The sequence below is a fragment of the Endoryza foliicola genome, assembly GCF_050589245.1.
Classification (GTDB): domain Bacteria; phylum Bacteroidota; class Bacteroidia; order Chitinophagales; family Chitinophagaceae; genus Endoryza; species Endoryza foliicola.
The window spans coordinates 173015-230685 of the sequence record NZ_JBOBEW010000003.1 but is presented as its reverse complement, the minus strand read 5'-3'; the positions used below and the strand labels follow the sequence as shown (position 1 = coordinate 230685).

The 57671-nt window shown below is 39.1% G+C and carries 47 protein-coding genes and 1 tRNA gene (2 of these 48 running past the window's edge); 29 read left to right on the top strand and 19 right to left on the bottom strand.

Features of this window, described 5'->3' with window-relative positions; genetic code table 11:
* The 9 genes from ACQ2HE_RS08365 to ACQ2HE_RS08325 form a co-directional block, all read left to right on the top strand.
* Positions 1-3354, top strand: the 3' portion of a protein-coding gene (locus ACQ2HE_RS08365; RefSeq protein WP_430898650.1) for a tetratricopeptide repeat protein. Its footprint begins 363 nt before the window's first position; 3354 of the gene's 3717 nt are visible here — the last part of the coding sequence; its start codon lies beyond the left edge, outside the window; its stop codon occupies positions 3352-3354.
* Between the two features lie 592 nt (positions 3355-3946).
* Positions 3947-4843, top strand: a complete 897-nt coding sequence (locus ACQ2HE_RS08360; protein WP_430898652.1) for a DUF4062 domain-containing protein — start codon at positions 3947-3949, stop codon at positions 4841-4843.
* Positions 4844-5065: 222 nt separating this feature from the next.
* Positions 5066-6163: a PIN domain-containing protein gene (locus ACQ2HE_RS08355; RefSeq protein WP_430898654.1), complete on the top strand. Its 1098-nt coding sequence runs from the start codon at positions 5066-5068 to the stop codon at positions 6161-6163.
* 257 nt (positions 6164-6420) lie between these two features.
* Positions 6421-6942: a hypothetical protein gene (locus ACQ2HE_RS08350; RefSeq protein WP_430898656.1), complete on the top strand. Its 522-nt coding sequence runs from the start codon at positions 6421-6423 to the stop codon at positions 6940-6942.
* A gap of 377 nt (positions 6943-7319) precedes the next feature.
* Positions 7320-7745: a hypothetical protein gene (locus ACQ2HE_RS08345; RefSeq protein WP_430898658.1), complete on the top strand. Its 426-nt coding sequence runs from the start codon at positions 7320-7322 to the stop codon at positions 7743-7745.
* Positions 7733-8980: a hypothetical protein gene (locus tag ACQ2HE_RS08340; protein WP_430898660.1), complete on the top strand. Its 1248-nt coding sequence runs from the start codon at positions 7733-7735 to the stop codon at positions 8978-8980. Before ACQ2HE_RS08345 ends, ACQ2HE_RS08340 begins: the two co-directional genes overlap by 13 nt.
* 1057 nt (positions 8981-10037) lie before the next feature.
* Positions 10038-11708, top strand: a complete 1671-nt coding sequence (locus ACQ2HE_RS08335) for an RNA-binding domain-containing protein (protein WP_430898662.1) — start codon at positions 10038-10040, stop codon at positions 11706-11708.
* Positions 11709-12739: 1031 nt separating this feature from the next.
* Positions 12740-12898 (top strand): hypothetical protein, encoded by a 159-nt coding sequence (locus ACQ2HE_RS08330; protein WP_430898664.1) that lies wholly within the window; start codon positions 12740-12742, stop codon positions 12896-12898.
* A gap of 771 nt (positions 12899-13669) precedes the next feature.
* Positions 13670-14137: a hypothetical protein gene (locus ACQ2HE_RS08325; protein WP_430898666.1), complete on the top strand. Its 468-nt coding sequence runs from the start codon at positions 13670-13672 to the stop codon at positions 14135-14137.
* Between the two features lie 254 nt (positions 14138-14391).
* On the opposite strand, the gene ACQ2HE_RS08320 is transcribed toward ACQ2HE_RS08325, so the two are convergent.
* On the bottom strand, positions 14392-15015 hold the full coding sequence (locus ACQ2HE_RS08320) for a hypothetical protein (RefSeq protein WP_430898668.1): 624 nt from the start codon (positions 15013-15015) through the stop codon (positions 14392-14394).
* Positions 15016-15601: 586 nt separating this feature from the next.
* Here ACQ2HE_RS08320 and ACQ2HE_RS08315 point away from each other — a divergent pair.
* The 3 genes from ACQ2HE_RS08315 to ACQ2HE_RS08305 are packed head-to-tail and all read left to right on the top strand — an operon-like array spanning position 15602 to position 18871.
* Positions 15602-15952 (top strand): hypothetical protein, encoded by a 351-nt coding sequence (locus tag ACQ2HE_RS08315; protein ID WP_430898670.1) that lies wholly within the window; start codon positions 15602-15604, stop codon positions 15950-15952.
* A 26-nt stretch (positions 15953-15978) separates the two neighbouring features.
* Positions 15979-18288 (top strand): TonB-dependent receptor, encoded by a 2310-nt coding sequence (locus tag ACQ2HE_RS08310; RefSeq protein ID WP_430898672.1) that lies wholly within the window; start codon positions 15979-15981, stop codon positions 18286-18288.
* 19 nt (positions 18289-18307) lie between these two features.
* Positions 18308-18871: a hypothetical protein gene (locus ACQ2HE_RS08305; RefSeq protein WP_430898674.1), complete on the top strand. Its 564-nt coding sequence runs from the start codon at positions 18308-18310 to the stop codon at positions 18869-18871.
* A 104-nt stretch (positions 18872-18975) separates the two neighbouring features.
* Here ACQ2HE_RS08305 and ACQ2HE_RS08300 read toward each other — a convergent pair whose 3' ends face one another.
* The 3 genes from ACQ2HE_RS08300 to ACQ2HE_RS08290 form a co-directional block, all read right to left on the bottom strand.
* Positions 18976-20925 carry a LamG domain-containing protein gene (locus ACQ2HE_RS08300; protein WP_430898676.1) on the bottom strand — a complete coding sequence of 650 codons (1950 nt, stop codon included), beginning with the start codon at positions 20923-20925 and terminating at the stop codon, positions 18976-18978.
* Between the two features lie 333 nt (positions 20926-21258).
* Positions 21259-22941 (bottom strand): alpha-L-fucosidase, encoded by a 1683-nt coding sequence (locus tag ACQ2HE_RS08295; protein ID WP_430898678.1) that lies wholly within the window; start codon positions 22939-22941, stop codon positions 21259-21261.
* A 355-nt stretch (positions 22942-23296) separates the two neighbouring features.
* On the bottom strand, positions 23297-24382 hold the full coding sequence (locus tag ACQ2HE_RS08290) for a hypothetical protein (protein ID WP_430898680.1): 1086 nt from the start codon (positions 24380-24382) through the stop codon (positions 23297-23299).
* 183 nt (positions 24383-24565) lie between these two features.
* On the opposite strand from ACQ2HE_RS08290, the gene galK reads away from it, so the two are divergent.
* Entirely contained in the window at positions 24566-25717 is a 1152-nt protein-coding gene (galK, locus tag ACQ2HE_RS08285) for a galactokinase (RefSeq protein ID WP_430898682.1), read from the top strand.
* A 38-nt stretch (positions 25718-25755) separates the two neighbouring features.
* Here galK and ACQ2HE_RS08280 read toward each other — a convergent pair whose 3' ends face one another.
* A complete protein-coding gene (locus ACQ2HE_RS08280) occupies positions 25756-28101 on the bottom strand; it encodes a beta-glucosidase (RefSeq protein ID WP_430898684.1) in 2346 nt (781 codons plus the stop codon).
* A gap of 41 nt (positions 28102-28142) precedes the next feature.
* Positions 28143-28538: a hypothetical protein gene (locus ACQ2HE_RS08275; protein WP_430898686.1), complete on the bottom strand. Its 396-nt coding sequence runs from the start codon at positions 28536-28538 to the stop codon at positions 28143-28145.
* Positions 28539-28752: 214 nt separating this feature from the next.
* Here ACQ2HE_RS08275 and ACQ2HE_RS08270 point away from each other — a divergent pair, with 214 nt between their 5' ends.
* Entirely contained in the window at positions 28753-29535 is a 783-nt protein-coding gene (locus tag ACQ2HE_RS08270) for an NUDIX hydrolase (protein ID WP_430898688.1), read from the top strand.
* 56 nt (positions 29536-29591) lie between these two features.
* On the opposite strand, the gene ACQ2HE_RS08265 is transcribed toward ACQ2HE_RS08270, so the two are convergent.
* The 6 genes from ACQ2HE_RS08265 to ACQ2HE_RS08240 all read right to left on the bottom strand — a co-directional run bounded on the left by ACQ2HE_RS08265 (position 29592) and on the right by ACQ2HE_RS08240 (position 33980).
* Complete coding sequence (locus ACQ2HE_RS08265; protein ID WP_430898690.1) at positions 29592-29849, bottom strand: hypothetical protein; 258 nt, start codon at positions 29847-29849, stop codon at positions 29592-29594.
* 641 nt (positions 29850-30490) lie between these two features.
* Positions 30491-30835 (bottom strand): hypothetical protein, encoded by a 345-nt coding sequence (locus tag ACQ2HE_RS08260; RefSeq protein ID WP_430898692.1) that lies wholly within the window; start codon positions 30833-30835, stop codon positions 30491-30493.
* A gap of 4 nt (positions 30836-30839) precedes the next feature.
* Positions 30840-31394, bottom strand: a complete 555-nt coding sequence (locus ACQ2HE_RS08255) for an RNA polymerase sigma factor (RefSeq protein WP_430898694.1) — start codon at positions 31392-31394, stop codon at positions 30840-30842.
* Positions 31395-32078: 684 nt separating this feature from the next.
* Positions 32079-32162 (bottom strand) — tRNA-Leu (locus tag ACQ2HE_RS08250).
* An 81-nt stretch (positions 32163-32243) separates the two neighbouring features.
* The gene (locus tag ACQ2HE_RS08245; protein WP_430898696.1) at positions 32244-33152 is read right to left on the bottom strand and encodes a DMT family transporter; all 909 of its coding nucleotides are present in this window, start codon (positions 33150-33152) and stop codon (positions 32244-32246) included.
* 15 nt (positions 33153-33167) lie between these two features.
* Positions 33168-33980, bottom strand: coding sequence for a 2,3,4,5-tetrahydropyridine-2,6-dicarboxylate N-succinyltransferase (locus ACQ2HE_RS08240; protein WP_430898698.1), 813 nt, complete (start codon positions 33978-33980; stop codon positions 33168-33170).
* Positions 33981-34452: 472 nt separating this feature from the next.
* On the opposite strand from ACQ2HE_RS08240, the gene ACQ2HE_RS08235 reads away from it, so the two are divergent.
* Genes ACQ2HE_RS08235 through ACQ2HE_RS08220 form a run of 4 tightly spaced genes read left to right on the top strand, consistent with a single transcriptional unit; the run spans position 34453 to position 38606 of the window.
* On the top strand, positions 34453-35574 hold the full coding sequence (locus tag ACQ2HE_RS08235; RefSeq protein ID WP_430898700.1) for a hypothetical protein: 1122 nt from the start codon (positions 34453-34455) through the stop codon (positions 35572-35574).
* Complete coding sequence (locus ACQ2HE_RS08230) at positions 35571-36140, top strand: L-threonylcarbamoyladenylate synthase (RefSeq protein WP_430898702.1); 570 nt, start codon at positions 35571-35573, stop codon at positions 36138-36140. The genes ACQ2HE_RS08235 and ACQ2HE_RS08230 overlap by 4 nt, the downstream gene beginning before the upstream one ends.
* A gap of 21 nt (positions 36141-36161) precedes the next feature.
* Complete coding sequence (locus tag ACQ2HE_RS08225; RefSeq protein WP_430898704.1) at positions 36162-37169, top strand: glycosyltransferase family 9 protein; 1008 nt, start codon at positions 36162-36164, stop codon at positions 37167-37169.
* Positions 37170-37187: 18 nt separating this feature from the next.
* Positions 37188-38606, top strand: coding sequence for a CCA tRNA nucleotidyltransferase (locus ACQ2HE_RS08220; RefSeq protein WP_430898706.1), 1419 nt, complete (start codon positions 37188-37190; stop codon positions 38604-38606).
* A 324-nt stretch (positions 38607-38930) separates the two neighbouring features.
* Here the strand turns inward: ACQ2HE_RS08220 and miaA are convergent, their stop codons facing one another.
* The 4 genes from miaA to ACQ2HE_RS08200 form a co-directional block, all read right to left on the bottom strand.
* Positions 38931-39818, bottom strand: coding sequence for a tRNA (adenosine(37)-N6)-dimethylallyltransferase MiaA (gene miaA, locus ACQ2HE_RS08215; RefSeq protein ID WP_430898708.1), 888 nt, complete (start codon positions 39816-39818; stop codon positions 38931-38933).
* A 13-nt stretch (positions 39819-39831) separates the two neighbouring features.
* Positions 39832-40395, bottom strand: coding sequence for an IS1096 element passenger TnpR family protein (locus tag ACQ2HE_RS08210; RefSeq protein ID WP_430898710.1), 564 nt, complete (start codon positions 40393-40395; stop codon positions 39832-39834).
* Between the two features lie 119 nt (positions 40396-40514).
* Entirely contained in the window at positions 40515-42068 is a 1554-nt protein-coding gene (locus ACQ2HE_RS08205; RefSeq protein ID WP_430898712.1) for an OmpP1/FadL family transporter, read from the bottom strand.
* Positions 42069-42158: 90 nt separating this feature from the next.
* A complete protein-coding gene (locus ACQ2HE_RS08200; RefSeq protein WP_430898714.1) occupies positions 42159-42962 on the bottom strand; it encodes a hypothetical protein in 804 nt (267 codons plus the stop codon).
* A gap of 165 nt (positions 42963-43127) precedes the next feature.
* Here ACQ2HE_RS08200 and proS point away from each other — a divergent pair, with 165 nt between their 5' ends.
* From proS to ACQ2HE_RS08185, 3 genes are all read left to right on the top strand, one after another.
* Positions 43128-44606, top strand: coding sequence for a proline--tRNA ligase (gene proS / locus ACQ2HE_RS08195; protein ID WP_430898716.1), 1479 nt, complete (start codon positions 43128-43130; stop codon positions 44604-44606).
* Positions 44607-44698: 92 nt separating this feature from the next.
* Positions 44699-45136: a hypothetical protein gene (locus tag ACQ2HE_RS08190; RefSeq protein WP_430898718.1), complete on the top strand. Its 438-nt coding sequence runs from the start codon at positions 44699-44701 to the stop codon at positions 45134-45136.
* Positions 45137-45201: 65 nt separating this feature from the next.
* Complete coding sequence (locus ACQ2HE_RS08185) at positions 45202-45543, top strand: hypothetical protein (protein ID WP_430898720.1); 342 nt, start codon at positions 45202-45204, stop codon at positions 45541-45543.
* 51 nt (positions 45544-45594) lie between these two features.
* Here the strand turns inward: ACQ2HE_RS08185 and ACQ2HE_RS08180 are convergent, their stop codons facing one another.
* Positions 45595-46362: an RDD family protein gene (locus ACQ2HE_RS08180; RefSeq protein WP_430898722.1), complete on the bottom strand. Its 768-nt coding sequence runs from the start codon at positions 46360-46362 to the stop codon at positions 45595-45597.
* Positions 46363-46464: 102 nt separating this feature from the next.
* Here ACQ2HE_RS08180 and ACQ2HE_RS08175 point away from each other — a divergent pair, with 102 nt between their 5' ends.
* The 6 genes from ACQ2HE_RS08175 to truB all read left to right on the top strand — a co-directional run bounded on the left by ACQ2HE_RS08175 (position 46465) and on the right by truB (position 52513).
* Positions 46465-47433: a stage II sporulation protein M gene (locus tag ACQ2HE_RS08175; protein ID WP_430898724.1), complete on the top strand. Its 969-nt coding sequence runs from the start codon at positions 46465-46467 to the stop codon at positions 47431-47433.
* Positions 47430-48239: a hypothetical protein gene (locus ACQ2HE_RS08170; protein ID WP_430898726.1), complete on the top strand. Its 810-nt coding sequence runs from the start codon at positions 47430-47432 to the stop codon at positions 48237-48239. The genes ACQ2HE_RS08175 and ACQ2HE_RS08170 overlap by 4 nt, the downstream gene beginning before the upstream one ends.
* Positions 48236-49456, top strand: coding sequence for a DUF4350 domain-containing protein (locus tag ACQ2HE_RS08165; protein ID WP_430898728.1), 1221 nt, complete (start codon positions 48236-48238; stop codon positions 49454-49456). Before ACQ2HE_RS08170 ends, ACQ2HE_RS08165 begins: the two co-directional genes overlap by 4 nt.
* A 2-nt stretch (positions 49457-49458) precedes the next feature.
* Entirely contained in the window at positions 49459-50436 is a 978-nt protein-coding gene (locus ACQ2HE_RS08160; RefSeq protein ID WP_430898730.1) for an AAA family ATPase, read from the top strand.
* Between the two features lie 68 nt (positions 50437-50504).
* Positions 50505-51788: a DUF58 domain-containing protein gene (locus ACQ2HE_RS08155; RefSeq protein WP_430898732.1), complete on the top strand. Its 1284-nt coding sequence runs from the start codon at positions 50505-50507 to the stop codon at positions 51786-51788.
* 32 nt (positions 51789-51820) lie between these two features.
* A complete protein-coding gene (gene truB / locus ACQ2HE_RS08150; protein WP_430898734.1) occupies positions 51821-52513 on the top strand; it encodes a tRNA pseudouridine(55) synthase TruB in 693 nt (230 codons plus the stop codon).
* Between the two features lie 347 nt (positions 52514-52860).
* Here the strand turns inward: truB and tamL are convergent, their stop codons facing one another.
* Positions 52861-55182 (bottom strand): translocation and assembly module lipoprotein TamL, encoded by a 2322-nt coding sequence (gene tamL / locus ACQ2HE_RS08145; RefSeq protein WP_430898736.1) that lies wholly within the window; start codon positions 55180-55182, stop codon positions 52861-52863.
* A 21-nt stretch (positions 55183-55203) separates the two neighbouring features.
* Between tamL and ACQ2HE_RS08140 the strand changes: the two genes are divergently transcribed.
* Positions 55204-55941 (top strand): TrmH family RNA methyltransferase, encoded by a 738-nt coding sequence (locus ACQ2HE_RS08140; protein WP_430898738.1) that lies wholly within the window; start codon positions 55204-55206, stop codon positions 55939-55941.
* Here the strand turns inward: ACQ2HE_RS08140 and ACQ2HE_RS08135 are convergent.
* Entirely contained in the window at positions 55934-57169 is a 1236-nt protein-coding gene (locus ACQ2HE_RS08135) for an ABC transporter permease (RefSeq protein WP_430898740.1), read from the bottom strand. The genes ACQ2HE_RS08140 and ACQ2HE_RS08135 overlap by 8 nt on opposite strands.
* Before the next feature lie 96 nt (positions 57170-57265).
* On the opposite strand from ACQ2HE_RS08135, the gene ACQ2HE_RS08130 reads away from it, so the two are divergent.
* A protein-coding gene (locus ACQ2HE_RS08130; RefSeq protein WP_430898742.1) for a type IX secretion system plug protein crosses the window boundary here: on the top strand, positions 57266-57671 show its 5' end (the start). Its footprint extends 884 nt past the window's final position; the window shows 406 of its 1290 coding nt (coding positions 1-406); its start codon is at positions 57266-57268; its stop codon lies off the right edge, out of view.

Genomic DNA, 57671 nt, shown 5'->3' with positions numbered 1-57671 from the left:
GAATTTTTAGAAATATTCAATGACAAAGTAAATGAAAGTAAACTACCAAAGGAACTCGAAACAAGTGAAAGTATAAAAGACATAAGCGACAAAGTCGATAAGTTACTATTACATAATAAAAACATACATCTTCCGGAACAACTGAAGGAAATTAGCGGACTTAGGAAAACTAACAACCATAATGCTGTAATTGATCTACTGACTAATTATAAAGAGACTAAATGGGATCAACTTACATCCGAATTAAAATATAGTGTAACTCTAAATTTTGCTTCAACTTATTTTGACCTCGGAGAAAAGAAAAAAGGGGCTAAATACTTTATAGAACTATTGGATTTTGATGTTAAAAATGAAGAAGCGTTTGGATATGCTTCATTAGGCTATGCATTGCTTGGCGAAGTAGAAAAAAGTATTGAATTCGCCCATAAAGCATTAGATAGAAACAAAGAAAATCTAAACGCTTATCTAGGTCTTTTATTTTGCAAAGAAGATACACTTGAAGTTGACGAATTAGATTCATTAATACCAAAAAACATTCAGGAGAAACCTGAAATTGCTATTAATATCGGCACATATCTCGAAAAGAGAAAACAATTTGAAAGAGCATTCGAAATTTTCGAAACCCTAAATGAGAGTCATCCAGAAATGGATTCATTTAAGTGCGACATATTGGTTCGACTTGGAACTAATAGGATGATTTCGTTAGAACATCAAGATGATTTTTTCTTTAATCAGTTAGATGAAGAATCCATTTCAAAAGTAAAGTATGCTAATGAAAAATTTGAAGAAGCTTGGTCATTTATAAAAAATACAGATCTCAGGAAGTCAAGATGGTATATGCTTACCAATAAGGGGGTAAGCTATAAAGTCTTAGGGAAAAGAGATAAAGCAGAGGAGGATTTTAGGGCATCGCTTGAACTAAATAAAAATTATTTTACATATAGACACTTGCTTCTGCTTAAAATGGATGCCAATGAAAGTGCTGGTGAAATAATTGAAGAAATAGAAAAACTTAAGCTATCAGTTGAAGAATTGCAAGAGTTAGCAATATTCAAAGCTGAGCGATTTTTTAGTGAAGGTAAAAATGAAGAGGCCTTGAATTTACTACTTCAACATTTACCAAATATAGTTTCTCCAGAACTGACAAAGCAATACTTGTTAATGATTACTGAAACTTATATTAGATTAAACAATTTTATTGACGCTGAAAAACATGCATTAACTTATGCTGAAGCTAATCCAGAGGACCCGATTAGTTTTTACAATCTCTCTAAAGTCTATTTTGGTAAAGACGAAACAGAACATGCTGTCGAGCACTTATTGAAAGCAAAAAATTTATTGAATGATGAAACGCCACGTTTTATAGCAGATTTTATCGCAGATAAGTACACAGAAATAGGCCAATATAAGTTAGCTGCAGAATGTCTTGAAATTATTGCTAATACTTCTATCCTTTCAAGAGTTACTAGAAAGCTACTAATAGCTTACTACCATAGTGGCAATCATAAAAAGGCTATTGAAATATCATTAAAACTATTAAAAAGACATTCTGAAGATCCTTTTTTGATTGACATTGCAAGCTCCATTTATGAAGCAATAGGGCAATTAGATACTGCTATTTCTACAATAGAAGGGTATTTATCAAAACACCCAGATGACAAATTAATGTTAGTAAAGATCTCCATGAACCATTGCAAAAAAGGAGATTTTGATAGTGGGACAAAAGCACTAGATAAGATAACTGACTATACAACCATCCCTTTGCAAGTACAATTTCATATTGCTCATGCCTATATTCAAAATAAAGATTTCGAGAAGGGACTTGAAATAGCCTATAAATTAAGAGCAGAAAACTATCCTGATCCCACAGTTCACACAAGATATGTTCAGTGCATTACTAGCATGGAAAATCAGGCCTCAGAAGTATATTTTCCTAATGAGGTTGCAAACAATTGTTATGTAGTTTTAAAAGATAGAAATGAAAAGAAATATGAGTTTGTAATAGTCAACAAGTCAAAATATGCTAATGAAATATCAATTGAAGAACCTATAGCACAATGTTTACTTTCAAAGCCTATTCAAGGAGAAATTGAAATGAATGGTGAAATTTTGACTATACAATCAATTTTATGGAAATATACCTATGCATTACATGACAGTATGGATCAACTTTATATTAGGTTTGGAAATACACAACCCATAAAAGTCTTTAAGCTAAAAGATGGAGAAAACCCAATAGATCAATTTCAAGACATTTTTAACAGTATAGACAAAAATCAAGAGTTTGACCAACAAATTGAACAATTGTATGTAGCAGGGAAGTCAACAATTGGTGTAAATGCCAGCCTCTCTCATATTAGCCCTTTAAAATACTGGAGTAAATTAGTGAGTTCGTGGGATATTGGAATTACTTCCATTGGAACGACATATGAATTTCAAATTGGTTTGCAGTTATTGGCATCAAATAAACCAATAGTATTTGATATTATTTCTTTATTGACTCTGCATCATATTGACGCATTTGAAGCACTTGGCAATATTGAAAATAAAAAATATGTTACGAAGTCAACAATTGATGTCATAAAAAAGGAAATAACAGATTTGGAGGAGAGTCTTGACGGTGAAACACTAATTGTTAATAAGAAAGGTGGTGAATATGTTAGACATATCATTACTTCTGACGACAAAAAAAAGCATCTTGAAAAGCTACAACGCTTCTTAAAAGAAGTAAATACCTATTGCGAATTAATAACTCCCGAATTAAGTGAAGACTATGTAGGCAAAAAAGAAAAAGATAAACTGTTCGGAATTTCATTCAACGATACAATTATAGTTTCAAAAGAAAAGGATTGTATTTTATGTTCTGATGACTTTTTCTTTAGATCGTTGTGCTTCAATGAAGATAAAATTAATGGAGCTTCGACCTTTATTTTATTGATGTATTTGGAAAAGAAAGGGATTGTTAAAGATGCAAGATTGTTGGAGTTCTTGGAGAACTTAGTAAAGCTAAATTATAGAAACATCCCTTTAAATGCGAAGCTTTTATATAAGATATTTCAAGATGGTGGTTGTCTGATAAAACAACCTTTTATTAATGCTTGTGATTTTATCAACCCCCTCTATATTTCTGACATTCAAGGAGCAAGATTGGTAACCGATTTTTTATATGAGGTTTACATTTCATCATCTATGATAGATACAAAAAGTTTTACAACACAATATATTTTTTCGAAGCTTTTTGAAGGAAGAAATGTAATTGTGGTAAAGCGATATCTGATTTCTTTGCTGGACACAAAATTTCATCTTTTGCCTACTCATAAAGATGAAATTTTACAAATTTTAAGACACTACTAATCTACCGCTTTACAATTTTAATATTTTAATAAAGGGTTATTTGAGGATTTAGTATTTCAGTAAGTATGATAACATTATTTTTCTGAAAGAAAATATCTATCAGAATTTTTCTGGTTGATTCAAATTAGGGTTTTCAATTGAGCCACTACATTAGGTGGTAGAAAGCACAGATTGCGGATTCATCTATTTCTGCGACTTAGATGCAGGGAACTTATTATTGAGAAGTGAATTTCCAAAAGCAACTGCTGGTGTTGATAACTGCGAAAGATCAGATAGGAGGTCCCTATGCAAAAAAAGCCTTCCTTGTCAATGATTTCGGTTAGGCCAACCCCGAAGGGGTTGCATATTGGTAGAAGCAGAGTGATAAGCGTGCCATACAACCCCGAAGTGGGTTGCATCTGAATGGATCAAGTTGTTATGGATGATCATTTGACATGTTTGCTTCCTTTTTAAAAAGGGCTAATTGTGCTATTAGATAATATGTTGTACATCACTAACAGTATAAATATCGTATAATTTGTTATATGTTAGATTCTGTGGAGTTTCGTATATTTATGCATATACGGCAATAAAATATAGCACCTTACAAATTATGAAGGATAAAAAGTTACAAGTTTTTGTTTCCTCTACTTTTACAGACCTAATAGAAGAGCGACAAGCTGCAGTGGAAGCAATTTTGTCTTCTGGTCATATACCAGCAGGAATGGAATTGTTTTCCGCAGGAGATGAATCACAAATGACTGTTATAGAAAGGTGGATTGATGAATCTGATGTTTATCTATTAATTCTGGGAGGTAGATATGGTAGTGTTGATAATAAGACAGGTAAAAGCTATACTCAATTAGAGTATGAATATGCTATAAAGAAGAACAAACCTATGTTTGCAGTTGTAATTTCCGATAATGCAATTAATGATAAAATAAAAGTACTTGGACGAAAAGCACTTGAAGAAGAAAATCCTAAGCTGTTAAAGGAGTTTAGATTGCAAGTTTTAAATAATCTTATAAAATTTTGGGATGACAAGAAAGATATAAAGATTGCGATACATGAAAAACTTTCTGAATTTAGTTACAGAAAAGATTTAGTTGGTTGGGTTAAGGGCGATAAGATGATAGATGTAGTTCCGTTTGCAGAAGAAATTGCACGATTAATAAAAGAAAATTCTGAGTTAAGAATAAGTTTAAACAACGCTCAAAAAGACTCTAATTCTACATACGCAAGTTTGACATACAATCAGTTAAAGAATCTTCTGGAAAGTGAAACTATTGTTATCAATGACAATGAAATTTCTTTGTTCAATTTTATGTTAGCAAATGGTAAATCTCTGGGTGAAGGACTAGACGTAGGCGATAATTCGGCGGGTCCATTTTTGATATTGGCAAGTTACAAAGTAGTTTTAAATATAGGAAAGGGCTTCTATAGATTTAGGTTCACTGACGATGGACATAATTTCTATTTAAAATCGCTGGCAAAAAGCGTTGAAAATTAACTACTGGCGTTACATTTGGTTTTGTGCATATTAGCAAGTTCAAGCAATCTTCAACTGTTTGGGAAACCAATTTGGGGATTCACAATGGCCAAACAAGCGTCAGTTTTATTTCTTGAATAAAATCTAAATTCTCAATCGAAAGCAGTTTGGGGAGGACGGAGTAATATTTCCAAACTTGGATTAAACCCTGCTCGCTGTGAATAATTTTTGTTAACTATAAAAATGAAGGTAGTATTAGATTCAAATATAGTTATCTCGGATTTTTGGATGCGATCGCCAAACTTCAAGATTCTACTTGAAAGTTCAAAAAATGGTGACATTGAGTTATATATTCCTCAAGTTGTTTTGGATGAAGTGATTAACAAGTTTAGTCAGAGAATTGAAAACTCAATTTCTGAAATCAATAATGAATTGATAAAGTTTGAAAAAGATGCGAATATAACGACAGGGTTTTCTTTATCAGACAAATTGATTGAGACAACCAAGACAAATTATACAAAAAATCTAGATAAACTCATCAAGGCTAGCCAAATTGGAATTATTGATTATCCAGAAGCAAGTCATAAGCTTTTGGCAAAAAAGGCTATGCTAAAGCTTAAACCTTTTAATTCGAATGAAAAGGGATATAGAGATTCGTTAATCTGGGAAAATGTTAAGTCTTTGGTTTCTCCGGAACATATCGAAATACCAGCGACACCTGAAGTTGTTTTTATAACAAATAATCACAAAGACTTTACTTCAGACGACAAAAGTCTTCACAAGGATTTAATAAAAGAATTGCGAGACGAAAATCTGACTGGCCATTCAGTAGTAGTATATTCTTCCCTAAATGAGTATAATGACCAAGTCTCAAAATTGTTTTTCAAGCAAGCAAAAATATTTGAAGGGAAACTCATGAATAATGAGTTTTTGAAATTTGAACTTAAATCCTTACTCGACAACTATTTGTTTAAGTATTTTGTTGGTGGTAGTTTAAGCAATTATTACTGTCTTGCACCATATGCAAACGATAATCCAACAGTAAGTAACATTAGTGAAGACTTTTCAATTGACAATACTTCTGTTAAAAAATTGAATTCAAAAGAATACATTGTTGATGTTCAGTTTAAAGTAGAATCTGAGATAGACTACTTTATCGACAAATCGGACTATTGGATTTCTGATCAGCTAGATGTCTCATTAGTAGAAGGAGATTGGAATGATCATGTTGTTTTAGTTAGCAGGCTTGTTGACATACCAATTGAAATGTCACTAATAATAAACTCTGAGTTAGTATGTACAAGTATTGAAATAAATAAAGTTGATGGTGATTATAAATAAAGCTATGCACAACACTGGTATTACCAATTGTGGGGCTTGACATTTGGGCAGACAAATGCGGTAATTCTTTAGTATTGTGGTTTGGGTCTCGACGGATCCTAGGTTGAACTAGATAGGTAAAGCGCAGTTTTAGTTCTTGTGATTTGACTTAAATATAATCCCAACAACCAAACCCAGCCAGAAAAGCAAGAATGCCTCTTTTCAACATAGTTTGTTCGATTTGGTTTTGGAGTAGAAGCATTTAATACAATGAATTTATGAACCTACGCGACCAACATAAAAGTAATAGACCTCTATATAATTCAATTTTAACCGGGTTGTTCTATTTCTTTTTCTGCTGGTCCATAGATTTTGGAGAAGCAACAGTTGACTTGTTTTATTTTTTAATGATCTTCTTGCCCGGACTTAGTTTCCCCTTGACCACTAGTTATTATAATGTTGGAAGCTTAAATAAATTGAAACTTCGAATACTGTTTCATTTAGCGCTTTCCGCTTTAATTTATTACGGAGTTGTGTTATTGTTTGCAACCGAAGGCCTTATACCATTTGGCGTCGTATTGGCGGCTTTTTCAGGTTCTTTGTTAATCCTACTGGTGACCAAGTACTTGTTGAGAAAGAACATTTCCATTCTTCAAATTATATTGACCGCCATTGCAAGCGGTCTTACCTTCTTGATTTGTGATATATTTGGCCGTTACGGTTTCTTTATTGGGGTTTCAGTTCTCTTATGGACCTTGGTAAATGGACTTTCTATGAACATTGAGTATAGACGATCCTGAAAAGGTTAAAATAGTTTTCAGTTTAAGAAAGGGAGCTTTTTTACATCGAGACTGCAGTATTTCAGCCATGGTTAGGCAGGCAAAAGAGACCACCCTTCGGCTCGTCCCCCGGGCTATTTTGTAAATGTCTCCAAAAATGAGTCCGTTTTATCCAACTCCGAAGGGGTTGCATATTGGTAGCAACAGAGGGACAAACGTGCCATACAACCCCGAAGTGGGTTGCATTTAAATGGGTAAATTTTTTGAATAGTGCGGATTGTGCAAAAAGATAATGTGTTATGTATCACACTAACAGTATTAATTATATAACAATATATTGGGAATTTCGTATATTTAGGTTGTAACCACTAATAAATACATATACAAAATTTAGAAATGTGCCATACGAAGTAGATAGGAATATTGACTTAACACCAAGGATAACATCTAGATATTATGTATCTTCTGCACATAGGAGATTGCAAGAAAACAAATCTCGTTGGACGGTAACTATTGAAGAAGAAGTTGAGTGTTTTGTAAATTCGCAAAGAAATTCTTGGATTGAAGGTGTGTTCAGTTGGGGGCTTATTCCCAGTGAAAGCAATCTTTTAATATTGGGCGAGAATTTTCAGAATGAAGAACTGAAAATTGCTAAGTTTGTTGCGAAAAACGGCGATGGAGTTTGGCACGGTTATCCCGCGGACTATTGTAGAAACATTCAAGACAGACCAGGAATTTCAATACTTAGCAAATGGAGAGCAAATGGACATATAAAAAAGCACCACATTGTTAAAATTAGACAAGGAAAGCAATGCAACCTGTAAAAATTTCAATACAAGGTGACTATATTGATTGCCAAATTTATCGGGGCAGGCTATACCTTTGGACGTTTGATGGCAAAATAAAGGTTTATAAATGGGATGAGCTTGTTTATTCATTACCAAACAGTAAAAGAGATGCTTTACCGCTAAAGTTTTGTTTTCTTGATGGCAACTATCTTTACAAATCTGACTTAGTAGAACTATTCCTTGATGAGGACTTTAAAAACATACTCATTGAAAAGTTCTCGATTTTATCCAAACAAGACTATGTAATATCTGAAAGACTAGTCGATAAGTTTTTGTATGGTGAACAAGACACTCCCAGAAACACACTTCCAACAGATACTGAAATTTATGGAAGTATGTTGTATTATATAACAGAACAAGGATTATTTTCTTCTACAGCACATAGAGATAATCGTAAATATCCAGTAAGTACTAAGTCGACTAAAATTTGGGATTGTAATTTACTAGCCATTAGAGCAAACAAGTATCCTCAGCTCGCCTTATCAGGCGGTAACGAAGGTCTATTTGAATTTGATATGTCCACTTCATTTAGAAGGAGATGGAATTTGAAAGATCCAGTTCAGATAAGTAAAAAGCATTCCTCATTTGCTAATTACACATATTGGAGTATTTATAATTCGTCGTTGACTGAAAGTTCTTATATGGCACTTTTTGAATTGAAAAAGGCAGATGATTCGGTAATAACTGATGAATTTGATTTCGGGAAATCGAAATTTCAGAGAGAATTTAAGGGTGAAATTACTGAAGAGAGAATTTTTGAAGGTATGGGGGATAGGAAAAATCTAAGTTGGGGAATTGACGATAAAATATACCGAGCAACAGATAATGGATTTGAAATAGTAAGATTCAGGAATAATCCCAATAAGGAAAAAGGAGAAGAACAGTTTACACAGCTACAAAATTTAGATCTTCAAGCTTGGAAAGGTAGAGTTATTGGTGGTGGGACTTCATACTATGGGACAATTGTTGAATGTGAAAATGCTCTTGTTGTTCTTTTAAGTAATGGGGAATCAATAACGATAGAAGGGCCAATTACTAGATGGAGAGTTTATCCACGTTCTATGAATTATCAAAATCATTTGCACGTAATCAAAGACGACAGAATTGAAGTCTATTCATTTAATCAGGATTACTTTTTAGACCAAAATGAAAAGTTAATTGGCCTAGAACACAGGACGCCAAAAATTTGGCATGGACGGGACACTAAGTAAAAATTGATTCAACTAACAGTGGTTTGGTTGAAAAGTGGGTGAAGTGGTTTATTGAACATCGACCTAGCTTCAACTTTTGTCATCATTTATAGTTTTTTCTCCGAAGTCCGGAATTGCGCGAAATACCAAAACTTTGCATGCAATTCTTTGGCACGCCTTAAAATTTATTGATTATTCTTTAATATAGTCAAGATAGGGTATTAGAACAATTTTTTGTTCTTATAAGTATTGTGTCGCCCTTCATTTTGATGTTTTCGTTTTACTGTAAACAAAGATAGATTATATCTACAAGTTATTTTGACCAAGTTGAACGGATATATGCAGGTTTTACAGAGTCAATCACTAAAATCGAAGACAAAAAGTATTGAACGCAGGAATGATTATTAATATCAGTGACACGAGTGACAAGGGCTACTTTAAAGGTGAATTTGACTTTAGGGAAACAAGAACGGACCTTAACTAACAACAGTAGAATATATTTCATAAATTTTCGAGATAAAGTTAAGTTTTTTCTGAAAAAACTTAATTTTGAAATATTTAGTAACAAAGCAAGATATCTTTTTCGTATCGAAGAAAACAGAATGTATAAATGAATACATTGTAGTATTGATTGGTTAGACTTCACTTTTTAAGATTGTAAAATTGACACTTACTTAAGGACCGAACATGATTTTCTTCATTATCGTAAAAAGAAGACTTTAAAGTTTACTCAAAGAAAGTTACATAAAGACGAAGAACCCGGTTTTCTGAGAACATTTATTTTACATGAAAATAGCAATATGATTTGATCCTTACAACAGAGTTAGAGATTTTGTTTTCAGAGGAGACATAATATCTGAGAAATCTGTATTGCTGAGGATGATTTGAAGTTTTATGCAAGTTGAGGGCAATTTTTATATATTTCAACTAATTGCTAGGCTAAACATTGATAAAGTGGGATGGAAAAAATCAATTTTAATTATTCGTTCAAGTTTGAAGATTCGGTTTTTGGCTTCGTGGAAAGAAATATAAAATATAACTATGAAGACAATATTTGGCATTAAATGAAATTACAACTATGGATGAAATTAATAGAATTCTTGAATATGTAAAAGTTAATCCGAGCGAGGCTTTGGAGTCTGATACGTTAGAGTTTAAAAACTATTCTTCAGAAAATTCGTTTTTTGGAGCGAAGGATGTTGCTGAAGAGATTTCCGCTTTGGCAAATACGAAAGGCGGATATATTATTATTGGAATTATCGATAGCTCAAATATAAGTAATAGAAGATGGGATCAACAATTAAATGGATTCTTGCAAATTGATTTAAGCACTGCTAAGGAAAGGTTACTTGGAAAGATTGAACCAAAACTGAACCTGATCTTGTTTAATCACTCTTATGATGGAAAGAATTACTTAGTGATTAAGGTTCCTAAAGTCAATTATTCTATTGTATCAACAAGTTCAGGAAAAATTTGTATCAGAGTTGGTAAATCAAGTATGCCCGCTCGACCTGAACAGATTAATGCACTCGTAAAAGGCCTACAAAACTATGATTGGAGCGATGAGGAAATTAGTGACGAGTGGAGGTCATGCCTTAGTGAGCTATCGATGAAGGAAGCAAAAAGTGATTTTATAGAAAGACGTAATATTAATGAAGGTGAAATTTCTGATGAAGCTTTCTTAGAATCTATAGGTGCTACAAAAAATGGATTGTTGAATAAAGGGGGCTTGCTCTTTTTAGGTAAGCCAGATTGTATTAGAAATTTATTAGGAGTTTATGAGTATAGATTTTCATGGAAGACAAATTCTGGTGAACTGAGAATAAATGATGTATGGAGTGATAATGTTTGGGAGACTATTAAAAGAGCAAAATCCCATTTTGTTATATGCAATTCTAGGTTGGCAATTGAGTATGAAGGTTTACAATATGAGCTTTCTACTTTGGATGAACAAGCATTTCATGAAGCATATCTTAATGCTATTGTGCATAGAGACTATAGTGAAGAAGGTATGACTTCAATTAATTTTACGGGAAAAAAGCTGATCATTACAAATCCAGGTGAGTTTTATGGTGGAGTAAACAGTTCAAATATTACTTTTCATGAACCACGCCATAGAAATAAAACACTTGCAAAAATTCTTATGAATTTTCAATTAGTTGATCGCGCGGGTATGGGAGTTTTACGCATGGGTCTGAATTCTCTAAAATACGGTCGAGAGTTTCCAAGATTTGAAGAAAAACTCAAAGCAATCGAAGTTTCGATGGAAGCAGAGTATTTTAAATCTGGTATTTTTATTCTTACGCAAAAATATTTGAAAAACTGTGGTATAACAGAGTTATATATACTAAACAGCATGTATGCTATTGGGTATGTTAATGTTGTTACTCTTGAAGCGAAGCTAGCTAGTATTCTTGAACATCCATGGGAGTCAATACAGGAGGCGATGGGAAATGAAGATTTTAGAACTTATGTTTGTTACAAGGCTAGTAATGAGGGTGTATATATTTGTCCAAGTGGTTTGGCTAATAGTTTGTTTGATGTTAGTAAGCCCTTTCAAGATTCAAAGAATAGTGAAAAGCACGTAAAGTTACTCCAGTTTTTGAAGCTTCATAGATCAGCAAATAATGAAGAGTTGATGAATTTAATGGGCTTTACTTCGTCTGCATCTACTTATCAATTTTTGAGTAAGTTGAAGTATGTAATTAATAGAGGTAGAGGTAGAAGTAGTAAGTGGTTTTTGAAATAGTATGCTGCTAATTTTGATATTTTTACAGTACAAGATATTGCAACAATTTATTCAAGTGTGTTTTCTGTTTCGTAGTTTGAAACATTATCTGTTAAAGTAATAAGAGTTCGGACGGTTTTTTGTTCAAAATTATAATTGATCGATTTTAGTTACTTTAGTTGGTAAAATATTTTTTCTTTCCAAGTTAATGTTGAAATTTGGGTCTTTTATTACTGTAACAAGATTATGAAGAGCGAAAGTTTCAATAGTAATCGAAAACACCCAGTAAAGAAAAATCCTTCAAAGAGATGCCTATAAGACTGATCTACTTCTTTGGGATTATAACAGCGGCTTACTATTACTTTTTGGAGCCACGAACAATTGGACACGATAAGAGATACCTTGTATATATTTTAATTTTACCCACTCTTATAGGCATGATCGCTTTAGGTTTGTACAGGAGAAAATTTCTAATCGATCGTTTTTTGAAAAACAGAGGGATTGGACTTTGGATATTTATGGTCTTTTTCTATTTATTACAAGGAATTATTTTCTCCTACATAAGCTTCGGACAGATAGCGAAGATTGGGTGGGACTATTGTAATTACAAAGTGATACAAAAAAACAGTGAAGAATACATTACATGCCCAATAACGAGACTATGGACGGGAAGACGGCCAAGTATTGATTTTAAATTTGCTGATAGGAGTGAGAGTTTTCGGGTGAGTTATCAGTCTATTAAACAATATGAGAATACAAGTATTGATAGTCTTAGTCTAATTATAACAGCAAGAAAAGGGCTTTGGAATTTTTATACAGTTAGTGAATGGAATATTGAAATGAAAAAATAGTTCCAATGATTGGTGTATTTAGTAAGCGAAGGTATGGACGATTACTGTGGTAACTCGAAAATAAGCAGATATCCATTCTATTTTATTAATTCAATTTCCATCGTAAACTTTTTAATGTTTGTTTGTTTTTTGGTTAAGATCTATTTGCTGAATTAATACTGGTTCTAAAATTTTATTCAGAAAAAATCATAGTTTTATAGTATGAAAGCTAAAGAAACAAAATCGAAGGAAATGGTAAAAGTACCTGAATCTGGGCTTTTGTCTTTAGTGGCATCAAAACTTAAAGGCAGAGATTTGTTTCCCAAAAAGGTGGAAGATGCAAAAAAGTATTTAAAGAAAGTAAAGTCTGCAAATTCATAGAACTTTTACCAATAAAATTCAAGGTGTCATTGTTTGACACCTTTTTTAATACGCATTTAAGATGCAATTGTAAAAGATATCATATAAAATGCGACAGTCATTTAAATACTCGAATTGGACAAAGACAAGAGGGGACTCGTATAAGAAGAACTGTGACGAAATTTTGTTCAGGATAAAATCGAAGATAGTTATTGAGGGAGACGATGTTTTTGTTGTGAATGAAATTCAAAAGAATTACTTGTTGACAATTGACAACCCAAAGACGGCATGGTTTCTAATTTGGCTTAAGCTTCGTGATGAAAAATGATCAAATTATTTGTTCGGAATAGAAGAATTTGAAGAAGCACTTCAGTGGCAAGATTAGGTGTATCTCTCATAGAGGACATCCTGTTCTTCCTAAATACACCCTTCGGCTCGTCCCGCGCTATTTTGTAAATGTCCCCAAAAAATGAGTCCGTTTTTTCCAACCCCGAAGGGGTTGCAGATTGGTAGCAACAGAGTGATAAGCGTGCCATACAACCCCGAAGTGGGTTGCATTTAAATGGATGAATTTGGAGGTGAAGATTATGTGTTAAAGGGGCTATTTTTTTGACAAATTGTGAATTTTGGTGAGAGTGGATCAGTCGCATATAGCGCTAACAGTATAGTTGTAATAAAGTTAATAATGTATCAATTCTTGGGGAGTTTCGTACATTTCAGATTAGACTTATTTTGAAATCCCGTTATAGAATGAAACTTCTTTTATTTTTCATAGGACTGCATTTAATCTCAATGAAGGTCTTTGCTCAACAGGCTGATACGAAAACTGACACTTCATTTACTTTGTCATATATTTCTATTGGACTTGGAAGCAACATGTGGACAATGCAACCTATGTTTAGAGTTCGAGGATCTCAATTTGTGTATACATTGGAAGAAGCTTGGCTGTTCAATGAATCTAAAAAAGCTAAAGTAGACACTGTCTTAATAGGGAATTTTCGAAATTCATCAATTGATTCAATCATTAACATATCGAAGGAAATTAAAGGGGACTCAGTGTACAAAATGAATACACAAGTAATGAGCGGAGGAATCATCAATCTTTACTTTTCATCCAATCGTCGTAAACTTAGTTTTGATTTGCACAATGCGAACGACAAAACAGCTCAGAAAATAGTTGACATCTTAAACGGATATATTCCAGACAGATATGAAAAGCTTTGGATTAGTGATATCATAGCAGAGATTAGTCACCGATGAGAATATTTCTTGGGGCAAACTGAAAGTATCAAGTCAAAATTGTCGCTATAATTTAGTAAATGGAATGACTCTTATTAGAATAATAAGTATAGGCAAACCAGAAATGAAAATTTGTTATCTGAAACGTACTGTATTTTTTTAGTTCCGGAGCCTAGGTGGTCTTTGGTCCCTAAGAGAGCTGTAAGCGTACCCAATCTTCAGCAGTTTCCTGCCAGCCACAGCAATAGATTGTGCCCAAGACAATCCCCCTCACCCTAATTCGGCAACACAATCTTCTGCGTCATTTTCATATCCTTCACATAATAAGCGCCTTTGCCGAAGTGCATGATGTCAATTAAACAGGGACCGGGCTTGAGGTTTTTTTGAAAGAGGAGTTGACCGGCGGAGCTGTAGATATAAATGGGACCGGCTTCTTTTAGTTCGATGTCGAGAAAGCCGTTCTCAACGGTGTCTTTTTTGATGCGTACTACGGGAACATCTTTGGTAAAAGAGATGTGTTGCACGGAAGAACGAATTTCAGTGCCGTTGGTTTGCATCTGCGTGACGCGGTAATAATTGTCGCGGGCGCTGGGGAAATCATGGATAAAACTGTAATACTGCATGCCTTGCTTGCGCATGGGAGTGGGGATCACGGCAATGGTGGTCCAGTTGGAGGCATCCATTGAGTACTCGATCTTGTATTGATCGGCGAGGGTGTCTTGGAACATGTTCCATTTCACTATTACCGAGCCTTGTTGCTTCTCTACAATACAGGGAATATCAGAATCGGGTAGGGCGCTGACCGTTGGAACTGTCTTCTTCGGTTGTGCCATACTGATGTAAAATGCCAAACTGCTTACAACTACAAATACTGTTTTTTTCAAAAGGATAGAATACATGTAACCCGGTTTTTCGTTGGACCTAGTATTGAACGTAGAAAGGGCTGTGTTACTGTTTTGGTGCAAGGGTTGGAGGGGGGTAAATTGAGAAATTAGGGGGAAACATGCAGGGGGAATTAAGAAGTAAGAATTAAGAATTGAACAGCCGGCGGTTGGGGTGTGTTCACCGCAGAGTCCGCCAAGTCCGCAAAGGAGTCGCGAAGTTTCGTTTGTTACTGTTTTTGTTCTTTCTGTCTTTTCCTTATTCCTTCTTTTTCACCGCGGCGGCGCAGCGTCCTTCGACTGAGCCTTCGGCCCGCTCAGGACAAGCTCGCAGCGGCAACGCAGCGCTGGCGGACCTTCTGTATTTCCTCCCTCATCTATCTTCCATCCTCCCTCCTGTATTCCCCCTGTTCTTCTTCCTGTTCTTTCTTCCTTCTCCTTTTTCACCGCAGCGTTGTTATTCACACTGTATTTCCTCCCTCATCTATCTTCCATCCTCCCTCTTGTACTCCCCTGTTCCTCTTCCTGTTCTTTCTCTTTCTTCCCTCATTCAAATTTTGCCACTTCCCTCCATTTGCCTATTTTTGATACGTTGTTGCAAAAAATGAAAAAAGGGTCTCCGATATACAAATTACTATCACTGTTGGTAGTGACGCTGTTTGTTTTCAGCATCACGCCCCAATGGGTTTGGCACGACCAATTTTCCCGACACATCGATTCGGTACATCAACACAAAGATTGTAGCGCCGATGATCTGGTTTCTTACAACAAGTTCTGTCATGTTCAAGATTGGGTGGTAGGAACACCGTTCCTAGAATTGGATGCAATAGAGTCCACCCCTACACAACACTTCCTTGTTCATGTTGAAAGCAATGATTCCTCCTCATTTCATCTTAGTTTTCAAGAAGTCTTCAATAGACGTGGCCCGCCTGCCCTGACTAATTCTGTTTCTTAATTAGTCATCTTTAATTGTATTTTATTATGTTCAGACTTCTAAGTCTGGTATTCTTACTTGTATCGATGTATTCGGTACAAGCTCAAAACTGTAGCTTTCGTTTGAGCGGTCATATTGAGGACAAGGATACCAAAGAAAAATTGGCAGGCGCTACTTTGTTGATCAAAGAATTGAATAAATCGGCCTTGTCGGATAATAATGGCGATTTCCTTTTCAACGGACTTTGCGCCGGTAAATACACATTGGTAATTTCCCATGCATCTTGTGATACAATTTCGGAATTGCTGGATCTGCAAAAAGACATGCATTTCGATTTCAAGCTGCTGCACGCTAGTAAAACCCTTGAAAAAGTAGTGGTATCGGCTTCTAAAGGCATTCAAAGTTCCGGATTTAAAAAAGAGCTAAGTGGCATCGCACTGCAAGAAGCAAAAACCGGTTCACTGGCTGAAGCACTTTCAAGATTAACGGGAGTGACCATGCTTCAAACCGGTAATACCATCGCTAAACCCGTTATTCATGGACTACATGGCAGCAGAATTCTCACCATCAATAATGGTGTACGCCAAGAAGGGCAGCAATGGGGCAATGAACATGCACCTGAAATTGACACGTACTTGGCAGACAAGCTACTGGTAATAAAAGGGGTAGATGAGTTGCGCTATGGAAGCGATGCTATTGGTGGTGTGGTAATTGTAGATACCAAACCGCTGAGAACTACAGTGGGAACCTCCGGAGTACTACATACCGCCTATGCTACTAATAATCAAGAATACATTGCTTCGGCTCAATTCGAACAACGTCTCAAAAAGGTAGATGCTTTTGCATACAGGCTTCAAGGCACGTTCAAGAATGGCGCAAATGTAATGACGCCCAATTATCGTCTGAACAATACCGGTATGCAAGAAATTAATTTCTCTGTAACAGCCGGATATAAGAAGAAATTGTGGAACACCGAGTTGTTTTACAGTCACTTCTTTACACAAGTGGGCATTTTTACAGGATCGCATATTGGGAACATCACCGATTTGGAAAAAGCGATCGCTTCAGACCGTCCCGATGCATCTTTTCTCAATGAACAATCGTATCAAATTAAACGACCCCGCCAACAAGTGACGCACGATTTGATAAAGTCTCAAACCTCTTACAATTTGAATGGGCATAAAATTAGCTTGTTGGTAGCGGCTCAAATCAATTCACGTCAAGAGTATGATATTGTTCGGAGCGCCTCTTCAAAACCACAGCTTGATTTAAACATCGCCACATTAACGGAGGATATTTCTTGGGAACGTCCGAGAACAGGAAGGCACCAGGGAAGCAGTGGAGTGGTAACGATGCAACAAAACAATGTGTATTCAGGCCGGTATTTTATACCCAATTATTTCGCCACAAATTATGGCGTATATGATATCGAAAAATGGTTTTTTGGAAAATGGGAACTGCAGGCCGGCGCTCGTTTCGATTTCAAGAATATTGCAACAACACGGTTGAAATTCAATGGCGATACGCTCGATAATACATTCAAGTTCACAACATTTGGCGCTTCTGTTACGGGCATTTACAACTGGACAGATCAGTGGAAATTGATCGGTAGCTTCAGTCGTGCAACCAGAGCTCCCTATGTAAACGAATTATTGTCGGATGGTATTCATCATGGAACAGCTACCTATGAAAAGGGCGATATTAAATTGGTTCCGGAGAAATCGTCCAATCTATCCATCACTGTACAGCATCACGATAGGGCTGATAAATGGCAAATGGAATTGTTGTTTTACGGAAATTACATCAACGATTTTATTTACCAGCAACCCAAACCTGATGCGCCTGTATTGACCATCGCCGGGGCTTTCCCTCTTTGGCAATACGAACAAACAGATGCTTTTTTATATGGATTAGACGGTCAAACCAATTTGAAAGTAACCAAGTCTCTTGAGTGGGATGTTAAATGGTCGATCCTGTATGCGAGAAATAGGAAAACAAACGATTGGTTGATTATGATGCCCGCAAATCGCTACAATAGCGGTCTAAAGTATACATTTAAAGATGGCTTAAAGAGAAGCAATTCCTATCTGAATTTGGAATATCAGTATGTTGACAAGCAACGAAGAGTTCCAACAGCAAACGGTTTAAAGTATGATTACAAAGCTGCGCCGGCGGCTTACCAACTGGTCAATTTATCAGTAGGAACGGATACCGAGTGGTGGGATCATAAATTCAATTTTTCAATTTCAGCTCGCAATTTGTTTAATGTTACGTATCGCGACTATTTAAATGCAATGCGGTATTTCACCGATGAAATGGGTAGGAATATCATTGTTTGCGCAAGTTTTAATCTGTAATTATCTAAAATTAAAAATCATGAAATTCAATAAAGTAAATGCATTTGTTTTAGTTCTATTATTAGGTGCAACAGTAGCTTCTTGTAAAAAAGTAGCCGTAGAAGAAAACGATGAAGAAGTTTTGACCACACTCCAACTTACGTTTACACCTGCGGCTGGAGGTAGTTCTTTAGTATATAAGTTTGATGATCCGGATGGTCCGGGTGGTAATGCTCCCACAACCGATCAAATAGTATTAGCCCCAAATACTACATACAATGTGAGCATCGCTGTGTTGAACAAAACGGCATCTCCGGTTGCAGATATTACAAGTGAGATTTTGACGGAGGCAATTGCGCATCGTTTTTATTTCATCCCCGCTTCCGGTACAAATATTTCTGTTTCCAATTTGAGTAAAGACGTAGATGGAATTTCCGTTGGACTGACCTCTACTTGGACTACAGGGGCCGCAGCCACCGGAAGTATTCAAGTGGTGTTGAGACACTACCCCGGTACTCCTCCAAATAAAGCCGAGTCGGATGATGTATCGAGTACAAAATCAGGAACCGATATTGAAGCTACATTCGCAACAAAAATTCAGTAAGAACTACTATAATAGTCAAGCCCCGCAATTGAATTGCGGGGCTTTTTAGTCGGAGTGAACAAAGTGATCCCTGAAAAACTATGTAAAAATTGACTTACTGCGTTTTAATTGATAACGATGGTGATGGTATGGCCTTTTCCGCTCACATAGTACACACCTGAAATGAAGTTGCTCATATCGAGGGTTACGTAACCGGCCTGTACTTGTTTAGACCAAAGCACTTGTCCGAAACTGTTGTACAATTGAAGATCCATCGGTTCTTCTACTTTTACTTCCATGATTTTATTATAGATCGGGTTTTTGACGATGGTGATCAGTTGTTTTGAATTGGTGAAGCGCACAACTTTTACTTCACTGTAACTGAAGTTTCCGTCTAAATCGATCTGCTTAATTCTATAGTAATTGTTGTTGCTTACGGGGTTCCGGTCTACAAAACTGTAGTTACTGGTAAACCCACTGTTGTTTTGAGCACTGATTCTTCCAATAGTATACCAATTTGTTCCATTTACACTTTGTTCAATATAGAATTCTCGTGTATTGGTTTCTGTAACGGTGCTCCATTGAAGAATAACTTCTTGTTGCTTTTTCTGCGCAGAGAAACTGAGCCATTTCAGAGGTATCAGTGAAAGTCCGCTTTTCTGAGCAGAAAAATTGGAAGTACTTCCGGTCAACGCAAAGTTAAACATTTGGCCTGCGTTCTCATTTTTTTGATCGATTAAGAAAACCAAACCCGTATTTGTACCCGATGATGCACCATTGTTAAAAGTATATTGAGCTATTAAGTTTGTTTCACTCGCCGGATTTACTTCTCGGTTCATGTTATTGGCAATTTCCGTAGCAGTTCTTACAGTATTCCAGATCCTGACTTCATCGAGGAATCCGTTGTAGAAATTGCCATTGGTTTGAATCATCCCTAGCGCAATGCGTGTTGGTGCCGAGCGAAGTGATGTTCCTCCGGTTCCGGTGGCTTCCTGGGCTCCGTTAACATAGAGTACCATGGCGCCTGTTGATTGTTTCCAAGTGGCAGCAATATGTACCCAAGAGCCTGTATTCACAGCAGAGGTAGAGGTAATGGTCACATCCGGTTGGCCAATGCCAAAAGCTGCTCGGTTACCTGTCATAGTTATACCGAAATCAGTAGTAACGCCTCCAACTTCTGCATCTACAAGGCCTGTACCGCTGTACCATTGCGATCCGGCACTTCCACCACCTGTTTGTGTTGTTTTCATCCAAAATTCAATGGTGAAATCAGAAGTAACCGATTTGGGAATAATGGCTGCATCATTTGAACCGTCAAAATTGAGAGAGTTGGCAGTAAATTGAACCGGACTTGCAGTGAATGTGGGTGAGCTAACCAAAGAGCCATCAACACCACTTGTGTTAGAGCTACTGTTGACTAGAGTAGTACCCGATCCGTCGTTGCATTTGTAATAGGCAATCAAACCGGCTGCATTTACTGCAGGTCCGCTAAACATTTTTATTTTTAATGTAGAAGGAGATTGAACGGTGCTCCAGAGGCGTACTTCGTCTATATCTCCGTTAAAATATCTTCTTGATCCAGCGTCGCTCCAATCGCCCAACAACAAGTTTCCACTGGGAGCGCCAATTCCGGTGCTGTTAATATTACCAACATCAGATCTCGTACCTACACTTACACCGTTTACATATAACTTCATGCCTTCTTTTGTTCCATCCCATACAGCCGCAATATGATACCATAAGCCGGTACTCAAATTGGATGTAGCATAATCAATATTGCTAGCATTTGAGGCGTTGTACATTAGGTAAAAGCTGAGATTGCCACCATAGATCAATAGTTCCAGTCCCGAGCTATTGGTAGACCTGCTCACAATTTCTTGTGTTCCTGCAAAGCTGTTGAATTTAACAAAGACCTCTACTGTTTTAATATTAGATGCATCGAATGCAGCATTTGAGCCTAGATTCGCATAATTACTACCGTTTAGAGTTAAACTGTAATTTTGAGCGTATGTAAAAAGACTTAACGTTAATAAGATCGGGGGTAAGGTTAGTCTTTTCAATAAGGTCGTGAACATGATGCTAAGGTTTGTACGTAATGCTTCAAATACGTACAAACCCTCCGTTTCTTATATTTTCAATTTTAATTTGATTGGAATTTTTCGAATATAGAAGGAAATGCTTAGAGCTAAATCTGGGTTTTTCTCTGTTTTAAAAGAAAGAACCTAATTAACAAAAAGCTTACGATTGGAGCGTTTGGCACTACTCAATGGTTATCAGTTGATTTTGGATTTCGTTTTTTCTTAAGAATTGTATTTTAATGTCAATAAGAGGAAAGTCTTATTGCAGCATAACTGCCGGGGCCGGAAAACCATCGTTTTTGTTACTTAGCATAGTAAGCTGCTTTCAATCTATCGTCTTGCTCGTATCTTAAACACCCCTCTATTCTGAAACACTTCATTGTCCGATTTCATATAGAGTGTGAGCTTTGTATGACTGTTGCGGTCTATTTGGGCGGTTCTATTGATATTGAAAGAACTGTGTCCCGTTTTCTGTAAGTATTCCTGTTGGGTGTTTTCTCCATCAAATTCAAGATAGGTTTCTACTATATAGGTGCCGGTAATGGCAACATCGGCTACCATGGCAATTTCGTACTGACCGGGTTTGGTGATGAAGGAATCCAAATTCAATACCAAGGTGTCTGCGCCATTTTTAAAGGTCTTAGTATCATAGCTGCCGCACACTTTCCACTCGGGGTCGTTTTGAATGGTTACACTGGGTTCAAAATTCGAAACATGATAGGCTGAAACCGATCGCCAGTTAGGGGCCAATTTGTTTTTGGTTACATTAATTCGAATGTCCGTAGTAGTGATTGTTTTGAATGCTTCGATTTTTTTGCGTCCCACCGATTCTCCTTTCGCTATTTCCACCCATTTCCCATTCACTTTTGCTTCAATGGTGTAGGCCCTGATTCTATGACCGTATTGATACTGTTCTTCCAATACGATATGATTGATGGCAGTTGGCTTTTGGAAATGTAAAATCGGGTTGATGGCAATGGGTAATTTGAGTTGTGCTACCGGCTTTTCAAAACGCTTTTGTAGCTCAGCTCCGAAAGCTCGATACAAGGATACATCATCGGGAACTATTAAACCGGTGGTGTCGGGACAAGAGTTGATCAATAAATTCCCTCCATAGCCTACAGATTTGTAGTACATATCAATCAGTTCTTCTAAAGACTTGCGTTTCTTTTCTTTTTCCTTACTCCAAAACCAATAATGATCATACAAGGGCGCATCGGCTTCTAGTGGCGCCCAAGCATCACCATCAGGAGTATCATCGTACTGCGTGGCCAATCCCAATTTCAATCTACCGGAGGGAACCGTATTCCAAACCGGGTAACTGAGCTTGCCCGATTCAGTACCCGGCCAACGCAAGCTTGCATAAGGACTTTGAAAGATCGTTGCTTTTGAAGCATACTTCTTTAATATATCGCCCACTTCTACGACACAGTTTCCATCAAACCAAACCTCAGCCATTTCGCCATAGTTTGTCAGAACTTCTGTTAATTGTTGACGAAACACTTTATTATAGGCTTCTTGTAAACTAGGATCTTTTGTTTTGCCTCCGCTTCCAATACCGGCTCCATAGGCTACGTCGCCCGGATAGATGTACACGCCCATCTTAATTCCATATTTCTTGCAAGAAGCGGCTACTTCTTTCATCAAATCGCCTTTGCCATTTTTCCAAGGAATATTGCGTACACAGTATTCGGTGGTTTTTGTAGGCCACCAACAAAATCCACCCACATGTTTCGCTACAAAAATGATTTCTTTCGCACCCCAAGATTTCGCCACTTCACACCATTGGTCGGTGTTCAGCTTTGAAGGATTCAACCGACTGATATCAAATTTTCCTGTTTCATCGTATTCGTTGCCGGTCCATGTAGCTACGCCAAAATGCACGAACATGATGCGTTCACGTTCTTGCCACTGGTATTGCACGGCACTAGGTACGGCGATGTCTGATTTTTGTGCATTTGCAAAAAGGAACTCAAACACCAACAAACAACCAAGTGCTATTTTCTTATTCATTTTAGAAAAAATTATTTCGCTAAAATAAATGAATTTCAGGGCTCAACCATTCAATGGCAGACCCAGATCTGATTTTAAATTTATTTAGAAAGTATTCTTAGAAACAGTTAAGTCTATTACAATTCTCCCCTTTCGTATTCCTAATTTTTTGGAAGCTGCCCAACCAAATGAATTGTATCGGCATCATTCATTTAAGTACTGATATAGTTTAATTGAATTTAGATTTCTCACAATGGTCATAGGTTAGGTTAGTTGGGGTACGCAGGTGGCTGCGGCCCCATTTTTTTTGGGTGCTTAAAAATTAAAAAGGGGTGCCGACCAAGGCCACCCCTAACCATAACTGATTATCCTAAACTTATTTACTCGTTACGTCTGTACGTTCATACGGCCCTTTGAACTTAGTAATGTCAATAGGGAAGTGACGAGTATTCATATTGTTGATTTGAAGAACATTCTTCAAATTGGTTGCCGAGTGTTCAAAACCGGTAGCATCACCGGTGTCATAATCATTCAAACGAAGGCCTTTCGCTTCATTCATCATAGCCATAGGATCGTCTAAATAATAGTAAATTACTGCTAAGTTGTAGTAGCTCGCATAACGAAGCTTGCGCTCCCGCTTGCTTTTTCCATTATATACTCTTTTTATTTTATTGAAGTAGTCAATAGCCGGTTGGAGCATTTCTCTGATTTCATCGGTAGGCTTATCGGCGCTCATTCTAAAGAATGCATCACTTACAATTTGGAATGCTTTTCTGTGATCATCGTATTCAGCATCTTTTCTGCTTCCTACGATCCACATGATATCGGTACTTGTAACAGTTTGATAACCGTAATCTCTTGTAAGCTGATTACTTAAATTGTTCACCGCATTTTGAACATTTCTTCTAAATAAATCTTGTGCAATAGAAATAGAATTCAATGCGAAGTATCCGTCAGCAACAGTTTTAATTGCAAACTCAGGACTTCGGTATACCATTTTATTATTTCTATTGGCGAGCATTCTTTCTTCTAAGTTCATGCCTCTATAATCTTCTAAGATTGCATTGGCTTGAAAAGTATAGATCACTTCTTGCGAATAGTAAGTGCGCGTACCTGTTATTTGGCCGTTTCTGTTTTTGATCGTCTCAATACGTTCTTTAGTAGAAACACTTTCCGGTAAAATGTCTTCGAATCTTATTTTAATTCGGATATGACCATCCCGGTCTAATTTTCTCCAACCATCAATCCAAACCGATTTTTCCGGACTGATCGTATTCAGCAATGGCTGCATCAATCGCGTTGTCTCGATTTCTACATTGAATGTTCGGTAAGTGGTATCAATTTGTATTTGGGGAAGAGCTCGGTATTGAGCTGAAATGGAGAACTTGTCTAAGTCCACATTTCTTTGGGCAGATACAGTAGCTGCCAATAACAAGCCTGATAATAGTAGACGTGTTTTCACTGGTAGGGATTTGTTTAATAACGTAGGAATTTTAGTTTAAGTATGTTAACCGCATCTTGTTGGTTATCAATGAATAAAAATAGTACGGCGAGTTTGATTATGTATAATATATTACAAGTCAATACCTTGGGGATAGTACGCTTATCAACACTCTTAGATATATTTGCATTTTATTTCTTACTTATGACCGATTCTTTTCCGCAAAGACTTAAGCCTTATCTCATAGAAAAATCCGTTCTGGTAAAATCTCCCGGCCGTATCAATCTCATCGGTGAACATACCGATTACAACGAAGGCTTTGTTCTACCGGCAGCTATTGATAAAGCAGCTTATATCGTCCTTAATAAAAGAACCGATAATCGTATAGTACTGCATTCGGCCGATTGGGAGCAACGATTTGAAATTGAACTTCAAGATCTTGCACTACAATCCCAACCTTCTTGGCCCAACTACCTTCTTGGAGTGGTTGCACAATTTCAAAAAGCAGGATTTGCGCTGTCCGGATTTGAAGCAGCTTTAAGCTCCGATGTGCCGGTAGGTGCCGGACTCAGTTCTTCCGCAGCAATAGAATGCGCCATGGCAATGGCATTGAGTACCGCTTTTGAACATCCACTTTCAAGAATCGATTTGGTGAAACTGTCTCAAAAAGCAGAACATGAATACGCCGGTGTAAAATGTGGTATCATGGATCAGTTTGCCAGTGGTTTTGGAAAGAAAGACCATGTGATCAAACTCGATTGCAAATCCCTCGAATATGAATACAAGCCTTTACAATTGAATGGCTATAAAATTGTATTGTTCGATACCAATGTGAAACATTCCCTCGCTTCATCCGAATACAATGTTCGAAGAGAACAATGTGAAACCGGCGTGGCCTGGGTGCAAGAAGTATATCCTGAAGTAAGATCATTACGAGACATTAGTTTGGATCAACTCAAACAGCTCGTATTGCCAAAAGACGCGCTCATTTATCAGCGCTGTAAATTCGTGGTGGAAGAAAATATCCGTTTATTATCCGGATGTGATGATTTGGAAACAGGTAACATTGAAGCATTTGGGAAGAAAATGTTTCGGACTCATGAGGGACTTAGTAAAGAATACGAAGTAAGTTGCCCGGAACTCGATTTTTTAGTGGAAGCCGTGAAGAATCATCCCCATGTGTTAGGCTCTAGGATGATGGGTGGCGGCTTTGGTGGTTGCACCATCAATATCATAAAAGAAGAAGGTGTTCACGAAATCGTAAACACCCTCTCCGAGTCGTATCAAAAACAGATGCAAAAAGCCTTAACCGTGCATCACGTTAGTATTGAAAATGGAACGACTCTATTAAGTTGAGGTTAACTCATTCCCCACTCAACAAATTCACCCATTAGTTAAAACCCTTTTTTCACTTTCAACTCGTCCACCACTCCCTGTGGTTTCAAAGCCGCATGCAATTTCTCTACAATCAATTCCTTTGCCAATTGGAAATTAGCACTTGACTTGATGTCCAAACTAGAGGCACCAATGCTGATGGTATATTTTCCTGCATCAGCTATCCAAGAAGAACGCTCTGTATCAAAAGAGGCGAGGTCCTCCGGTTTCAATGTAAAGGTGATGGTTTGCGAAGCACCGGGTTGCAAGAGCTTTGTTTTTGCAAAACCTTTCAATTCCGAAACCGGCTTGTCGAGTTTTGAATTCGGAGCTCCCAAATACAATTGCACCACTTCTTTGCCGGCTTTCTTTCCGGTATTGGTAATGGTAACCGTTGCTTTGATGCTACCGTCGAAATCAGGTGCACTAAGTTTAACACCGCTGTATTTGAAACTGGTGTACGATTGACCATAGCCAAATTCAAACAAGGGTTTTACATTGAAGGTGTTGAAATAACGGTATCCCATGTAAATGCCTTCAGTATAGGTTACTTCTGCCGGAACGGTTTTCATTCCCATCAAACCAACAGTAGCCTTTTCAGGAAACTCTTTTCCTGGGAAGTAAGGAGCCGTAGGTTCTTTTTTATAATTACCTGGAAAACTGGTGGCTAGTTTTCCGGAAGGGTTCACTTTGCCACTAATGATGTCGGCAATAGCATTGCCTCCTTCGTTCCCGGGTTGCCAAGCCAATAAGATAGCGTCTGCTTTTTCTTTCAATAAACTCAGATCAACCACTCCTCCTGCATTGACTACCGCAATCACTCTTTTGCCCTTAGCATGAAATGCAGCAGCAATTTTTTCAAAATTCTTTATTTCTGTTTCTGAAAGTTGATAGTCGTTCTCTACTTTTCTATCCTTTCCTTCTCCGGCATTTCTTGATAAATAAAAGATAGCGGTTTGATTGTTGGTAGCCGCCGTTGCAATTTCTTCATCACTGAGCGATAATTCTTCAGCAGGTGGGGTAGGGTTCATGAACTCCTGAACAAAAGATTTCTTCGGATGCTTTTTCAGATAGTCACTCATGTAACTGCTGTATTTCAACGCCAAAGAAGCGTCGGTAGCATACCCTGCATTCTTCAATCCTTCTGCTAAAGAAACAGCGTGTTCATAACTTACCTCACCACTTCCTGTTCCGCCTGTGATCATCTCATACCCTCTGTTTCCGAATAAGGCCACAGAACCGGTTGTTTTTGCAAAGGGCAAACTTCCCTGTGCATTTTTCAGCAATACCATTCCCTCTGCAGCGGCTTCTCTTGAAACCTGCGCAGCCTTTTTTAAATCAGGCTTATTGTTGAATGCATAGTTTTTCGCCACAGGTGTTTTCAATAACACTGTTAGAATGGCTTCCACGTTTTCATCAAGAATGGATTCAGCCAATTCTCCTTTTTTTACAGCAGCTACAATTGTTTTTACTTGCGCTTCTGTTCCGGGCATCAACAAATGGTTCCCCGCTTTCATTTGCGCAACGGGATCTTTGCCTCCAAACCAATCGGTCATCACAAATCCTTTGTAACCCCATTCGTCTTTTAATACAGTCTTCAACAGATCACTGTTTTCTGATGCAAAAGTTCCGTTGATCAAATTGTAAGAACTCATTACGGCCCAAGGCTGCGATTTTTTGATCGCAATTTCGAAAGCACGCAAGTAGATTTCACGAAGGGTGCGTTCACTTACGATGGTATTAACAGAATTACGGTTGGTTTCTTGATTATTCGCAGCAAAGTGTTTTACTGTTGCACCCACACCTTGTGATTGAATGCCCTTAATTATTGCCGCGGCTATTTCTCCCGTCACCAACGGATCTTCTGAATAATATTCGAAATTTCTACCTCCTAATGGATTGCGGTGAATATTCATGCCTGGTCCTAATATAAAATCAATGCCATAGGCCTTGATTTCTGCGCCGAATGCAGTTCCTACTTTACGCACTAAGGCGGTGTCCCAACTGGAGGCCAATAATGTTCCAATAGGAAATGCAGTAGTGAAATAGCCGTTGGCAGAATCTTTACCCGTCATAAAGCGGTGCACTCCGGAAGGTCCATCAGCCAAAGCTGCAGAGGGAATGCCCAATCGTGCAATGGGAACAGTATGTCCCGAAACGCCTTCAATTTTATCGGGCGTTTTGTCGGTTTGTCCCATATTCAAACCGGCGATGATAAAGCCTTTACCCACTACAATTTTTGCTTTTTCCTCGACGGTCATGGCTTTGATCACTTCTTTCAAAGGTGCTTTGCCAAATTGAGGTGCTTGCGCGAACATGGTTCCTGTTACCAATGCGGCAAACAGTACTAACAGAATTTTTTTCATACGTGATAAATGAATTAACGATTGCTATACCAATAGTTATTTTATTTTTTCTCTTCTTTGATGCGAATGGCTTCTACTTCAAACATGTTCATCAACATGCCGGTTAAATGATCCTCGTCTTTTTTAGTAAGAGTAATGGTTAAATCGAAGCCTTGTGCTGAGAAAGAAACGGTTACCTCATTTTCTTTCACTTCCAAATTGCTCATTTTTGAAATTTCGGTACCCGCAGAATCGGTTACTACTCCGCTTAAAGCACCATCTTTCTTGGTGAAATTGAAAACCAATTTCGCATCACCTTGTGGTGTATTCTTGATTACAACATTCCATTTACCGGCAAAGAAATCTGCAGGAGCAGGAGCGGGTGAACTTTGCGAAAAGGCATTCATTGAAAAAACACTCACCATAAGAATGGTAAGCAGGAAGGAGATTTTTTTCATACAGAAAATTTGATTCGTTATTAAATGATGGAATGACCAAGGAAGCTGCAACCCTTCATTGAGTCATTATGACACAATGATACTTATTTTTGTAGATTGCGAGTAAAAAAGTTTTGCAGGGCAGGCTTTTTTCGACATTTTTGATGAAGTGGGCGCTCAAGTTTCGGCGCAATTATCGAATAATTAATTGAATATCAACTAGATACAAAGTAGCATGGCAACCAAGGGCGGAAAGGGAAAGGGAAGGGAAAAGGAGCGAATGAAATCGTTGGTGAGATCCATCGATGTAAACATGGCAGAAGTACGTGAAAAGTACATGCCGGGGGTTTCTATTGACACGGTTATTTTTAGTTTCCACGACGATGAATTAAAAGTCCTGCTGATTAGATACGGTGATATACCTTTTTATTGTTTACCGGGAGGGTTTATTGAGAAAACAGAAGAATTAGACGATGCGGCTTTGAGAATTTTGAAAGAAAGATCGGGTATTGGTAATATTTATTTGGAGCAGTTTTATACTACGGGTGCCGTCAATCGATCTCAAGGTCACATGATGGGAGAGTGGTTCCAGGAATTAGCAAAAGATAGGGATGTAAAGAATTGGTTTGATCAGCGATTCATCTCGGTTTGTTACTACGCACTGATCGATGAAGCCAATGTTGAATTACTGAGCGAAGAGTTTGTAACAGAAATGAAATGGGTGGATGTTAAGAAACTTCCAAAGCTCTATCTCGATCACGCACTCATAGTTAAGAAAGCCATTGAGCGCTTGCAAATAGACCTCGATCAAAAACTAGTAGGCTTCAATTTATTGAATGAAACCTTTACCATGGGTGAATTGCAAAAATTGTATGAAGCCGTATACCAGAAAGCATTCGATCGCACCAATTTTCAAAGAAAAATGCTGAGCATGAACATTCTGGAACGATTGGAGAAAAAATATACAGGTAAGGCCTATAAAGCTCCTTACCTGTATCGGTTTATTTCGAAGGTCTAGCACTCTTTTTTTAGCTCCGAGTTTGTAATTCATCACAAACCACCTTCATTGGCCTATTAATTTCGTTGATTTCTCAATCGCTCGTATTCTTCTTCACTCATCGTTCTAATCGGCTCTTGAAAGCGATCTGTATTTTGATAACTTCTGGTATATACGAATACGGGTCTTCTTCGAGAAAAGCGCATTCGCGACGAACCAAAAGGGGAAACGATAAATCTGGCTAATAGTACGAGAATCAATATAGGGCCTGATAATATGAATAAGGTTGCTGCCAAAGCACCTCCTATCACTGCTCCAAAAAATCTTGAGATCATGGTAAAAAAGGTTTGTTATACTATTGAAGACGGGGGAGCCGGTTTGTTACTTTAAAAGAAATGTTAAGGTAGTATGAGCTACAACGCAGCTGCGCTGCTCTTTTTATCGCAAAGGAATTAGAAGGTTAAAAAGTTACGCAAAGTGTTGGCAAGGTTGATGTGAAACTTACCACAGATACCACTAATTAAAACAGATTTACCTTTAGATAAAGTTTTGAGTTATTGAGTTATTTGTTATTAAGTTTTTCGCAGCTTCGCTGCTTGGGATGTTCACCGCGGTGCCTGCTAAGATCGCGAAGGAGTCGCACGGTTTTCGTTGCGGAACTTTGCGTTCTTCGTTTCTTTGCGGTAAAGTAAACTGATTGAAAATTCCGATGGTTAAATATCAAATTGAGAATTCGGTTTTTTTTGATCACAGATTCGCAGATTAATCACCGATATTCATTCAACTTAACTGCGATCAGGATTTACAAGATGGATAGTCTACCTCTTCCTTCTCAATAACTCCCCTTTATTTTTCACCGCAGCGGCGCAGCGTCCGCAGCGCTGGCAGTTTCCCTGTATTTCCTCGTTCCTGTTCTCCGGCTATTTCATTATTAATTATTAATTATCCCGGCTGTTTAATTATTAATTCTTAATTATTAATTATCACCCTGTTCTTTCTCAGTTTTCTTCTCCCCGCACCATTCTCTCCATTTCCCTTTCATTTCTTCTTTGTATTTCTGTTTTTCTTCAGCGCTCATTCTGCGCCATTCCCTTCTACCGGGTCCATCACAATCTTTCCATTTGCTTCTGCCGCCGCCGCCATGGAAGCCGCCAAACAATAGTTTACTCAAGAGGAAGAGGCCGAAAGCTTCCCAATAGCTGATTTCTCTCAGTCCGAAAATGCCGGGCATTAAGTGGTTCCACAACCACATCACTACAAACACAAAGGTAAAAAATGCTGCAACAAACAAGGGGGCTAAAAAAATAAATCTTTTTTTCATATCCTTAGATATATAATTCGTGATACAATGGTTCTAATTTTTTGCGAAGAAATTTTACTGCGTATAATTTACGGCTGATGATGGTTTTTAAATTTTCACCTTCTTCATCGGCGATCGACTGCAGTGTTCTGTCTTCCATTTCATTTAGAACAAATACCTTTCGCTGCTTTTCAGGTAGCTCATTCAACGCTTTTAACAACTCTTCCCAGATCAGCTCACGGAAATATTCTTTTTCTGGATGATTGTTATTGTCCATCAAAAGCATTTCCCGGAGTTGGAGCGCTCCGTCTTCATCCTCCTGAGAAAAGTCATCAATCAAATCGGGCTTTTTCTTTCGGTAGAGGTCTGTAATTTTATTCCTACTTACCGAATACAACCAGCCACTCACGCTTTCCAATTCATCTACATTGGCCAATCTGCTGAACTGGTACCATACGTCTTGCAGAATATCCTCGGCGTCTTCCAATTTGTTCACTTTCCCACGAATAAAAGCAAAGAGCTGCTTTCCATATTTGGAAACGGCTGTACTTACCGATCTCTCTCTGCTTCGATCGCTCATGGTTGATTCCGAATGATTTAAGATGACTGAATGCGGTTCCAATTTACTACCTTTTTGGCTGCTTTAGGTAGAAGACGTGGGACGATCGGTTTTACTTTAAACAAATTCATAAAATAATCGCTTTTTCTGCAAAGTCATGATTTTTGCGTCCAAAGGCGCGATCGAGCTGGCGCCTTCAAATAAGTTCTTAGGAGATTTGTTATTGCTATGTACAATAACATGATTGGTATAACCTTCCCTGCATCCTTCCTTTTGGGGCGTTTTCAATTTTCAATCGGTCACTTATAAATCATCTTAGAATGATGATTTGTGAATTGATGAAATAGTTGCACGAGATAACGGTTATGAGTATATTGAAAACTATTTTCAATTATTGAATGGAGGGCATCTTTTATTATAGTTGACTTTATTGAACTATGCTTACTTTACTGTATACATCTTTCTACAGATCAAAAGGATCGGCTTTTGAAGTAGTTCAATAGTTAAGGCAGTCAAAACTGCTCACAGAAAAAGTAAATGCGCTGTTATGGACCGAACTATTTTGATGATTGTACAGGTTGGAAACCCTCCGCGCTTCTCCGCGTCCTCTTTCTCGCCGCGATGAACAACCCTACCAACCAAACGAACTGATCCATCAAATTCGTACAACTAAAAATGGCTCCCTTTCGGAAGCCATTTTTTAAGTGCCCAGGACTGGATTCGAACCAGCACATCCTTTCGAACGCTGCGACCTGAACACAGTGCGTCTACCAATTTCGCCACCTGGGCATTCAGGGCGGCAAATATAAAACGTTTTACCGATTTTTCAACCAACTTATTACCCAAAGCCTAACGCCTAACACCTAAAGCCTATTTCTTCCTGCCCAACATCAACACCCCCACAATCACCAACACCGTTCCCAATACCTGCATCACCGTAATCGGTTCATTTAAAATAAAATGCGCTTGCAAAATGGTGCTCACAGGACCAATACTCGATATGATCGCCACATTGTTACTCCCAATTCGCTTCATCGCCCCCGATATCATAAACGAGGGAAGCACCGTAGCCACTACCGACAATAACACCCCATAGATCCAATACCGCTCGTTCCACAGAACCGCTTGCTGACCCGGATGCGATACAAAAAAATGAAGCAGTACTCCAAAAGAGGCCGCCAACATTGCATACGCCGTAAAAGCCGTAGCCCCCACTTTTGGAATGATTTTACCACTGCCAGCTATATAGATAGCATAGGTAATGGCACAAAGAAAGATCAACACCGAACCCAATATGAAATTGGGTGTTACATCTACCACCGCTACTTCTCCCGCATAAGCCACAAACAATCCCAAATACGTAATAGCAATCGCCATTACTTGCAGGCGTTCCATCTTGTGTTTGAGAAACCAATGATTGATGAACAATACAAAAGTGGGGTAGAGGAAGAGAATCAATCGCTCCAGTCCGGCAGAAACAAACTGCAACCCCACAAAATCCAAATAGCTGCTTACATAATATCCCATGCAACCCAATCCCAACACGGCTATCCATTCTCTGCCTTTTAACTGCGGCATGCGCTCTTTTCTGTAGAGCCAAAACAACACGGCTGCATACATCGGAACTGCATAAAACATACGCAAGGCCAACAGGCTAACGGCATCCAGCTTTACATCGCCAAATGCATATTTAACCATGATGGCCTTGGTAGAGAAAAAAAGTGATCCAACAAATGCCAGTAAAAAACCGGCAAACGTAATGGTATGTTTCGTACTCAAATAATCCGCTCCTTCTTACACGCTCACATTGAAATCACGTAGAGCGTCGTTTAAGCTTGTTTTTAAATCGGTACTCGGTTTGCGTTTGCCAATGATTAGCGCACATCCAACACCGTAAGTTCCGGCAGGGAATTCTTTATTATAGGTTCCGGGAATTACCACGCTTCTTGCAGGCACGCGACCTTTCATTTCTACCGGCTCAGGTCCGCTTACATCAATAATCTTGGTCGATTGTGTTAACACTACATTCGCCCCTAAAACAGCTTCTTTCTCCACAATAACCCCTTCTACTACAATACAACGACTTCCAATAAAGCATCCGTCTTCAATAATAACAGGACTCGCTTGCAATGGTTCAAGTACTCCGCCAATTCCTACGCCACCACTTAAGTGAACTCCTTTTCCTATTTGAGCACAGCTGCCCACAGTAGCCCAAGTATCAACCATCGTGCCTTCGTCAACAAACGCACCAATGTTTACATAGCTCGGCATCAATACCACATTCTTCGCTAAATAAGCTCCATAACGCGCTACGGCATGAGGAACCGCACGAACACCCATGCTCGCATAATCCTTCTTCAATAACATTTTATCATAAAACTCAAATGGGGCCAATTCATAGGTCTTCATTTGCTGAATCCCGAAATACATCAAAATCGCTTGCTTTACCCACTCATTCACTTGCCAGCCATTTTCTGTTGGCTCAGCCGTTCTTAAACGACCCTTGTCCACTTCTTCAATTACCGCACGAACAGCATCGCTGTATTGACTATCTTTTAATAATTCCCGGTTCGACCAGGCCGCTAAAATCAGTTCTTTTAAGTCCATTTTTTTCAAAAATTTCAGCGAATTTACGCCATTCAGCCGACTTTACGATGTTTCAGAAAGCAGGCCTCGGTTGGAAGGAATTGGTTTGGTACGGGAAGAGAGTTGTAAGTTGTAAGTTTTTGAGTTTTGCGCAACTGCGCTGCTTTATACATTCACCGCAAAGATCGCGAAGACCGCAAAGAAGTCGCAAAGAATGGTCTTTTGGATTCATCCTCTTTTCCATCTTCCCGACTCTCGATCTTTTTCTTTCACCGCGGCGGTCCTTCGACTGAACCTTCGGTTCGCTCAGGAACCTCGCAGCGTGCGCAGCGGTAACGCAGCGTTTACAGGCTCTCTGTATTTCCTCCCTCCTCGTCTCCTCTCATCCTCCCTCCTGTATTCTGGCTGTTCAATTATTAATTATTACTTATTAATTATTAATTACTCCCGGCTGTTTCAATTCTTACTTCTTAATTATTAATTAACTTCCCCCATGCTCGCCATTCGCCCAATAACCCCTAAACTTCTTAAAACATACATTTACCTTCCCAATAAACTGTATGCCAACGATCCATTGTTCGTTCCACCCATTTATGCTGATGAATTCAAGTTTCACAATCCCAAACACAACGAAGCTCTTCAATACTGCATCACACAAAAATGGTTGATTTTTAAAGAGGATGTGCCGGTTGGTCGAATTATGGGAATCATCCATCCGCCATACAATAAACAACATGGACTGAAAGAAGCCCGCTTTTATCAACTTGATTGTATCAACGATCTTGAAGTGATGAAGGCACTTTTGAATGAAGTCATCACCTGGGCAAAATCACATGGCATGACTTCAATAATTGGTCCCTATGGCTTTTCTGATAAAGACCCGCAGGGATACAAAACGGCCGGATTCGAAGTGCGATCCGTATTACTCACGCCTGCAAATCCGGAATACCTGCCACAGTTTTTACTTCAATATGGTTTCCACCCTCATGTAAAAGCATTGAGTTATCACTTACCCATCCCCGAGCAATTACCAGGTATTTATAAAGCGGTTTGTGAACGCGCACAAAAGCAAGGGTATTTCAAAATTTTGAAACTTACCTCTAAAAAGCAACTCAAGCCTTTTATTATTCCGGTACTTCATTTAGTAAACAAAACCTATAGCCATTTATTCGGATTTGTGGCCATGACCGACGAAGAAATTCACAAACTGGCAAAACAATATCTGCCCATCCTTGACCCAACTTTAGTGAAAGTAGTAGTTGATCCAAAACAAGAAGTAGTCGGTTTTGTAGTATCAATGCCTGATATTTCCGAAGCACTACAAAAAGCCAAAGGCAAGCTTTTCCCCTTTGGGCTGTTCTACTTGCTTAAGGCTTTAAAAACTTCAAAAAAGCTTGTATTACTGCTAGGTGCTGTAGAACCCGGTCTCAGAGGTCGAGGCGTAACCACCCTTCTTGCTGATGCGCTGCTAACTACTGCCAAAGAAAAAGGGATGACCGAAATCGATTCTCACGTAATTTTGGATTCCAATCAGTTGATGAAAGCAGAAGTCGTCAATTTAGGTGGGTTTATCAACAAAGAATTTACCGTGTTTAAATTGGAATGGAACGCATGAGTTTGGAACAAGACATTGCAGCAGCAGTAAACACTTTGAGAGAAGGTGGGATAATTTTGTACCCCACCGATACTATTTGGGGCATTGGTTGCGACGCTACCAATGAAACAGCGGTAGCAAAAATATATGCACTTAAAAAGAGAGCAGAGTCTAAAAGCATGATCGTTTTGTTGGCAGATGAACGTTCACTCCTTCAATACATCGCGGCTCCCGATGTTCAGGTATTCGATTTTTTGGAAACTGTTTCCAAGCCTACGACCATTATTTATGACGGAGCTATTGGTTTAGCCGACAATGTGATCAATGCAGATGGGAGTATTGGGATTCGAATTTGCAAAGATGAGTTATGCAAGGCCATCATCAAGCGCCTTGGAAAACCCTTGGTGTCCACTTCTGCAAATATCTCAGGACAGGCTTCCCCGGCTTTTTATGCTGAAATTAGTGAGGATATAAAGCAGGGTGTAGATTATATCATGAACCACCGACAAAACGACACATCACCCAAACTTCCCTCTACCATCATTAAATGGGGTGATAATGGCGTTTATACAGTGATTCGTCCCTGATAATTCGTAACTTTGCGGCGCATGCAAAAGATACTTGTGATACAAACGGCTTTTATTGGCGATGTGGTTCTGGCAACCGCCGTTCTCGAAAAATTACACCTCGTTTACCCCGATGTGAAACTCGATTTCCTGGTTCGTAAAGGGAACGATGGATTGTTAAAAGGGCATCCTTTCATCAATGAACTGCTCGTTTGGGATAAAACAAAATCAAAATACCCGCATCTCTGGCAAATGCTCAAAACCATTCGCCGCAATCGTTACGATGTAGTGGTAAATATTCAACGTTTTGCTGCCACCGGGTTTCTCACCACTTTTTCAGGAGCTAAAATGACCATCGGTTTCGATAAAAACCCTTGGAGTGTTTTCTTTTCCAAAAGAATCAAACACGTGATCAGTACTCCCGATCAACCCTTGCACGAAGTAAACCGCAATCAATCACTCATCGAACCTTTAACGGGCGACTTAATCCCCGTAAAACCGCGATTGTATCCTACCGATACCGACTATGCGAAGGTTCAGTCGCTTCAATCAAACCCTTATATTGTAATTGCGCCGGCTTCAGTATGGTTTACCAAACAATACCCTGTTGCAAAATGGGTGGAATTGATTGACCAACTGCCTCGTGATTACAAAATATACATTATTGGCGCACCATCTGATAAATCACTCGCTGAAGCTATTTACAGCGGTGTTCAACAAAAAGACAAACTGCAATCGCTTTGCGGTGAATTGAGTTTGTTGCAGTCTGCAGCCTTACAAGAAAAAGCTGTAATGAATTATGTGAACGATTCAGCTCCCATGCATTTCGCTTCGGCTTTGAATGCACCGGTTACCGCTGTTTATTGTTCTACCTTACCGTCCTTTGGTTTTGGTCCCTTGAGTGACCGGTCTTATGTGGTAGAAACTAAAGAAAGTTTAGACTGTAGACCCTGCGGGCTACACGGTCAGGCTTCCTGTCCTAAACAACATTTCAATTGCGCGAACACCATTAAAGTAGCGCAATTACTGGAAACCCTTCAAGCGAGCTAGTTTTTGTAATTTAGATCCGTGAACATCGAATACTCACATAAAGAAGCCTTTGTATTTAAAAAGATCGCCGCAGCCGCTGCTGAAATTGGCGTGCCTGCTTACATCATTGGTGGATTTGTGAGAGATAAAATCTTGGGCCGACCTACCAAAGATGCCGACATTGTATGCGTAGGAGACGGCATTGCCCTAGCCCATGCCGTAGCGAAACGTTTTCAACCGGAACCAACCGTGGCTTTTTTTAAGCATTTCGGCACAGCTCAAATCAAAATCGACGATTGGGAAATTGAATTCGTAGGAGCAAGAAAAGAAAGCTACCGCCACGAATCACGCAATCCGGAAGTAGAACCCGGTACCATCGAAGACGATCAGAACCGCCGTGATTTTACCATCAATGCCATGGCCATTAGCTTGAATCAAGCCGATTATGGTACACTCATTGATCCTTTCAATGGATTGGTAGACTTAAGCAATAAACTGATTCAAACTCCTCTGGATCCACTTACTACATTTAGCGACGATCCTTTGCGCATGATGCGCGCCATTCGGTTTGCTTCTCAATTGCAATTCACCATTGCACCAGTTACGCTGCAAGCCATTCAAGACAATGCGCACCGAATTAAGATAATTACCCAAGAACGCATCACTGATGAGTTCAATAAAATATTATTAAGCAAAAAGCCATCAGTAGGCTTAGACCTGCTTTACAAAACCGGACTAATGAAATTGATCTTCCCGGCCATGGTCGATTTAGCCGGAGCTGAATACATCGATGGCCACGGTCATAAAGACAATTTCTACCATACTTTGCAAGTGGTCGATAATATTGCCCCCACCACCAATGATCTATGGTTGCGCTGGGCCGCCCTTCTTCACGACATAGGAAAGCCTGCAACCAAGCGTTTTGAAAACGGCCATGGGTGGACCTTTCACGGCCATGAAGTAGTAGGAGGAAGAATGGTTCCAAAGATCTTCACCAAATGGCGCCTTTCCTTGCATGAACCCATGCGCTTTGTGAGGAAAATGGTGGAGCTGCATTTGCGCCCAATTAGTTTGACAAAAGAAAATATCACAGATTCGGCTATACGAAGATTGCTTTTTGATGCAGGGGAAGATATTGAGAATTTGATGTTGCTTTGTGAAGCCGATATCACTTCTAAAAACAAGCAAAAGGTAAAACGCTATCTAGAAAATTTCGAGTTGGTGCGTCAACGATTGAAAGAAGTAGAGGAGAAGGATAAAATCCGTAACTGGCAACCACCCATTACAGGCGAACTCATCATGGAAGTATTTGGACTACCTCCTTCAAAACCCGTAGGCGATCTTAAAACCCGCATTCGCGAAGCCATTCTCGATGGTATCATCTCCAACGATTACGATGCTGCCTATCAATACATGTTAGAGCAGGCGGCGAGTATGGGGTTGGAGAAAAGGAATTAAGAATTAAGAAGTAAGAATTAATAATTGAACAGCCAGAATACAGGAGGGAGGATGAGAGGAGACGAGGAAGGAGGAAATACAGAGAGCTGTCGTCGCTGCGAAAACGCAGCGCACGCTGCGAGGTTCCTGAGCGGTTCCTGAGCTTGTCGAAGGGCGAACCGAAGGTTCAGTCGAAGGACCGCCGCGGTGAAAGATAAAGATCGAGAGTCGGGAAGATGGAAAAGAGGACGAATGCAAAAAGACTATTCTTTGCGACTCCTTTGCGGGCTTTGCGCTCTTTGCGGTGAATACATCAAACATCGCAGCAGCGCAAAACTAAAAAACTTATAACTCCCCACACTTCTCCAAAATCACTTCCCTCCCCCCAAACACATACCCTTCCTTCCGAAACCAAGTCATCTGCCTTTTCGCATAATGCCTCGTATTTCGTTGAATCAACTCCACCGCTCTATCCAATGAAATGCTCCCATCCAGGTAATCAAAAATTTCAGCATAACCAACCGTATTCAACGCATTCAAATGCCGATAGGGCAGAAGAGAACGCACTTCTTCAACCAATCCTTGCTCCAACATATTCAACACCCGTTGATTGATTCGTTCATACAGCAATTCCCGATCCATGTCTACACAAAACTTCACCACATCAAAATTCCGTTCAGCCTTTTGTTGTACTTGAAAACTTCGTATCGAATGACCGGTGCCTCTTTTCACTTCCAATGCCCTGAGCATCCTTTGCGGATTCTGAATCTCACCACTTGCATAGTATTCAGGATCTTCCTCTTTTAAGGTCAATTGCAGCCACTCCATTCCTTTTTCTTCATATGCTGCATTCAAATTCGAACGAATCTCAGGATCGATAGCCGGTATTTGATCAAGGCCTTCTAAAAAAGCTTTTAGATAAAGTCCGGTGCCTCCAACAACAATCAATACTTTGTCTTTTTGGAATACTTCTTCGGTTACTTGCAAAGCATAGCGTTCATAAAAGGCTGCAGTAATTTCTTCTTCAATACTGTGAGAAGCTATAAAATAGTGAGGTGCGGCAGCCAATTCTTCAGCACTGGGCCTTGCCACTCCAATAGAGAGTTCTTTATAACATTGCCTGGAATCGGCCGATAATATGTAACAATTAAAATGCCTCGCCAATTCAATCGACAAGGCAGTTTTTCCTACGGCCGTTGGGCCTGCTATTACAATACAAAGAGGCTTTTGCATAAGGCCTTCTTTCTTAAAATTCGTCTCCTGCTTCTTCCTCACCGGCAAATTCATCCGAATCTGATTCCCCTTCTTCACCCTCCTCTCCAAATCCTTCAGCGCCGGCTGATAGATCGTATTTCTCTTCCATTTCAGCAAGTTTATCACCTACCAATCCTTTGGTTCCATATTGCGAAGGCGCAATACCTTCTGAACGAACTACAGCCGGGAAATCAGTTCTACCGGAATCATCTTTTCCTACTTGAATCAATTCAACTAAGAAAGTCCAATTCTTAGCAAAATCATACACATATATAAACTTCTGGCTTGGAATCTTGATCTCTGTTCCAACAGGAGTATCCTCCATTAATAATGGTTCTACTTTGTATTGCTTATCGTATTTCGCCAAACTAATTTCTCTGCCACGCTGCCAATTGTCATTGCTTCTATAAAAAGTAGCCTGGTGTTTATTGTCGAACTCATAGGCTTTCAAAATAACAGCATGCAGTTCTGAAAACGACTGCGTATGCTTAATAGCCACGTCACGATAAATACTATCATCCTCTTCGAAATAAATGCGGAATTTTAAAACAGCCATAAAGGTTATTTATTATACTACGAAGATAGGAAATTCACCCCGAACGCCTTCACCCCCCCAAAAACAATACAGCCCCAACCGAGGTTGAGGCTGCTATCAAAGACTTTATTGATTGATTCCTAAAACTTCACACCCAAGGTCACCATCACATTACTTGCTCTGTCTCTCAAACTGGCAAAAGTATTCAATCGAGGAGGATCAACTCGATAAGGGAAATTGACATCTTTGGTTAAGCTATGTACATAAGTAAGGTCAATAAAAAATCCTTTGTTGCGATACCCTAATCCACCGCTAATGTTCATGCGATTGGCCTTGAGTTCTTTATCATCGTAAGGACTTCCAAAATACGCAAATCCTAAACGAGCCATGATCACCTTGAATTTCAACTCACCACCCACTTTCACATTCAATGCTCCTTTGTAAGCAGCTTTTACAGCGTCGTTAACTGCTTTAAAATTACCGCCTGTTGAACCAGATTCATTTCCACTAGCGGAAAATCTTGAAGAACCGTAGGTCACATACTCCACATCTGCAGTAATAAAACCCTGATGCTTTGTAACATCTTCTACCTCATTCAAAATATAGGTTCCACCCAGAATAAATCTCCAAGGGCTTGATAAGTCATATTTGGTTTGAGGATTTTCTCCATTGTACAGATCTTTTGAATTTACTGTAAATACTTTCACTGAACCGGTAGCCGTATCTATATCAGTGGTCATGCTTGCAGTGATCTTCTCATCCAAAGTATATAAAGTAGGTGTGTGAACAGCCAATCCAAATCGCAACCTTTCAATTGGTTTGAACATCATACCTAATTTTAAATTCACCCCAACACCTTTCGAAGTAAACGTTTCAGAATAAGTACTGTAAGCAAATTCATTGTTTCCTCTACCGTTGGCATCAGATTCTGTATAGGTAGCCGTTCTTTCATAATTCATAACAGGGATGCCTATTCCTAAACCTAGGTAAAACTTATCGTCCATATTGGTACCGTAGCCCAAGGCAAATTCAGTTACCCCACCTTTGGTGGTTGCCTTGTATTCTTGATTCACCGCACCGGCCATTTCCGCTCTTGAAATCACTTGCTTTTGACCCAAAACGGTCATCGTATCCACTAAATAAGTGTACAAAGCCATTTTAGTTAGCATCGAAACATTGGAACTGTTCAACGCCTGATCTATGGTTAGGTTTGAATTCGCAAATTCATTGGCCAAGGGTTCTGAAAAGGAACTATAGGTATTCAGACCTTTATAATAAGTAGTACCACCAAAATTCGCTGTTCTGTTCACGGTCAAGCTAATGGCCTTACTGGTCCACTTGCCATTCCCCGTTTTAGCACCACCAAGCGTGAATACAAAACCACTGGTCCCAAGTCCGAATGCAGAACTGCTCGATGCCGAAGCATCTGTACCTCTAAAACTTCCTTTGCTACCAAGCAAATTAATTCCGGGCGATAAAACAAATTCATTGGTTTTATACAAACCAATACCGGCCGGATTAATATGAGTAGCTGTAATTTCTCCGCCCAATCCTGCCATCGCGCCGCCAATAGCCATGGTTCTGGCAGTACCGGATGGAAGTGACCAACCTACTCTTAAGGCGTCTTCAGGTAATTGCGCTTTGGAAACCAGCGCTATAGTAAGAAAGGAAAATGTGTAAAGGATTCGTTTCATGACAATTTCTTTGAGTATAGGCACTAAAAAAGGAGAAACCGTTCAAGCGAACTCAAATTTCAGTTTCTCCTTTTCAGAGTATTTTATTGTTTATAGACCACCGCCACGGCCGGGACGACTAACACTTCCGCCGCCAGACGAGCCGCCACTGCTGCTTCCACCTGAGGAACTACTTCCTGAACTGCTGGTGCCCGTTCCTGAACTTGATGGAGTATAGGATCTAACAGGTGTGCTGCCATTGGAAGGTGTGTATACGTTTCCATTTGTATATCCACCGCTAGAAGGCGTAAACGCTTTGCGAATAGATGTTCCCAAAGTTGGGCCGCTGTTGCTATTGCTATTTGAATTGTTATAACGACTGCCGGGGGTTAAGCTACCTCCACCTGTAGGACTGTAATAAGTTTTGCCGTTTTTCACCATCGGACTGCTACTGTAGTTGTTCTTTTGGTAACTAGCCAAACTTACTGTTCTTACATTTCTGAACGCACCGGGATTCAAGGTAGGATTTACTACCACAATGGTTCTGCAGTAAGGGTTATAGTAACTGTTCCATGACCAGAAATTGTTGAAATACATATTCCAGCCCGATCCGTAGTAGCCAATGTAGGGATTATAAGTGTACCCATTGTAAAGGTTCCAATCGTAATCGTCGAAATAGCTCCAACGGTATGGATTTCTGGAACGCATTCTCAGCCAACGCTCATCGGAACGATCGCTCTCATAATTTGAGGCATTATATCGGTTAGGATTGTCTTTCTTGGCTTCCACATATTCATCAGCACCACGAGCAGGTGAGTAGTACACGTCGTCGGGTGTTTGTGTGGTTTTATACATGCCTGTACAGCTGGTTAAGCTAACGGCAGCTATGAGGATAAGTAAAGATGGAGACTTCATAACAATGGTTTTAATAGTTTAGATACGAAGTGCTACTTTTGCGCTCGTACTAAATTACAATAAAAAGACAGCCAAAGCTAGTATTTTATTGCAGCCGGGATGTTAAAGTTTGTATAAGGTACTCAGCAACAATAAGAACCAATCAATTAGAAACAAGAAAGCAACATGAGCAAAGAAATTACGTCGAGGTCGCAGGACTATTCGCAGTGGTACAACGATTTGATTATCAAGGGTAATTTGGCTGATTATTCAGCCGTTCGCGGATGTATGGTGATCAAGCCGTACGGGTATGCACTTTGGGAAAACATGCGCGATGCACTTGATAAGATGTTTAAAGACACCGGACACGTAAATGCTTATTTCCCGCTTTTTGTACCTAAAAGCCTGTTTGAAGCCGAAGAGAAGAACGCTGAAGGTTTCGCCAAAGAATGCGCTGTAGTTACCCACTACCGCCTTAAATCAGACCCCAATAAGAAAGGTGGTTTGATGGTAGACCCCGATGCCCGCCTCGAAGAAGAACTAGTGGTTCGCCCTACCAGTGAAGCCATTATTTGGAATACCTATAAGAATTGGATTCAATCCTACCGTGATCTGCCCATTTTGATCAACCAGTGGGCAAACGTAGTTCGCTGGGAAATGCGCACGCGCCTGTTCCTACGCACGGCTGAATTCCTCTGGCAAGAAGGTCATACTGCACACGCTACTGCTCAAGAAGCAGTTGCAGAAACTGTTCAAATGCTGAACGTGTATGCCGATTTCGTAGAGAATTGGATGGCATTACCTGTAATCAAAGGGGTGAAGTCAGAAAGCGAACGCTTCGCAGGTGCCGTAGATACCTATTGCATCGAAGCATTGATGCAAGATGGGAAAGCTCTACAAGCCGGAACTTCTCACTTCCTTGGTCAAAACTTTGCAAAGGCCTTCGACGTGAAATTCTCTGATAAAGAAAACAAATTAGAATATGTTTGGGCTACCAGTTGGGGTGTTAGTACCCGCCTGATCGGGGCCCTTGTAATGGCGCACAGTGATGATGATGGTTTGATCCTTCCTCCAAGAATTGCTCCTCACCAAGTGGTGATCGTGCCAATTTATAAAGGCGATGAACAAAAAGCATTGATCGACGCAAAAGTTGCAGCACTTACAAAAGAATTGAAAGCTGCAGGCATTCGTGTAAAATACGATGACAATGACAATGCCCGTCCGGGTTGGAAATTCGCGGAATATGAAATGAAAGGAGTGCCCGTGCGAATTGCAATTGGAGCGCGCGATTTGGAAAACAATACCGTTGAACTAGCAAGAAGAGATACCAAAGAAAAGCAAACAGTATCACTCGACGGATTGGCGCAACGCATCATTTCTTTGCTCGACGATGTTCAACAAAATATCTATAACAAAGCCAAAGCCTATCAAGAATCGCATATCACTCCTGCCGATACTTGGGAAGAGTTTGAAAACTTAGTGAATACAAAGGGTGGATTTATTGCTGCTCATTGGGATGGTACACCTGAAACGGAAGCCAGAATCAAAGAACTGACCAAAGCAACCATTCGATGCATTCCATTGGATAATAAACAAGAAGAAGGAAAGTGTATACTAACAGGAAAGCCTAGTACACAAAGAGTCCTTTTTGCTCAAGCATACTAAGAAAAGCCCCGCTACTGCGGGGTTTTTTAGTGCCCTAATTTCTATTTCAAATTCTTGTTTTTTTTCCTACATTTAGTTCAAATATTTTACTCATGGACCAAAACTCAAACCAAGATCTACTTAACGACTCCTTATCGGTCAATAGATCTATTTCCTCCAACTTTCTTAGTGCTGCAAAATGGGGTAGATTTACTGCCATCTCTTTGCTAGTAGTTCTTACACTTGCTGCTATTTTTCTTGCCATTGGCGGTACCAGTTTCTTAGATCAATTATCATCGGTTCTTCCAGGCATAGAAACGAATTACGCCTCCGTTATATTGGTCGCAATCTTTTTTATCATTTTGATCGCCGGGCTTTTGCTATTCATAATGCTTAGGGCTTATAATCATTTGAAAGTTGGCCTTGAAACAAGAGACATGGTTGCTTTCACCAATGGATGGCGCTATTTAAAGATCTATTTTTTGATTTATGGCGTTTTTACATTAATTAGTATCTTCTCAATCATTCAATCACTTACAACACTTTTTTAAATATGGAAACAAATACCAACGACAATCTATTTGATCTAGAGTTTGATCAAATAATAAAATCTCACATGGAATCCATAGCAAAATGGGGTCGTATAATCGCCTATGTTGCATACGCTTCCTATGCTGTCAATATAGTGGTGGTTTTATTTGGAAAAAATGTAGCAGGCTCTATGGCAGGAGGATTAGCCGGAGCAATTTTTACAGCAATCTTGGGCGGTATACTTAACTACTTCCTATTAAAGTTCTCGAATCATACCTTGGTAGCTATAGCAAACAATAGTGAACTCGATATGGAGAAAGCGGCAGAGAATCTGAATTACTATAATAAAATGACCGGCATTTTGTTAATAATCGTGTTTGCGTTTATGGTATTGGCCTTTGTTTTTGCGGGTCTTTTCAGCAGGTAAAATCAAAGCATATTCGATAAAAAAAGGGCGATCAAAAAGATCGCCCTTTTTTTATCTTGTAGAATAGTAATTGTAATCTTTTAGTAAGGTTTCCAAAAACTGCAAGCTGTCTTGGTCCGACTGAATGTTTAACTTTGATTTAATTCTATCAGCAATCCTTAAACTAAGATTGAAATCATCATTTCTCTTAACATTGTTGATGATCGACTTTAAGGTATTGATGTCACGATCACTCAATTGCATTACTTCTTTATACATTGGTTGGTAGGTGGCCTCTACTTCCGTAAATACGGTGTCTTCCCAACTAGTGTTGTTTTTGGTTTCAATAACCATTGTTCCGGCAATTAAATCGCCAATTCGCTGACTCTTTGGCGTAACAATAACAGCAAAAAGTCCTCCGGCTATTAATGGAAATGTCCACCAAGGCATCTCATTCGCAACGATCAGCCCAATAATAGTTACCGGAAAATCTAATGTACGAAAGGCCCAACGTAACAAATACTGACCGAAGCTGGGTTGGCCACCATCTATGGTAATTACCTGTAGTTGAAATACCATTTTTCCGATACTCCTACCATTAAAGAATTGTTCCATAAATAAATGGTAGAACACCGGAACCAAGCTGAACAACATGTGTAAAATATTCTTCTCTTCAAAAACTCCGGTAATAATATCTCCTCCTAAGGCCAGCGCCAAAAGCCTCAAATATACATAGCTAATCAAAAGATCAATCATCCAAGCAAACATCCTTTTGTGGAAGGGAGCTACTTGAAATTCAAGCTCAATATTGAACCCTGTATCTAATTTTACTGCCGGCATTTTTATTCTATAATTTCGTGCTTCGGTGCGAGGTTTACCGTAATTTAGAAGTATATTTATTGTATAAAAGTAACACTTGAATCTTTTAAATCCTAATGAGCGGTGCGAGAAGGTCTCTTTATCAAGAAAAATATCGAAAAGTGGAAGCAGTATCAGTATAGAAAAGCGAATGATCCTGACGAAATGGCCAATCAATTCACCGAATTGGTCAACGACCTCGGCTATGCAAAAACGTTCTATCCACATAGCAAAGTAACTACCTACCTGAATGGCTTGGCCTCTCGAATCTATTTAGGTATCTATAAGAACAAAAAAGAACGCATCTCCAGAATTTGGCGTTTCTGGTCAACCGAACTTCCCCTCATCGTTCGAAAACATCATCGAGAATTAACAATTGCGTTTGGTATCTTTCTGCTCTTCTCCATTTTTGCAGCTTTTTCAGCAGCAAACGATAACAGCTTCGTGGCCGGAATATTAGGCGATGATTATGTGGAAATGACCCAAGATAATATTGCTAAAGGGGATCCCTTTGGTGTTTATAAAGACGAACAGGCATTCATGATGTTTGTTCGAATTGCATTGAACAATATTAGAGTTGCATTTCTCACTTTTATCGGTGGCTTACTCCTTTCAATTGGTACATCCTGGTTTTTGTTGGTGAATGGAGTCATGGTTGGCGCATTTCAATACTATTTCTTTGCAAAGGGATTAGGTTGGGCCTCAGTATTGGTGATTTGGATTCACGGTACACTAGAAATCTCTGCAATTGTAATTTCGGGCGCTGCCGGATTGATTTTAGGAAATAGCATTTTATTTCCGGGAACTAAAACGAGACTGAATTCCTTGAAGCTAGGAGCCAAAGATGGTATTAAAGTAATGCTCGGAATTGTTCCTATGCTTCTTATGGCTGCACTATTAGAAGGCTTTGTTACACGCCACACAGAAATGCCAAAACTTTTAAGTATTTCAATTCTGACAGTTTCATTCGTATTCGTGTGTTGGTATTTCGGTTGGTATCCTATTCAAGTAGAAAAAAGGCAAGGCATTAAAAAGGAAGAAGTGAAATCATGAGCATCACCCTACGGAAATACTTGCTAATGTTTTGTATGACGCTGTTCTTTCATGTTGGAATGGCTCAGAAGAATGTATTGGACTCAATTGTAAAGAACAACTACAACGATACCCTAATTTACGATGAAGAAGTAGTGCCGGATGAAGATTTGGATGCAGATACGTCAGCTCCTTCCGTTAGAGAAAATATCATCAATGATACATTTGTTTGGAAACGCCTGAACGATAGTGCTGTGTTGGCATTAAAAAACAGTAAAGATTTCCGATACGCCAATGACTCTTCCTATTGGAAAAAAATAATTCAGAAAGAACAGGAAACCTCAAACGACGGTTTGTTTTCCGGTAATGCACCTAAATGGCTGTCGCAATTTGGTGTTGTTTTAATCATTCTTGTATTGCTCTTTGTTGTTTATAAATTGGTCGTCAATAATAGCCTCTTCGAATTTGGGTCAAAAAAACCGATTGAGCAACCTGAAATTGATCTGTCGGAGGAAGGACTGCATCTTGAAAATATAGATGAACGACTAACCAAAGCAGAAAGCGAAAAGAACTACATTCTTTATTTACGGCTATCGTATATTAAAACACTTTTTCTTTTGAATAAAGCCGGAGCATTGAACTATGACAAGCAGACTACAAATATGCAGTACGTTTTTAAAATGCGAAATCACCGACTCTACAATGAGTTTAGGAAATTAGCATATTTGAGCGATTACATCGCATATGGAGGATTCGAGATAAACGAAACTCAATTTGTAAAATTCAAAGAGGAATTTTCTTTATTTCAAAGCAAACTGAATTTGTGAGACGTATCCTAACGATATTATTTATTCTAAGCATAACGCTGATAGTGGGCTGTTCAAAAAAAGAAGAAAAAAAATTGAACAGAAATATTTCCTTGTGGAAGAACGATAAGATCCCATATGGAACTTGGTTTGCCTATAATCAATTACAATCTCTTTTTCCCAAGGCTAAAATCACATCCAGTAAAAAGAGCCCTTTGGAATACCCTGAAGTGCAATCGATTTTTAACAGCGCTGAACCGGGTTCAGGGAAATCAGCAAGAATAATAATCGTAAGAGAATTCATGCCTAGCCCAAATGAGCGACAAGCCCTGCTTAATTATGTTTGGGAGGGAAATCAATTACTGCTTTCAGCTTTTGATATCGATAACAACTTTCTCGATTCTTTGAACTTGAAATTAAAAAATGCAGAGTTTTCATTTGAAGAAGACAATACGGCTGTTTCCAGTATCGAAAATTTTGAAACCTTCGCCCTCGACTCTTTTTACTATCCCGGATTTACCTATCGAAGTAATTTTCAAGAATACGATAGTACCTATACCTCTATTTTAGGTAGAAATTCGAACGGGAAAGCCAATTTTGTTCGAATACAATACTCTAATGGGGGAGCCATTTACATTCATTCCAATCCTTTTGTTTTCACTAATTTCTTTCTCCTGCATAAGGACAATAGAACCTACTATGAACTTGCTTTGTCGCAATTTCCTGAACGAATTCAATCAATTGAATGGAATGAATACTTTAGGAACAATTCTTCACGCAATTCAAAGAACAGCGTGTCTAGGGCCTTATCCTGGGCATTAAAACAGCCGGCACTTGCTTTGGCGTTGCTGCTGTTGCTGTTACTTTTAATATTGGTTTATTTTTTCGATACAAAACGAAAACAGCGGAAAATAGATGAAAAACCACCCTTGCGCAATACCAGCCTCGATTTCGCAAGAACGATCGGGCAATTGTACTATCAACAGCACAATAATTCAAACTTGGTGCAAAAGATGGCGCAGCATTTTTATGAACATGTAAGAACCCATCTCAACATACCTTCCACAAAAGTGGACGATTCTTTTGTAAGTTTAGTAGCTTTTAAAACCGGAATCGAGCAAGCAGAGCTAAAATCTACTTTATACTTAATGAAGCAATTGAGTGAGCAGCCGGAGGTTTCAGATGAAGAGGTGATACTTTTAAACAATAAACTCGAATCATTTTATAAACAGGCATAAACATGGAATCAAATTTTTTTGAACAAAGAACCGATTTGCAAGAATTGCAAGAAGCGGTATTCACGCTTCGATCTGAAATCGGGAAAGTAATCATCGGTCAAGAGCAAATGGTGGAATTACTTTTAGCCGCCATTTTAGCCGATGGCCATGTATTGATCGAAGGTGTTCCAGGAGTTGCAAAAACACTCACGGCAAAACTCCTTAGTCGTAGTATTTCCGTTGATTTTTCCCGCATCCAGTTTACGCCCGATTTAATGCCCAGTGATGTGATCGGTACTTCTGTATTCAACCCGAAAGATTCACAGTTCGAGTTCCGACGTGGTCCAATATTCTCTAACATCGTGCTAATTGATGAAATCAACCGTGCCCCTGCAAAAACTCAGGCAGCCTTGTTTGAGGTGATGGAAGAACGTCAAATAACCATGGACGGAACCACCTATGTTCTCGACAACCCTTTCATGGTAGTGGCCACTCAAAACCCAATAGAGCAAGAAGGTACCTACCACCTTCCCGAAGCTCAACTAGATCGATTTCTTTTTAAGATTTTGGTAAGTTACCCCACTCAAGAACAAGAATTGCAAATTCTGCAGAATCAACATGCCAATAACATGGCCACAATGGTTGATCAAGTAACGCATGTGCTCAATCACCAGCAAATTGAATCACTACGATTACAAGTTCGAAAAATTCATATTGAAGAAAAACTCTTGCATTTCATTACAGCTATCACTACCAATACAAGAACAAATAAGTCTATTTATTTAGGGGCTTCACCTCGTGCCTCAATCGGAATAATGAATGCTGCAAAAGCGATTGCTGCAATGGAAGGGAGAGATTTTGTCACCCCTGAAGATATTGTGAAAGTGGCGACGCCGGTTCTCCGTCACAGAATCACGCTTAGCCCGGAAAAGGAAATGGAAGGCATCACAACTGATGAAGTAGTGAGTCAAATTATTCAATCTATTGAAGTGCCCAGATAAGAATGAATTTCCTAAAAGCACTATATAATAATCCTGTTTTTATCGGTCGAAGGCTCTATTTAGCCCTCGTGATACTGATTTTGGCGTTCGTTCTGTCCTTTTTTCTGCCATGGCTTCTATTGGTAACAAAAATTGCTGTTATAGCGCTTGCTGTAATTGTTTTAGTAGATGCTGCTACGCTGTTTTTGCCACGTAGACCCATACTTGCAAATAGAATTTGCTCCGACCGCTTTTCCAATGGTGATCAGAATAAAGTACAACTGAAAGTCTATAACAATTTTCCCTTTACTTCTCAAATTGAGATAATTGATGAATTGCCGATTCAGTTTCAGATTCATGATTTTTCCAAGAAAGTTGCTGCGAAGTCAAAAGAATCTTCAATTGTTGAATATTCACTTCGCCCTGTTGAGAGAGGCGAATACCATTTTGGTTCCTTATTGGTCTATTGTAAAAGCCCCTTACAATTACTCATCAGACGAATCGAATTTACGCAAGAGGAGCGAACTATCAGGGTACTACCTTCCTACTTTCTAATGCGCCAATATGAATTAAAAGCATTCTCTAATAACCTCCAAGATGGAGGTTCAAAGAAGATCCGAAAAATTGGTCACAGCCTTGAATTCGAGCAAATCAAAGAATACGTTCGGGGCGATGATATCCGGAGCATTAACTGGAAAGCTACGGCTCGCAAAGGCGGCTTGATGGTCAATAATTATACCGATGAAAAGAGCCAACAAGTGTATTGCTTGATTGATAAAGGTCGTGTCATGAAAAGCCCTTTCAATGGACTTTCACTTTTAGATTATGCTATCAATGCAAGCTTAATATTAAGTAGGGTAGCGCTCATAAAACAAGATAGGGCCGGACTCATCACTTTCGATCATCAAATCGGTCAAGTAGTTCCGGCTTCAAGGGTACAGGGCCAAATGACCAATATCCTTGAAACCTTGTATAACCAACAGACTCGTTACCTGGAAACCGACTATGAGAAGCTTTATGCCCAGCTTAAGTTTAGAGTGAACCAAAGAAGCCTATTGATACTCTTTACTAATTTCGAATCAATGGCCGGTTTAGAGCGTCAGTTGCCGTATTTAAGGGCCATTTCTAGATCACATCTACTCTTAGTAGTATTTTTTGAGAACACTGAATTGAATCAAATAACCTCTCAGAAATCTCAAAGCCTGGAGGATATTTATATGAAAACCATTGCTGAGCGCTTTTCATACGAAAAGAAACGCATGGTAAAAGAACTGAGAAAACACGGAATTTTTACCATTCTTACCGAACCTGAAAATCTCACGATCAACACCGTGAATCAATACCTCGAATTGAAATCGCGACAAGCCATCTAGCTTAATTCCCCGAACTTGGTTAGCTTTGCAGCATGAATACGAGTGCCAACCCGTTTGATGCAGGTAAAGTGTTATTAATCGACAAGCCCCTAGAATGGACTTCCTTCGATGTGGTTAGAAAAATTAGAAATGCAGTCCGTACCAAAAAAGTAGGACATGCCGGCACACTCGATCCATTAGCAACCGGGTTGTTGATCGTTTGTACCGGAAAGTTCACCAAACGAATCAATGAATTCATGGCACAGGAAAAGGAATACACCGGAACATTTACAATTGGTGCCGTTACACCTACGTATGATTTAGAAAGCGATCCGGAACAACAGAAGGATTGGACCTCGATTTCAAAAGAAGCAATCTTAAGCGCAACCACTCCTTTCATTGGTGAAATACAACAGATTCCTCCGGCACACTCTGCAATTAAAGTGAATGGTAAACGTGTTTATGAACTGGCAAGAAAAGGTGTGGAAGTAAAACTTGAACCAAGAACCATTACAATTAAAGAATTTGAAATTACTGATATCAAGGACAATGTAATTGGTTTTCGTGTAGTATGCACAACCGGAACCTATATCAGAAGTTTAGCACAGGATTTTGGTCAACAATTAGGTGTTGGCGCCTATCTAAGTTCTCTACGCCGCACCCGCATCGGCGAATTCTCAGTAACTACGGCTTACACCATGGAACAAGCCCAAACTATGATTGCAGAAACGCTTTCAGCACAGTAGAGAATTTTTCGATCTCAAATAGTTATTGATTGAGTTTTGAGTTATTGAGTTCGGTGTAGTAGGCATTGGGCCTTAGGCTTTAGGTCTTAGGCTTTTTTTGACTACAGATTAGCCTCCAATATTCAATCAACCTGACAGCGATCAGGATTTACAGGATTAAAGGATTTACAGGATGGATAGTCTACCTCCTTACCCTCGTTCCTCGTTTCCTCTCATCCTCGTTCCTATTTTCCCCCTGTTCCTCCTCCTGTTCTTTCTATGTATTTCATCCCACATCTACAAACTCACAAATTCACTAATTATCTCCCCGGCTGTTTCATTATTAATTATTAATTCTTAATTATTAATTAAAAAGGGTAATTGATCCCCAACTGAAACTGCCCATTCGCAATTCTCAAATCATGAAACCAGCCGTCATTTATAGCAACCCAGCGAGGGTCTTTCAATTTGTAGGCCCAATCAAATCGTATGAGGAAATAGTCGAAGTCTAAACGTAAACTGGTGCCACCACCAATAGCGAGGTCTTTATAGAGTCTGCTGAATTGGAAACTAGCTTCCGGAATTTTATCTGTCAAGTTCGCATCTTTGAATTCATTGCTCCAAATATTACCCATGTCAACAAATAAAGCGCTCTTTACTTTTATTCCTGCTACTGTTGTTAAATCAAATCGATATTCCATATTTGCTTCCAACTGCATGTTGCCAAAACGGTCGTTGGCTCTGGTTCCCGAAGTATCATAAAGTAGGGTACTACCAGGTCCCAAGCGTCGAACTTGCCATGCACGCATACTATAAGGTCCACCTGCGAAATAAGCTTTGAAGAAGGGCAGGTTGGTTTCCGGCTGATCGCCTTTTTTACCGTAAACGTAACCATAGCCAAAAAATCCTCTAAAAGCTAAGGCTGATCGATTGTAGCTAATTAAATGTTTGTATTCAATATCTGTTTTAACAAAGCGGAACAAATTGTTTCGCTCCAAATTTTTAATAAAACCAAACAAGGCACCACTTTCTTCTATGCGAACTTTGAAGTTAGAACGGCGTTTGCCTTTGATCCATGTTGTATTCATGGATGCTATCGTACCAATTACAAATCCATCGTTAAAGGCATAGCGGAGCGAAGGAATTTGCTGAATCAATTTATTCAAACTATCCTTTCCATCTAAGCGAGTATACTCCACATTTATCGGAATCAATTGCCAATTGAATCGTTTTGATGACCATTCGTAACCAAAGCCACTGTTGATTGAACTTACATTGTAAATATCTTTTCTAATAGTATAGCTACCATTGATGTTTAAAATGGTGCGTTCGTTGGCGATTTTCTTTTGAATTTTATCACTGATCTTGAAAGGGACAATCAATCGAGGAAAATTGATGCTGTGTGATAAATTCGTTTGAAGTGTTTGAATAAAACTAGAACCGAATTCTACACCAAAGCGGGCATTGGTATTGGTTTGGATCGACTGTCTAAAAGCGTTTCTATTGGTCAAAGCAAAGTTCAAACCAAGGCCAAAGAATTGGGAAGTGGTTAAATAATCGGCTATATTTCTGCTCGCTTCTAAGTCAACTTTAAGATTACGCTTGAGAGAAGGATACAAACGGATTTCAGCATCTAATAGCGGTACACTATCGTATCGCTCTGTAAGTGCAACATCTGCACTTTGCCAAGCACCCAGCCTGTTAAACGTATTGATCGTTTTATAATAATCCGTTTCATTGTACAACTTTCCGGGAACCAAACTTACATATCGATTCATAAAACCAAGTTTGAATCGATTACTTAGAAATCTAAATTGATACGGTTTTACAGTACTGTCTTTGTATATGAGAACGGAGTCTTGTACCAAACTTTGGTCGGGCAATATGGTAACATTACCAATGTAGAATTTCTTAACTTGGTTGGAATCGGAGGGAGGCTTTTGCTTGAATACAATTTTAATAGTGGGGTTCTCTGATTTTTTCTTCAAAGAATCCAATAGTCTAATTTGTTCAAATGGATCCAACGTAGGATCGATCAATGCCGCAACAACAGTATCTACCAAAGCATATACATCATCGGGCCCAATTTTATAATACCCATTTTGATGAAATTGGCTCACCAATCGATCACGTTCGGCGGCAATGGCACCAATGGAATAAGGATCGTTTGCTTTGATAACGGGTTTTGTTTGTGGCTCGGTGGCTATTTCCTGAAGCGCGGGTGTTGTTAGTTGATAGGTTACCGACTCAACCTTGGTCTGCTTCCCCGGTGTTACAAAAAAATTGATATGCACTCTCTGCTGATCACCTTTCTTTACCACGTAAAAACTATCTCGAATTTGAGGGTAGAAATAACCTATAGAGGTGAGTAGTGCTTTTAAAAAGATTCGAGAACGAGCAATATTTGAACTGTCAAATCCGGGAGGGTTTTGCAATACCCGAACACCTGCATAACTCACATACCTAGTTTTGATGGAGTCGTCTAACTGATTTTCTAGTTTACTGATCAATTCAGCCTTGGGTAGTCCGGTTAGGGGAGAATTGAGATAGATGGTTGTTTTGTAAACAAAAGGTTTATTGCGCGGCAATTTCTTCGACGCTCCACAGGAGGTACTGAATAATAACACCAGCCCGGCTATCAGGTAATGGGTTATAACTTGAAATAAACTAACTTGCTTCCGGGCTAACATAAAAGGAATAAATCTATCACAATGCTGGTTAAATCACAGGTCAAATATATTCAAAGTTTAAGCCAGAAAAAATTCAGGGATGAAATAGGGGAATTCACAGCCGAAGGTCCCAAAATAATTAACGAATTCTTGGCTGCACCAAATATTCAAATCAAAGAAGTGTTCGCCCTGGCCTCTTGGATCGAAGAACATGAAAATGCGCTTAAAACAGCCGCCATTCCTTTTACGGAAGTAAGCCACCAAGAATTGGAGCGCATTTCACAGCTTCAAACACCCGCCGAGGTGTTGGCAATCGTAAAAAAGCCTGTTTTTAATGCAGATAAGCCAGTTTCACCTTGGATACTAATTCTCGATACTATCCAAGATCCCGGTAATTTAGGAACAATCATTAGAACAGCCGATTGGTTCGGAATCACCGATATCGTTGCAAGCCCCCAAACAGCCGATTATTTGAACCCTAAAGTAGTACAAGCTACCATGGGCAGCTTATCGAGAGTTCGAATCATTTATACCCCACTTGAGTTTTATATCGATCAAATCAAAGATCGACCCATATTGGCTGCTCACCTAAACGGCAGCCCCTTGCAATCAATCCAAAAACCTGAAAAAGGAGCTTTGATTATAGGTAATGAATCCAAAGGAATTGCCGCTAATCTAATCACTGATAAGGTTGTCAAAATAACCATCCCGGCCAAAGGTGGGGCAGAATCTTTGAATGCTGCGGTAGCCACCGGCATTCTATTATCGCACCTTACCTGAACTGAATCGCCCGAATCGGCTGTACCGTTTTCACAATTGCGGAAGGAATAAGAAGAATCAAAAAGCACACTACAAAAGTGGCCAATACCACTAATGCAACCTGCCACCAAACTAGGTAAACAGCAGCTTTGGAGATATAATATGTGTCTTCAGACAATGTGATAAATCCATACTGGTATTGAAGCCAACACATAAGAAGTCCCAATAGCAACCCACCCAAAATGCCCACTCCCGAAATGATACTACCCTGATATAAAAATATCCGTTGAACAGTGCCATTCGGACTTCCCAGCGCTTTCAACAAGCCAATCATTCGGGTCCTTTCCAATACGAGAATCAGCAAACAAGTAATTAAATTAAGGGTTGCAATCACCATCATAATAGCCATCACAATGTAAATGGTTTGGTCTTGTAACTGCAGCCAATCAAAAATCGAAGGGAACGACTCTTTGATCGTTTGCGAAGTAACGTCAAAAGGAAGATAAGGTACAATGTCGTAACTAACGCGGTCCATATCATTGGGTTGATCTAAAATCAACTCATATCCGCCAATTTGTTCGGGTGTCCAGTCATTCAATCGTTGTATCAAGCGCAAATCGCCCAGTGCAAAAAGCTTGTCGTACTCTTCAATACCGGTTTTGAAGATACCCACTACCGTGAGTTTCCGTGGTCTAGGTGGTGCTCCGTTGGGTTGAATAAAGAAAATCATGACTTGGTCCTTCACCTTCAAATTCAGTTGCTTTGCCATGGAAGCAGAAAGATTGATTTCTTTATTATAGCTGCTATCATCAAAATTGATCCATCTTCCTTCAACCAGAAAGTTCTTTAAGTTATCAAAGCCATAGTTTTTTTCTACCCCTTTAAAAAGCACACCTTCAATTGTTTCCGTAGTCTTTAATATGGCGTTTTTTGTGGCGTACGCTTGCACCTTTTTGATTCCTGGCACCATTTTGGGCAAATTCAGAACGGAATCGCTTTTTCGGACCGGTAATTCTTCGGCAATGGCTACTTGTTGAGTGCTATTGTAATTGATCACTCGCACATGCCCGAAAAAACTGAATACTTTATTGCTGATAGTTTGTTGAAAACCACCGGCAAATGCAAGGGTTACGATCATTACAGCCACACTAATAATGGTAGCTGCAACCGACAATCGTACGATGAATCGGGAGAAACTTTTCTGACCGCTAAATGCTACCCTTCGGGCAATGAACGCTGCTATATTCAATCGGCATGGTTTTCGTTTGTCAAAAATAGTGGGTACCTTTCAATCTGCCGTATTTTTTAAGGGTTCCAACCTATTCAAATAACGTATTTTTAGTTCATGAAGCATTGTTTCAGCATCCTATTGGCCCTCTTCATTTTGCAGGTAAAGGCACAAATTCCTGAAATGGTGGTGGCGCCTAATATTGCCACTGTGCAACTTTTTCAAAATGGCAACCAATTGGCCTATCCCCTCATTCGTTTGAATGCCCTAGAACAAATGGAACTTCATTTCGACGATCTGGATCCTTCCGTTAAAAGCTATTATTATACCTATCAATTGTGCAATGCCGATTGGACACCAGCCATGCTGAGCCAATTTGATTTTATCAAAGGATATTCCCAAACCCGATTAACTACCTACCGAGTTTCATCCGTTGCCTTTACAAAATATGTGCACTATCAGGCCGTACTTCCCGATCGTAACTCCATTCCTTCCCGTTCCGGCAACTATATTCTCAAAGTTT

What these genes read in the sequence shown, in the direction of transcription:
- ACQ2HE_RS08360 (WP_430898652.1), top strand. Translation starts at nt 3,947, where the DNA reads ATGAAGGATAAAAAGTTACAAGTTTTTGTTTCCTCTACTTTTACAGAC.
- ACQ2HE_RS08355 (WP_430898654.1), top strand. Translation starts at nt 5,066, where the DNA reads ATGAAGGTAGTATTAGATTCAAATATAGTTATCTCGGATTTTTGGATG.
- ACQ2HE_RS08350 (WP_430898656.1), top strand. Translation starts at nt 6,421, where the DNA reads ATGAACCTACGCGACCAACATAAAAGTAATAGACCTCTATATAATTCA.
- ACQ2HE_RS08340 (WP_430898660.1), top strand. Translation starts at nt 7,733, where the DNA reads ATGCAACCTGTAAAAATTTCAATACAAGGTGACTATATTGATTGCCAA.
- ACQ2HE_RS08335 (WP_430898662.1), top strand. Translation starts at nt 10,038, where the DNA reads ATGGATGAAATTAATAGAATTCTTGAATATGTAAAAGTTAATCCGAGC.
- ACQ2HE_RS08330 (WP_430898664.1), top strand. Translation starts at nt 12,740, where the DNA reads ATGAAAGCTAAAGAAACAAAATCGAAGGAAATGGTAAAAGTACCTGAA.
- ACQ2HE_RS08325 (WP_430898666.1), top strand. Translation starts at nt 13,670, where the DNA reads ATGAAGGTCTTTGCTCAACAGGCTGATACGAAAACTGACACTTCATTT.
- ACQ2HE_RS08320 (WP_430898668.1), bottom strand. Translation starts at nt 15,015, where the DNA reads ATGTATTCTATCCTTTTGAAAAAAACAGTATTTGTAGTTGTAAGCAGT.
- ACQ2HE_RS08315 (WP_430898670.1), top strand. Translation starts at nt 15,602, where the DNA reads ATGAAAAAAGGGTCTCCGATATACAAATTACTATCACTGTTGGTAGTG.
- ACQ2HE_RS08310 (WP_430898672.1), top strand. Translation starts at nt 15,979, where the DNA reads ATGTTCAGACTTCTAAGTCTGGTATTCTTACTTGTATCGATGTATTCG.
- ACQ2HE_RS08305 (WP_430898674.1), top strand. Translation starts at nt 18,308, where the DNA reads ATGAAATTCAATAAAGTAAATGCATTTGTTTTAGTTCTATTATTAGGT.
- ACQ2HE_RS08300 (WP_430898676.1), bottom strand. Translation starts at nt 20,925, where the DNA reads ATGTTCACGACCTTATTGAAAAGACTAACCTTACCCCCGATCTTATTA.
- ACQ2HE_RS08295 (WP_430898678.1), bottom strand. Translation starts at nt 22,941, where the DNA reads ATGAATAAGAAAATAGCACTTGGTTGTTTGTTGGTGTTTGAGTTCCTT.
- galK (WP_430898682.1), top strand. Translation starts at nt 24,566, where the DNA reads ATGACCGATTCTTTTCCGCAAAGACTTAAGCCTTATCTCATAGAAAAA.
- ACQ2HE_RS08280 (WP_430898684.1), bottom strand. Translation starts at nt 28,101, where the DNA reads ATGAAAAAAATTCTGTTAGTACTGTTTGCCGCATTGGTAACAGGAACC.
- ACQ2HE_RS08275 (WP_430898686.1), bottom strand. Translation starts at nt 28,538, where the DNA reads ATGAAAAAAATCTCCTTCCTGCTTACCATTCTTATGGTGAGTGTTTTT.
- ACQ2HE_RS08270 (WP_430898688.1), top strand. Translation starts at nt 28,753, where the DNA reads ATGGCAACCAAGGGCGGAAAGGGAAAGGGAAGGGAAAAGGAGCGAATG.
- ACQ2HE_RS08265 (WP_430898690.1), bottom strand. Translation starts at nt 29,849, where the DNA reads ATGATCTCAAGATTTTTTGGAGCAGTGATAGGAGGTGCTTTGGCAGCA.
- ACQ2HE_RS08260 (WP_430898692.1), bottom strand. Translation starts at nt 30,835, where the DNA reads ATGAAAAAAAGATTTATTTTTTTAGCCCCCTTGTTTGTTGCAGCATTT.
- ACQ2HE_RS08255 (WP_430898694.1), bottom strand. Translation starts at nt 31,394, where the DNA reads ATGAGCGATCGAAGCAGAGAGAGATCGGTAAGTACAGCCGTTTCCAAA.
- ACQ2HE_RS08240 (WP_430898698.1), bottom strand. Translation starts at nt 33,980, where the DNA reads ATGGACTTAAAAGAACTGATTTTAGCGGCCTGGTCGAACCGGGAATTA.
- ACQ2HE_RS08235 (WP_430898700.1), top strand. Translation starts at nt 34,453, where the DNA reads ATGCTCGCCATTCGCCCAATAACCCCTAAACTTCTTAAAACATACATT.
- ACQ2HE_RS08230 (WP_430898702.1), top strand. Translation starts at nt 35,571, where the DNA reads ATGAGTTTGGAACAAGACATTGCAGCAGCAGTAAACACTTTGAGAGAA.
- ACQ2HE_RS08225 (WP_430898704.1), top strand. Translation starts at nt 36,162, where the DNA reads ATGCAAAAGATACTTGTGATACAAACGGCTTTTATTGGCGATGTGGTT.
- miaA (WP_430898708.1), bottom strand. Translation starts at nt 39,818, where the DNA reads ATGCAAAAGCCTCTTTGTATTGTAATAGCAGGCCCAACGGCCGTAGGA.
- ACQ2HE_RS08210 (WP_430898710.1), bottom strand. Translation starts at nt 40,395, where the DNA reads ATGGCTGTTTTAAAATTCCGCATTTATTTCGAAGAGGATGATAGTATT.
- ACQ2HE_RS08205 (WP_430898712.1), bottom strand. Translation starts at nt 42,068, where the DNA reads ATGAAACGAATCCTTTACACATTTTCCTTTCTTACTATAGCGCTGGTT.
- ACQ2HE_RS08200 (WP_430898714.1), bottom strand. Translation starts at nt 42,962, where the DNA reads ATGAAGTCTCCATCTTTACTTATCCTCATAGCTGCCGTTAGCTTAACC.
- proS (WP_430898716.1), top strand. Translation starts at nt 43,128, where the DNA reads ATGAGCAAAGAAATTACGTCGAGGTCGCAGGACTATTCGCAGTGGTAC.
- ACQ2HE_RS08190 (WP_430898718.1), top strand. Translation starts at nt 44,699, where the DNA reads ATGGACCAAAACTCAAACCAAGATCTACTTAACGACTCCTTATCGGTC.
- ACQ2HE_RS08185 (WP_430898720.1), top strand. Translation starts at nt 45,202, where the DNA reads ATGGAATCCATAGCAAAATGGGGTCGTATAATCGCCTATGTTGCATAC.
- ACQ2HE_RS08180 (WP_430898722.1), bottom strand. Translation starts at nt 46,362, where the DNA reads ATGCCGGCAGTAAAATTAGATACAGGGTTCAATATTGAGCTTGAATTT.
- ACQ2HE_RS08170 (WP_430898726.1), top strand. Translation starts at nt 47,430, where the DNA reads ATGAGCATCACCCTACGGAAATACTTGCTAATGTTTTGTATGACGCTG.
- ACQ2HE_RS08160 (WP_430898730.1), top strand. Translation starts at nt 49,459, where the DNA reads ATGGAATCAAATTTTTTTGAACAAAGAACCGATTTGCAAGAATTGCAA.
- truB (WP_430898734.1), top strand. Translation starts at nt 51,821, where the DNA reads ATGAATACGAGTGCCAACCCGTTTGATGCAGGTAAAGTGTTATTAATC.
- tamL (WP_430898736.1), bottom strand. Translation starts at nt 55,182, where the DNA reads ATGTTAGCCCGGAAGCAAGTTAGTTTATTTCAAGTTATAACCCATTAC.
- ACQ2HE_RS08140 (WP_430898738.1), top strand. Translation starts at nt 55,204, where the DNA reads ATGCTGGTTAAATCACAGGTCAAATATATTCAAAGTTTAAGCCAGAAA.